This window comes from Mycolicibacterium rhodesiae (assembly GCF_002086695.1).
Taxonomy (GTDB): domain Bacteria; phylum Actinomycetota; class Actinomycetes; order Mycobacteriales; family Mycobacteriaceae; genus Mycobacterium; species Mycobacterium rhodesiae.
Genome location: NZ_MVIH01000001.1, coordinates 458,304 through 514,360, shown reverse-complemented (window position 1 = coordinate 514,360; position 56,057 = coordinate 458,304). Strand labels below are relative to the sequence as shown.

Here is a 56,057-nt window from a genome sequence, read left to right as displayed (position 1 = left end):
TGGCTGATGTTGCCGTACAGCTTGTTGTCAGCGTTTTCCCGGACCGCACAGGTGTTGAACACCACCACGTCGGCGTCGGCGCCCTCGGGTGCGCGGTGATACCCGGCGGCCTCGAGCAGCCCGGCGAGCCGTTCGGAATCGTGGACGTTCATCTGGCAACCGTAGGTGCGGACCTGGTAGCTGCGACCTTCGCCCGAACCGGGCAGTTCGCCCGCCGGATTGTCGTTGGTCAGCACCGATGTCACGTGCTCATCGTACGGAGGACTACGAGGCGGTGAGAAATCGCGGATCGGTCAACGCTCGGCAAACTGAAGGTTACCTGGGTAGGGTCTGAATGCATGGGGCGCGACGGCGAGAAGCCGATGATCTCGATTCAAGGCGTCAACAAGCATTTCGGCGACCTGCATGTCCTCAAGGACATCAACCTCGAGGTCGACCGCGGCCAGGTGGTGGTGGTGCTCGGGCCGTCAGGATCGGGCAAGTCGACCTTGTGCCGCACCATCAACCGCCTGGAGACCATCGACTCCGGCACGATCGCCATCGACGGCGAGCAATTGCCTTCGGAGGGGCGCAAACTGGCGCAATTGCGCGCCGATGTGGGCATGGTCTTCCAGTCGTTCAACCTCTTCGCCCACAAGACCATCCTGGAGAACGTCGCACTGGCGCCGGTGAAGGTGCGCAAAGCCGCCAAGGATAAGTCCCGCGAGAACGCGATGGCGTTGCTGGAACGGGTGGGTGTGGCCAACCAGGCCGACAAATACCCAGCCCAGCTATCCGGCGGCCAGCAGCAGCGGGTGGCGATCGCGCGTTCGCTGGCGATGAACCCGAAGGTGATGTTGTTCGACGAACCGACCAGCGCGCTGGACCCGGAGATGATCAACGAGGTGCTCGCGGTGATGAGTTCGCTGGCCACCGACGGCATGACGATGGTGGTGGTCACCCACGAGATGGGCTTCGCCCGTCGCGCCGCCAACCGGGTGGTGTTCATGGCCGACGGGGCGATCGTGGAGGACGCCCCGCCAGGAGAGTTCTTCGACAATCCGCGCTCGGAGCGCGCCAAAGATTTCCTCGGCAAGATCCTCAACCACTAGGGCGAAAGGAACACCTGCTATGCCTACACTCCCCCGTCTTTCCTGGCGGCTCGTCGGCGCTGCGGCGCTGGCGGTCGCGTTGCCATTCGCCGCGACCGCATGCGGTGGCGGGGGCAGTGGCGACAAGCTGGTGATCGGCACGAAGTTCGACCAGCCCGGTCTGGGGCTGAAGAATCCGGACGGCACGATGAGCGGCTTCGACGTCGACGTCGCCAAGTACGTCGCCAAGGAACTTGGCTATCCCGAGGACAAGATCGAGTGGAAGGAATCTCCGTCGAGTCAGCGGGAGAACCTGATCCAGAACGGTCAGGTCAAGTACATCGTCGCGACCTACTCGATCACCGATTCGCGCAAGGAGAAGGTCGACTTCGCCGGGCCGTATCTGGTGACCGGACAGTCCCTGCTGGTGCGCGCCGACAACAGCGACATCACCGGCGCGGAGTCGCTACAGAACAACAAGAAGCTCTGCTCGGTCAGCGGATCGACCCCCGCGCAGCGGATCAAGGACAAGTACCCGGGTGTGCAGCTGCAGCAGTACGACACCTACTCGGCGTGCGTGGAGGCGCTGAAGAACGGCGCGATCGACGCGGTGACCACCGACGAGGTGATCTTGGCCGGTTATGCCGCGCAGTCGCCCGGCGCCTTCAAGATCGTCGGCCAGCCGTTCTCCGAGGAGCGCTATGGCATCGGGCTGAAGAAGGGTGACAAGGAGCTGTGCACCAAAATCACTGATGCGGTGAAGAAGATGGAAGCCGATGGCTCCTGGAAGGCCGCGTTCGACAAGAACCTCGGCCCGGCAGGCATCACCGCTCCGGCGCCGCCGGCACTCGACGGCTGCTGAGGTCGCGCGGGCGTGGACATCTTCGGCGAGTATCGCGGCCAGATCTTCGAGGCGTTCTGGACGACGATTCAGCTCACGGTGTTCTCCGCGATCGGGGCGCTGATATTGGGCACGGTGCTGGCCGCGATGCGGCTGGCACCGGTGCCGATGCTCAACTGGTTGGGGACCACGTATGTCAACGTGGTGCGCAATACCCCGCTGACGTTGATCATCCTGTTCTGTTCGTTCGGGCTCGCGCAGACGCTGGGCATCACCCTGGTCGATGCGAACTCGGCAACGTCGATCGAGGACAGCAACTTTCGGCTTGCAGTGCTCGGGTTGACGGTCTACACCGCGTCGTTCGTGTGCGAGACGGTGCGCTCGGGGGTGAACACCGTTCCGCTGGGCCAGGCCGAAGCCGCGCGCTCACTGGGTTTCACGTTCGGACAGAACCTGCGAATGATTCTGTTGCCGCAGGCATTTCGCTCGGTGATCATTCCGCTCGGCTCGGTGCTGATCGCGTTGACCAAGAACACCACGATCGCCTCGGCGATCGGGGTGGCGGAGGCGGCGCTGCTGATGAAGGGGATGATCGAGAACACCGCCGCGCTCGTGGCCGTGGGCACGATCTTCGCCCTGGGATTCGTGATCCTGACGCTGCCGCTGGGTCTGTTGTTCGGGTGGCTGGGTAAGCGGCTGGCGGTGGCGAGGTGAGCACGGCTTCGGTTCTCTTCGACGCACCGGGTCCGCGGGCACGGGTCCGCAACCGGATCGTCACCGCGGTAACGATTGTCATTGCGGCGCTGATCGTTTGGGCGGTGGTGGCCAAGCTTGCGAGCAAGGGCCAGCTGACAGCGGCCAAATGGCAGCCGTTCCTGACCGGCAATCTCTGGAAGACGTATGTGCTGCCGGGTATCGAAGGCACACTGACGGCGGCGGCGCTGTCGATCGTGCTGGCCCTGATCCTCGGCTTTCTGCTGGGCATGGGCCGGCTGTCGCACGTCGGCTGGATCCGGTGGCCGTCGGCGGTGATCGTGGAGTTCTTCCGCGCCGTCCCGGTGCTGATCATGATGATCTTCGCGTACTTCCTGTTCGCCCTTTATGACGTCTTCCCGCCCGCGCGTCTGGCGCTGGCCGGCGTGGTGACGGGTCTGACGCTCTACAACGGTGCGGTGATCGCCGAAATTGTCCGTGCCGGCGTCAACTCACTACCCCGAGGGCAGAGTGAGGCAGCGGCCGCACTGGGATTGCGGTGGGGTCAGACGATGCGGTCGATCCTATTGCCGCAGGCCGTCACCTCGATGCTGCCGGTGTTGGTGTCGCAGCTGGTGGTGGTCTTGAAGGACACCGCGATCGGCTATCAGATCACGTTCGTCGAAATGGTCCGCCAGGGCACGGTCGTCGGGTCGAGCTACGGCAACTACATTCCGGCGTTGATCGTGATCGCGGTGCTGATGATCAGCGCGAACTTTGCGTTGTCGGTGGCGGCGACGCGTCTGGAGCGGCGGTTGCGGCGTTCCAAGCGCGCGGGCGTCCCCGTGCAGACGCAAGCAGCGCTGGAACCGGGTGACTAGTCACGTCGATCGGGTAGGGTCGGCGCACGATTTGACGCCGACGATAGGACGCACATGAGCACCTTGTCCGCTGACCTGCGCACGCTCAGTAATGAGGCGTTCATCTACTTCTATCCGTTGGTGACGATGGATGTTTCGCGGCTGCAGACACTCAACCGTTCGGGAATCGGCGCCGGGCCGCCCAACGAGTTTCACCACATCCGTCAGTACCCGGACGCCGCCTTTCGCGCGGTGGTGCGACCGAACTTCGACACTCTGTATTCGTCGGCGTGGCTCGACCTCACCGGCGGTCCGGTGATCTTGGACGTGCCCGACACCGATGACCGGTACTTCATGCTGCCGCTGCTGGACATGTGGACCGATGTCTTCGCCAATCCCGGGAAGCGAACGTCCGGAACCGGGCCGCAGCGCTACGTGATCGCCGGCCCGGGACATACCGGCCCGCTACCGGAGAGTGTGCCGGTCATCCAGGCGCCGACGCCCTATGTGTGGATCATCGGCCGCACCCAGACGAATGGTCCGGCCGACTACCCGGCTGTGCACGCCGTTCAGGACGGCTACACCCTGACCTCGCCGGCCGCCCCGACGTTCGTCCGCGACGAGACATACGACGTCACCACCGAGCCGATGCGCATCGTCAACGGCATGGCGGCTCTGGACTATCTGAGCTACGCCGCGGATTTGTTGGCCGTCAATCCCCCGCACCCCACCGACTTTTCGATCCTAGCCCGATTGTCGGGCCTGGGCATCGAGGCCGGTAAGCCGTTCGATGCGCAGCGGTTCTCCACAGAGCAGCGGGCCGAAATCGAGGCAGGAGCACAGGATGCGCTTGCCGCCATCACGTCATCCGCCCCGACGCTGGGCAACATCGTCGACGGCTGGATGACGCTGAGCGAAGGCATGGGCGTCTACGGCAACGCGTATCTGCGGCGTGCCGTCGTCACGCTGGTGGGGCTGGGAGCCAACCCTCCCGAGGATGCGGTATATCCCATGCTGGTGACCGACGCCGACGGTCAGCCGTTGGCCGGCGAGAACGATTACGTCATCCACTTCGATGCCGGCAAATTGCCGCCGGTGGACGCCTTCTGGTCGGTGACGATGTACGACGCCGAGGGCTATCAGGTCGCCAACGAGATCGATCGCTTTGCCATCGGCGATCGAGATGCGTTGCAGTACAACGCAGACGGCTCGTTGGATATCTACATTCAGCACAGCAACCCCGGACCCGACAAGGTGGCCAACTGGTTGCCCGCCCCGCAGGGGACGTTGGGCGTGACGATGCGGCTCTACGCCCCGCGCCGCGAGGCGATCTCGGGTGCGTGGCATCCGCCCGCGGTTCGCAAGGTGTGACGTTCTAGCTGAGCTCCGCAGCAGCCGAGTTGGGATAGGTCAGGCCCAATCGCACAGCGTGACCACAGATCGGACGCGCCGCCGTCGACCAGGAGTTCGGTGCCGGTGGTGTAGGTGGCGTCGAATCCCAGGAAGAGAATCGCTTTCGCCACTTCCTCGGCTTCCCCGAATCTGCCCATCGGGTTGTCGGCCTTGATTTGCTCGAGAAATTCGCGGGCGGCCTCGGCCGACATGGTGCGTTCGAGGATGCCGGTGTCGATCGGTCCGGGGGAAACGGCATTCACCCGGATGCCCCGGTCAAGAAGTTCCCGGGCGAAGGTCCGCGTCATGGATCGCAGTGCCGCTTTGGTGGCCGAATAGACGCTGGTCGCCGCAATTCCCTTCGTGTTGCTGACCGATGTCGTGAGCACTACGGCACTGCCAACCGGTAGCAGCGGAAGGAACTTCTGCAAGGTGAAAAACGGTGCCTTGGTGTTGATTTCGAACAGTCTGTCGTACATCGACTCCTCGGTGTCCGCGATAGTCGCGGTGTCCGTTGCGCCGGCATTGAGCACCAGTAGGTCGACGCCACCGAGTTCGGCCGCCACTCGGTCCACCAGCGAGTCGATACCCGAGACGGCATCGCTTTCGACGACCATGCCACCGGCACCCAGTAGCGCTCGCGCCGACTCCAGTGAGGACGGCGTGCGACCGGTCACCACTACGCGTGCGCCGCTGTCGGTCAGGATCTTGGCGGTGGCCAGTCCGATTCCGCTCGTGCCTCCGGTGATGACTACCCTTTTCCCCTCGTACACAGTCACTTTCAGATCTCCTCTATAGTTGCGATTCGCCGCCGTCGACCACGAGTTCAATTCCAGCGACGTACGTCGCGTCGAAGGCCAGAAATGCCACGGCAGGTGCGAACTCATCGGGGTGACCCCATCGCTGCATCGGGCTGCTGGCCTCGAATTCAGCCTTGAGCTGCGCAGCCTTCTCGGGCACTTCCTTCTCCAACTTGCCGGTGTCGATCGAACCGGGACTGATCGCGTTGACGCGAATTCCTCTCGGCAGCAACTCCTTACTGAGCGTGCGGGCCATCGACCGTAGCGCCGCCTTGCTAGCCGAGTACACGCTGAGAGCATCCCAACCCGTCTGGTTCGCGATCGAGGTCGTCAGCACCACACCGCTGCCCTGGGTCAGCAGCGGTGCCAGTTTCTGCACCGTGAAGAAGGGCCCTTTGGTGTTGATCGCGAAGACCTCGTCAAAAGTCTGCTCGGTGACGGCGAAGAAAGGATCGAAGCTGCCGATGCCCGCGTTGACGATCAATGCATCGACGGTGCCGAAGTCGCTGCGGACGCGGTCGGCGAGGGTGTCGATCGCCGCGAGTGAACGCGCGTCACTCTGAACCGCGATGCCGCGATCGCCCAGTTGCCGGGCGGCATCGTCGAGGGTGTCCTCATTCCGTCCAGTGACCATGACCCGTGCACCATGCTGGATCAGATAGCGGGCGGCCGCCAGGCCCAAGCCGCTGCTTCCGCCGGTGATCACCACGCGCTTGCCCTCGTATCTGTTCATGCTGTCGAGTCTTCGACCGCCGGTAAGCATCTGTCCAAGACCTGGTCGGTACCCCGCCATGCCGAAACGGAATAGCCCCGAATACACCCAGGTTGGACGTTGGGTGAATGATCTTGGAGTCGATCTTGAGTTGCGGCTGGTTCGGTATTTCACCGTGGTCGCCAAACATCTGAACTTCAGCCGCGCTGCCGCCGAACTTCATGTGGCGCAACCATCCCTGAGCCGGCAGATCCAGCGGCTGGAGCACCGCCTCGGTGTTCGTCTGCTCGAACGCACTCCGCAGGGGGCCCAGCTGACCGAAGCCGGCAAGGCGTTTCTTCCCGAGGCGCAGACGATGCTGCGCGCGGCCCGCCAGGCGGCGCTCACCGCCCGCGCCTATGCACCTGCCGGCAAGATCGTCATCGGCTATGTAGAAGACCTCGTGGTCACGCCGGCCGTTCGGGAATTGCGTCGCCAACACCCGCAGGCCGAGATCACCACCCGCCACCTGGAATGTCACGAAGAAGGCGTCTTCATCGACAGACAGGTTGACGTGTTGGTCGCCAGAGCACCGCTGTTCATCCCGGCCGACGACGTCCGCGTCACCACGCTCTACGACGAGCCGCGCATGCTCGTATTGCCCGCCGATCACCCTCTCGCAGCCCGGGTATCAGTCTCGTTGGAAGACTTCGCCAATGGCGAGTCGATCATCTGCTCGCACGGCGGAACGCGCGCGATGTTCCCCGCGGACACCTCTCGGTCGAGCGATCCGGGCCCGATGTCGGCCGGACCCGTCATCGAAAGCTTCGAGGACAGGCTTGAACTTGTCGCGAGTGGTCAGGCCGTCGCGGTCCTACCCGTTGGCGACCGCCGCAGTTCGGTGCGCCGGGATCTCACGTCAGTACCACTGAATGGCTTTCCGCCCAGCCGCGTCGTCGTCGCCAGCCGCATCGGCGAGACCAATCCGTTGGTCGCTGATTTCATCTCAGCGGCAAGGGCGTTACTCGTCGGATAACTACCCGCAGAACCCGGGCGAGTGACTACTCCCCCAGTTCCGCGCACTGCTCGAGCAGCTCATCCGACGGCGGCTGGTAGAAGCTCAACACCGCATGCTCACAGCCCAGATCGGCGTACTCCGTCAGCTGATCCAGTTGCGCGGCAACCTGTTCGGGATCACGCGGGTGCAGGAAGAGCTGGACCGAACGCCGGACGTCGCCCGGCTCGCGGCCGACCTCGGCGCAGGCTTCGGTGAGCCGGGCGTTGACCTCGCCCCACTGTTGCGGGCCCTCATGGCTGGGCATGTTCCACTCGTCGGCGTGCCGGGCGATCACCCGTAGCATCTTGGGCTGGGAGCCGCCCACCACGATCGGTGGGTACGGCCGTTGCAGCGGCTTGGGTTCGCAGATTGCCTCGTTCAGCGTGTAGAAGCGGCCCTCGAAGGTGACGGTCTCTTCCGTCCAGAGTCGGCGGATCACGGTGAGCGCCTCATCGAGCATCGCCACTCGTGTTCCCGCGCTGGGGAATTCGATGCCGAAGCCGCGATGCTCGGATTCGTGCCAGCCCGCCCCGATGCCGAAGTTCAGTCGTCCGCCGCTGATGTGGTCGACGGTGACGGCCATCTTGGCCAGGATTGCCGGATTGCGGTACGTCACGCCGGTGACCATGCACCCGATCCGCGCCTGGCGGACCACCACGGCCATGGCCGCCAGTGTCGTCCACCCTTCATGCGTGGGCTTTCGATCCTCGGTCAGTCCGTAGAAGTGGTCGTAATTCCAGACCGCCTCGAAGCCCAGCGCGTCGGCCGTGCGCCAGAACTGTTCGAGCTCGGGATAGTCGAAGGTGGGAGCCAGCTTGGCCGAGATCTGCATGTGTGAAGCCTAGTCTCGCGTTCGATGCCCCAACGACGGCGTCAATTGCGGTTACAGTGACGGATCACCTTCGCCGATCAGCGTGAAAGGCAGGACCCGAATGGCGCTCACCCGCAGGGTTTCCACGATCGTCGCCGTCGGGGTTGTCGCGGCGACGCTTTCAGTAGCGTCGGCGTGGGCCGGCGGCCCGGACGGTGCGGTTGACGGCGCCGACAACATGTCACAAGCTGTCGGCTCGGGCGTACTCAACGGAGTACTCGCCGGCTTCTCCGCTACCGGGCCCACCAACGATGCCGCCTCGGCGGCCGTGATCGCTGCGTGCCAGCAGGCCGGCGCTCAGGAGTGCAGCCGCGACGAGGTCACCAATGACGATCTCTGCGTGGTCTCGGTGGGTGCCGACGACGGCAGCGGAATCGTGTCCGGTGGAGCGGGGCCCACGGTTGAGGCGGCACGTGCTGATGCGTTCAAGCACTCTCAGGACGCCGACGCTCCGCTCGACCCGAGCGCTCGAGTCCTCGTGTCAGCCTGCCCGTGATCGGCACACCCCGGATGCCCACCAGACACTGCGCGAAAGGAATGGCGTTGTGAACGTGCGAGGAAAGATCTCCCTCCTGACGACCGCCGTGGTTGCGGCATCACTCATTTCAGCTCCGGTGGCCGGCGCCCGTCAGACGTGCCACGACGCGGGCAGCCACGTCATGTGCGAGACCAGTGGCAGCGTGTCCATCAAGGCCGTGCCGCAGACCCGCGCCCCCAACGTCAGTGAGATCACGCCAACGGGACGGGACCGTCGTCGCGGAATCGTCTGGAGCTGGTAGCCCGAACACCCGCCGCAGTTCGTTGGCAACAGCTTTGCGTGAAGAACGTTGGTCGTCTGATCGGAAAGGTATCGTCACCCGATAGTGCCGAGCCCGCTGGATGTCCTCCCCGTCGCCGACGGCATCGGGCTGCCATGGGATATCGCAATTGACGATGCGGTGGCTGCGATCGCCCATGCCCGCGAACGTCATGGCGACACGTTCGTGGTGAACAGTGGCGGCAACCCGTACCTGTTCACCTTTTCGCCGATCGGCATCGAATCGTTCTACGCACTCGCCGAAGAAGCCGCGAGCAAAGGTGTCGCGGATTTCCTCATGCTGCGGCGCAAGCTGCCCGATGAGGTGTTCGCCGGTAGACGATTGCTGCCGAGCTCGCTGTTCCGGCGCGACGACGTCACGTCCTATCTCGCGAACCTCGACCGTGCTCTCGATGCGACGGAGATCGAGCTCGGCGAGAGCGGCACTGTCGACCTGTTCGCGCTCACCCGGCGGCTCGGCCACCGCATGGGTTTGGCCTCGTGGGCCGGGCCGGGTTGCGCCGACGGGGAGGCGTTCGAACGGTTGGTACGCGCGTTCGATGTGCTGGACGGTTCGGATGCGTTCGTTCACCCCGACGCGATGGCAGCCGTGGCCGCCTCAGGTATGCGGGCCGAACGAGCCGCTTTGGAAGAAGTCGCCGAGGTGATTGAAGAGTCACTGCGGCAACATGATTCGACGCTCGAGACAGACGATCAGTTGTTCAGCCGAATCGTCAGTGCGTGGGCTACGGAATCGCCGGACGTCCGCAGTCGCGGTATCGCGATGGACGTAGCGCTCATCCACATCGCCTCGATGTCGAACCTGATGGCAGCTCTCGGCTGGGCACTCGTTGATCTGATCGTCCATCCCGATCAACTCCGCATCGTCGCGGGCGGTGATCGCGAGCTGGCTACCCGCTGTGCCCTCGAAAGCACCCGGCTGGCACAGCGCTCGATCATGTCCCGAGCGGTACTCGAACCACTCGTATTCGACACCGGCGCAGGTCAAGTCGACGTACCGAAGGGCTGGATCATCGCGACGCTGCTGCCGCTGCTGAACACCTCGGTGGCTGCCGGCTTGGAGGAATGGGATCCCAGTCGGTGGCGCCGGCACCGACTCGTCGACGCACATGCGTTGGCCTCCCCGATGCTGGTGACGGCGTTCGGGCACGGCAGGCATTCCTGTCCGGCACAGCCGTTTTCGTTGGCCGCGATGACGATGGCGGTGACCCGCCTCCTGGCTCGCTACGACATGACACCCGCGTGGAACGGCTACCCTCGCCCGGTGCCCGCCCAGATCGGCGGTGTGGCGCGCGCAGCCGATCCCTGCCCGGTCGGCTACACCACGCGCTGAGCCACGCAGGGTCTGACCAGGCAACGTCAAGGTTGCGTCGTGCTGTCACGTGGGTATCCGCAGAATCGGAAGGAGAACGACATGCGCAGGCAATTCGTCAAGACCAGTGCAGGCGTCCTACTGGCATTCGGCGTCCTCGCCGGATGTTCCCTGCAGCAGGCAGCGACCCCGCAAGCGGGTCCCACCCAGCCAGCGGGATACGAAGAGCACAACGACGCCGACGTCGCCTTCGCCCAGCAGATGATCCCGCTGGAGCAGCGGGCAGTCGCGATGAGCGAGGCGCTGCTGGCCAAACCCGGCGTCGACCGCGACGTCTCGGATATAGCCCGTGCGATACACGAGAACGATCGTCCGGAGGTGGTTCAGCTGCAGCAATGGCTCAAGGACTGGGGCGCTGCGGCCCCGGGCGCCGCCGAGCAGGCGTCCGGAACACATGCGGCCGCGATCCAGGACGCCGAACCAGTCCAAGCGGCCAGGCTGTACCTCGAGCAGATGATCGCCAACCACGAGCGAACCCTCGCCCTCAGCAAGACCGAGGTCGACAAGGGCACCTATCGCGCGACTGTCGCGGTCGCCGGCGGCGGCGAAGCCACCCTGGAGCGGCAGATCACCACCATGAAGACACTGCTGGGATCGCCGTGATCAGACCCGGCGGCGCTCCCGCTCTCCCGCCAGCTCGTCCCTGACCACCGCCACAGCCATGCTCTGGTTGTAGCCGCGGCGGGCCAGCATGCCGACCAGCCTGCGCATCACCTTGGCGTCGTCGCCGTCGTCGAGCTTCTCCCGGCGCAGCTTCTGCTGCACCAGTTCTTCGGCCCGTTGCCGTTCCGCACCGGCGTCGATGTCGTCGAGCGCCGCAGCGATCACCTCGTCATCGACACCTTTGGTTCGCAATTCGGCGGCCAAGGCGCGCTTGCCTTTTCCCGCGCGCGCACGTCGCGAACGCACCCACTGCTCGGCGAACTCGGCGTCGTCGATCAGACCGACAGCGGCCAGCCGGTCGAGTTCGTTCGAGGTGACCTCATCCGGGTAACCCCGCTTGGTCATCTGCTCGGCGAGCTCGGATCGGGTTCGCGGACGCACGGTGAGCAGGCGCAGGCACAACGCATGCGCCTGCTCTTCGCGGGTCTCAGAAGTCGACTGGGGCGGGAAGGACGTCATCGGCGAGTTCATCGGTGATCACCGCACCGATCCCGAGCTTCTCTTTGATCTTCTTCTCGATCTCGTTGGCCACATCGGGGTTTTCCATCATGAAGTTGCGGGCGTTCTCCTTGCCCTGACCGAGCTGCTCACCTTCGTAGGTGAACCACGATCCGGACTTGCGGATGAAGCCCTGCTCCACGCCCATGTCGATGAGCGAGCCCTCGCGGCTGATGCCCTTGCCGTAGAGGATGTCGAATTCGGCCTGCTTGAACGGCGGCGACACCTTGTTCTTGACAACCTTGACGCGGGTGCGGTTACCCACCGCGTCGGTGCCGTCCTTGAGTGTCTCGATCCGTCGCACATCCAGGCGGACCGAGGCGTAGAACTTCAAAGCCTTACCGCCCGTGGTGGTTTCGGGTGAGCCGAACATCACGCCGATCTTCTCGCGCAGCTGGTTGATGAAGATCGCGGTGGTGCCCGAGTTGTTCAACGCGCCGGTCATCTTGCGCAGCGCCTGGCTCATCAGGCGGGCCTGCAGGCCGACGTGGCTGTCGCCCATCTCGCCCTCGATCTCGGCGCGGGGCACCAAGGCTGCCACCGAGTCGATGACCAGGATGTCGAGCGCCCCGGAACGCACCAGCATGTCGGCGATCTCGAGCGCCTGCTCACCGGTGTCGGGCTGGCTGACCAGCAGCGCATCGGTGTCCACCCCGAGCTTCTTGGCGTACTCCGGATCCAGCGCGTGCTCGGCGTCGATGAAGGCCGCGATGCCACCGGCGGCCTGCGCATTGGCCACCGCATGCAGCGCGACGGTGGTTTTACCCGACGATTCCGGGCCGTAGATCTCGACGACGCGACCGCGCGGCAGACCGCCGATGCCGAGGGCGACGTCGAGGGCGATCGAGCCGGTCGGGATGACCGAGATCGGCTGGCGCACTTCCTCGCCGAGGCGCATCACCGAGCCCTTGCCGAAGTTCTTGTCGATTTGCGCGAGCGCGAGCTCGAGGGCCTTCTCGCGATCAGGTGCCTGCGGAGCCATGGTGATACCTCTTCCGGTAGTCGTTGTTGACCGGTTCTCGGTCGGTTGGCCGTGACGCTAGGACAAGGCTCCGACAAAAACGGTCGAACGTTGACCACCATAACGAACATGTGTTCGATGGCAAGGAGGCGCGCCGCGCGTGTCAGACGAGCCGATGCAGTGCGTCGGCCAGAGCCGCCGGGCGGGAGTAGAACGGCGAATGACCCCCCGGCAGCTCCACCAACTCCGCCCTGAGCCGCTCCGTCGCCACCCGTCGCGACCAGCCTGGATCGACCATCCGGTCCTCCGCGCACACGATGTAGGTGGCTGGAATCGACGGGAGCCGATCGAACGTGCAGCGCTGCGACATCGGCTCGCGCGCCTGAACTCGCAGCCGTGGGATCGCCGCCGTGACGATCTCTTCATCACAATCCGGATAGAAGATCGATCGCGCCAGGTCGAAGTCGACCCATCGGGTGCCGCCATCGACTTTGGCGAGTCCGGCCGAATGGTCCGGATTGAGTATGTGTTGCTCCCGATTCAGCTCAGCGATGGTCCGGCCGGGCTCCGCGACCAGGCCGCACAAATACACCTGGTGACGAAGCGGGCAGCGGTCGGCGATCCACGGCAACGCATAGCTGCCCAGCGAGTGGCCGACAGCGACGACGTCGTGGTCGCTCTCATCTACGGCTGCGGCGAATGTGGCGGCATGGTCGGTGAACGTCGCCGTCGGATCATCGAACCGTACGTCCACCGCGACCGCCCGGTGCCCGCGCCGCTCCAATTCGGGAATCAACCGCTCCCAGCACCACGGCCCGTGCCAGGCGCCATGGATCAACGCGAAGGTACTCACGCGCTCACCACTGATCGCGCGGCACGTCGAAGTCGGCGCACAGCGCCCGCCACACGTCGCGGGGCTCCACACCGTCCTCGATGGCCTGCGCGGCGGTCCGTCCGCCCAACTGGGTGAGCACGTGATCCACCAGCAGCGAGCCCCCACGAACCCGGCCGAATTGCCCCTCGACGAGTTCGGTGAATTCCGTCAGCCGCACGCCACCAACTTACCCAGCCACCGATTCATGGCACACCCGTACCGGATCGGTGACTCCCGCGATGCTCTCACCGGCCCGCCGAGCCGCCTCCCGATAGCGCGGCGAGGACAGCACTTCGCCCACCTCGGTCACCAGCGTCTCGGCGGTGAGCGGCCGGATCAGGCGCGCACTACCTTGTCGCACAACACGATTCGCCAACTCCCACTGGTCACCCCCGCCCGGGATCACCACCATCGGCACACCCGCCAGCAGCGTCTTGGACAGCATTCCGTGCCCGCCACCGCAGATCACCAGATCGGCGTGGGTCAGCAGCTCGTCCTGGCGGCCCAGCCCCACCCTCGCCCACGGCGGCACTTCCAGCTCCTGGCCGCCGAGCCGGGAGATCACCACCCGCGACCCGTCAGGGAGGGTTCGGCCGGGCACCAGGTGTTCCAGCACCAGCTCGGTCACGCCCTGGGCTCCGATCGCGGCGGTCGACGGCGCCACCACGATCACCGGGCCGTCCCCCGGCGGAACGGGCAACACCGCGTCGGTCGGCTCGAAGTGCAACGGCCCGACGACGACGGCCTCGGCCGGCCAGTCCGGGCGCGGCACCTCCAGGGCAGGCAGGGTCGCGATCAGCCGGCGCGCCGGACCCGGTTCGCGGGCGGGCAGGCCGATCTCCATCCGTGCCGCCGAACGCTGTCGCTCCCCTTCCTTCCACGACCGCGCGGTCAGGGCGCGCAGAATCGCATCTCGCACCTTGCCGCGGATCCCGGTGCCTGGCGCCAACCCGCTACCCAACGGGGGCAGTCCCCGCGACGGCCGGTACAGCGGCTGAGGGTTCAGCTCGGCCCATGGGGTGCCGATCAGCTCGGCAGCCATCCCGCCACAGACCGTGATGACGTCGGAGACGATCAGGTCGGGCGCCAATTCGTGCAAGACCGGGACGTTGAGCACAGCCATCCGCGCGGCGCGCTGGTGGATCTTGGCGCCGGCGTCGGTGTCGTCGTCGGCATCGGTGACCTCGAGGCCCAGGAGTTCGGTGGCCTCGATGCCGGCGGCACGCACCGTGTCCAGCCATTCGGTGCCGGTCAGAAGGATGGGGTGATCCCCCGCTGCCGCCAGCCGCAGGCACAGCGCGATCGCGGGAAACGCATGGCCGGGATCGGGTCCTGCCACCACCGCGACGCGCACGGGCCTACCCTGCCACAGCGCATCCGGCCTAGGCTCGAGAGCATGACCGAGCAGATCACCAACGTGAGCTCCGATATCGACAATGCCCATACGGTCGAGGTCTTCCTGACCGCATTGCAGGACCAGGACCTGGCCACCGCCGATCTCCAGTTGGACGACAACCTCGTCTACCAGAATGTCGGCTTCCCCACCGTCCGCGGCCGCAAGCGGACGATGAAGCTGTTCAAAGGCCTGCAACGCCCCAGCTTCGGCTTCGAGGTCAAGATCCACCGCATCGCGGTCAACGGCCCGGTGGTGCTCACCGAGCGCACCGATGTGCTACGGGTGGGTCCGGTGCGGCTGCAGTTCTGGGTGTGTGGCGTCTTCGAGGTGAAGGACGGCCGAATCACCTTGTGGCGGGACTACTTCGACATGTTCGACATGACCAAGGCCACCGTGCGCGGCCTCATCGGCGCGGTCGTGCCGGGGCTTCGTCCCACACTCTAGGGCATCACGCTCTAAGCGCGGCGGAGCTGGCCCAGCTCGTCGAAGGCCTGCGCCCAGCCCATCAGCCGGTCGGTCGCGCCTGCGAGCTCGTTGCGGTAGCGCTGCTGCGACATCGGCGAGCTCGACATCGCTCCGGTATTGGCCGCAGAAACCAGTTGCGCTGCGGCGGTGACCATTTCGTTGTATTGCCGCACCCCGGTGTTGAGCTGCGCGGTGAACGCGTTGATAGTCGGTGCCAGATAAGACTGCGAATGCGGCGTCTCGATCGCGGCGCGCTCCATCGACACCACCTCATCGGCCGTGGCCGCCATGGTCGCCGCAGTGCGATCCGCTGCTGCGACGAGTTCGCGAATCTCTTCCGGCGGCAACATGTTCCCGCGCTGCATGACGCCCAGTAGCGAGTGAAAGCCTCGCTCAGACGCGCCCAGCGCCGACATCGACGGCCGGGCCACCGATCCGTGCGGCGGCAGCCGGCGGCCGCTGACCTGACGGGTCGGGGGTAACGGCTCGCCCCGCAGCCAGCGGTAGCGCAGCAAGAACAGGGTTGCGGGCACGGCCGCACCCGCGGCGATCACGCCCGTGATGATCAGTCCCCATACCGGCGTGCTCCAGGTGGCGAGCAGTCCGGTGACAGCCACCCAGAACACCGTCGCGAAGGAGAAGAACAGCCCCAGCCGCAATGCCCAGCGCCGCTTACGCAGCAGCCGGGCCCGCGGATCGGAGACGGCACTGAGCTTCTGCGCCGCCACGTCGGCGTACTCGCTGACGGTGTCGATACCGCGCTGCATGGCCGAACGCCATTGACGCGATACGAATCCCGGTTTGTCCGGAGTCACCGCCATCGAATACTCGCCTCCTACTGGCCTAGTGGCTTCTCGGGCTCGGGCGTGACCGCCGGCGCGGCGGGGGTGGCCGGAGCGGCCGCAGTTCCACCGGCAGGCAGAGCGTCCCCACGCATCGACGCGCGGATCTGCTCGAGCCGGGAATGGCCGGCCATCTGAACACTGGCCTGCTGCACCTCGAGCATGCGGCCCTGCACCGAGTTCTGCGCCAGCTCGGCCTCGCCCATCGCGGTCGCATAGCGGCGTTCGATCTTGTCGCGCACCTCGTCCAGGCTGGGGGTATTGCCGGGGGCGGCCAGCTCGCTCATCGACCGCAGCGAGGCGCTGACCTGCTCCTGCATCTTGGCCTGCTCGAGCTGGGACAGCAGCTTGGTCCGCTCGGCGATCTTCTGCTGCAGCATCATCGCGTTCTGCTCGACGGCCTTCTTGGCCTGGGCAGCCGCCTGCAGCGCCTGGTCGTGCAGGCTCTTGAGGTCTTCCACGCTCTGCTCGGCGGTGACCAGCTGCGCCGCGAACGCCTCGGCGGCGTTGTTGTATTCGGTGGCCTTGGCAGCATCCCCGGACGCCACTGCCTGATCGGCCAGCGTCAGCGCCTGGCGGACGTTGACCTGAAGCTTCTCGATGTCGGCGAGCTGACGGTTGAGGCGCATCTCGAGCTGGCGCTGATTGCCGATGACCTGGGCGGCCTGCTGGGTCAAGCCCTGGTGCTGGCGCTGGGCATCCTCGATGGCCTGCTGGATCTGCACCTTGGGGTCGGCATATTCGTCGATCTTCGAGTTGAAGAGCGCTGTGAAGTACTTCCACGCCTTGACGAACGGATTGGCCATCAGTTGCTCCGTCTTTGTATCGGGTGCCGCAGTTCGGTGGTCGTGCCCAATTTATCGGTTAACCACGTCCGGCCACACCCTTGTCGGCATGTGACCCGGTCGCGGCCGGTTCGAGGCTCAGGCCACCGCCATCGTGACGGGGTGCGGGATGACCACCTTGGTGGCGACGTCGATCGTGCCGTCCTGGGCGGGCACGGCGGTCAGCCGGGCGATTCGCTCGCGGTCGGCCATCTTGGCGCCGGCGTCGGTCAGCACCCGCGACAGCGGGACGTCCAATGCGGTGCAGATCGCGCTGAGCAACTCACTGGAGGCTTCCTTGCGGCCGCGCTCGACTTCGGAGAGGTATCCCAGGCTGACTCGGGCCGAATCGGACACCTCACGAAGGGTGCGTCCCTGCGACGTGCGAGCGTTACGCAGCACGTCGCCGATCACCTCACGCAGCAGTATCGCCATCAGGTGTCCTCCTCCAAGAGTTGCAACGAACGGTTCAACGCCGCGGACACCCCATTTGGTTCCCAGAAACCTCAGGATCGCTCGACAAGCTCGTGCAGCCGCCCGATCGCCTGGTGTACAGCCGCCAGCCGGATGTCCCAGCGTGAGCCGGCCAGCCGCAGCTCGGCGACCTCCGTCGGGCCAGGGCCGGCCAGCCCCAGGAACACGGTGCCTACCGGGTGCCCGCCGTGCGGTTCCGGGCCGGCCACACCGGTGAGGCCGACACCCCAGGTCGCCTGACAGCGGTCGCGAGCGCCCTCGGCCAGCGCGGCGGCCGTGGGAGCAGCGACGGGCCCGACGTCGTCGAGCAGTTGCCTCGGCACGCCGGCCAGCGCGATCTTGGTCTCGACGGTGTACGTGACCAGGCCGCCGCTGAGCACCGCGCTGGCCCCGGGCACCCCGGCCAGCGTCGCCGCAAGCAGACCGGCGGTCAGCGATTCCGCGGTCGCCACGGTCTCACCGCGCGCGGTCAATAAGGCGACCAGCGAGCGGGCCCCGTCATCGGCCAGCGGTTCGCTCACGGGAGTCCTTGATCGCCGAGACCACGTAGTCGGCGCCGGTGAGCACGGTCAACACGATCGCCGCCCACATGATCACCCAGGCCACGGTGTGCCAGGCCGGCGGCCAGTTGTGCAGCGGCAGCACGAACAATCCGATCGCGACGGCCTGCACCAGGGTCTTGAGCTTGCCCCCGCGGCTGGCAGGGATCACCCCGCGCCGCAGCACCGCGAACCGCAGCACCGTGATGCCGAGCTCGCGAATCAGGATGACCACGGTCACCCACCACGGCAGGTCGCCGAGCATCGACAGCCCGATCAGGGCGGCTCCGATCAACATCTTGTCGGCGATCGGGTCGGCCAGCTTGCCGAATTCGGTGACCATCCCATAGGTGCGCGCCAGCGAACCGTCGAGCCGGTCGGTGATGACCGCCACCGCGAAGATGGTGAAAGCCGTTAGGCGGCTGGCTGTTTCGTGGCCGTCACCGGCGAACAAGAACAGCAGGAAGATCGGGACCAGAACCAGACGGATACCGGTCAGAAAGTTGGCTAAGTTGGCGACCCGCACGCGCGGGACCGCCGGAGGCGTTTGCGGTTGTCCCGACACGGCAAACAGAATATCGGTTGGCAGCCGGGTGTCTCACGCCCGATACTCTGCACCCGTGAGCTCCGATGTCGTCGTCCGCCGCGCCCGCACCTCGGATGTCGCGGATATCAAGCGTCTGGTCGACATCTACGCGGGCCGCATCCTGCTGGAGAAGAACCTGGTCACCCTCTACGAGGCGGTCCAGGAATTCTGGGTGGCCGAGGTCGACGGCGAGGTCGTCGGATGCGGGGCATTGCACGTGCTGTGGGCTGACCTCGGTGAGGTCCGCACGGTCGCCGTCGACCCGAAGGTCAAGGGCCGGGGTATCGGCCACACGATCGTCGACCAGCTGCTCAAGGTCGCCCGCGAGCTTCAACTGCAGCGGCTGTTCGTGCTGACCTTCGAGACGGAGTTCTTCGGCCGGCACGGCTTCACCGAGATCGAGGGCACTCCAGTTACCTCCGAGGTGTACGACGAGATGTGCCGGTCCTACGACATCGGTGTCGCCGAGTTCCTCGACCTGTCGTACGTCAAGCCGAACATCCTCGGCAACACCAGGATGCTGCTCAAGCTCTGACGGGCGCCCCTTCGTCGAAATTCACGTTTTGCAGCGTTAGCGCGAGTAAACCCCTGCAAAACGTGAATCTCGGCGCTAAAAGTCCTCGTCCTCGTCGTCGTCCTCGGCGCTGCCGCCGCGGATCAGCATCAGCGTCCCGGCGAGTTCATCGGGTTTGACCAGCACCTCGCGGGCCTTGGATCCCTCTGAGGGCCCGACGATGTTGCGGGTCTCCATCAGGTCCATGAGCCGGCCGGCTTTGGCGAACCCGACCCGCAACTTGCGCTGCAGCATCGACGTCGAGCCGAATTGCGATGACACCACGAGTTCGACGGCCTGCAGGAAGACATCCATGTCGTCGCCGATATCGGGGTCGACGTCGGTGCGCTCGCCGCTCGGCTTGGCGGCGGTCACGCCTTCGGTGTACTCGGGCTCGGCCTGGTCCTTGCAGGCCTGCACGACGGCGTGGATCTCCTCGTCGCTGACGTAGGCACCCTGCAACCGCTCCGGCTTGGATGCGCCCATCGGCAGGAACAGGCCGTCGCCCATACCGATCAACTTCTCCGCGCCCGGCTGGTCGAGGATGACCCGGCTGTCGGTCAGCGACGACGTCGCGAAGGACAGCCGCGACGGCACGTTGGTCTTGATCAGACCCGTGACAACGTCGACTGATGGCCGCTGGGTGGCCAGCACCAGGTGGATGCCGGCCGCGCGGGCCTTCTGGGTGATCCGCACGATCGCCTCTTCGACGTCACGCGGCGCGGTCATCATCAGGTCGGCGAGCTCGTCGACCACGGCCAGGATCAAGGGGTACGGCTTGTACACGCGCTGGCTGCCCAGCGGCGCCGTGATCTCCCCGGAGCGCACCTTGGCGTTGAAGTCCTTGATGTGGCGCACGCGCGAGGCCTGCATGTCCTGGTAGCGCTGCTCCATCTCCTCGACCAGCCACGCCAACGCTGCGGCCGCCTTCTTGGGCTGCGTGATGATCGGCGTGATCAGGTGCGGAATGCCTTCATACGGCGTGAGTTCCACCATCTTCGGGTCGATGAGGATCATCCGCACTTCCTCAGGGGTGGCACGCGCCAGCAGCGACACCAGCATCGAGTTGACGAAGCTGGACTTGCCCGAACCGGTGGAGCCCGCCACCAGAAGGTGCGGCATATCGGCCAGGTTCGCCGACACGAAATGGCCCTCGATGTCCTTGCCCAGTCCGATCACCAGTGGGCGGTGGTCGCCGCGGGTGGACGGCGCGGTGAGAACGTCTGCCAGACGGACCATTTCACGGTCGGTGTTGGGTACTTCGATGCCGACCGCGGACTTGCCGGGGATAGGCGCGAGGATTCGGACGCTCTCGGTGGCCACCGCGTAAGCGATATTGCGTTGCAGCGCAGTGATTTTCTCGACCTTGACACCGGGGCCGAGTTCGACCTCGTAGCGGGTCACCGTCGGGCCTCTGGTGCAGCCGGTCACCGCGGCGTCGACCTTGAACTGCTGCAGGACCGACGAGATCCGTTCCACCATCTGGTCGTTGGCCGCGCTGCGCCGCTTCGGCGGGTCGCCAGCGACCAACAGGTCCAGCGACGGCAGCGTGTACGGTCCCTCGACCACGCGGTCCAGGACCTTGGTGTCCTGCGTGGCGGTGTCCGCCACGGGCTCCGGCTTCGGAGTTGCCTTCTTGCGCCGCGCCTTCGCCGGCTCGGGCACCGTCGGCGCATCCTCGTCGAGCGGATAGTTGTCCAACGGCGTGCCGACCGGCCCTTCGGCGCCCGGCCAGGCCGGCGCCTCGTCGGTGTAGGACCGCGGATCGTCGTAGTAGCCGTCGGAGAAGTCTTCCGGCTCGGCGGGGGCGACGTCCTGCGGCTCGTCATCGTCGTAGTACTCGTCGTCATCGTCGTAGTGGTCGCGCGTGCTGAACATCGCGTAGAGCGTGTCCGGCACTTCGCGGATCGTCGTGCCGGTGAGCAGCAGCAGTCCGAACAGCGCGGCGATGATCAGCAGCGGCGTCGCGATCCACGGGGTGAGCCCGTCGGACAGCGGTCCGCCGATGGCGAAGCCGATGAAACCCGCTGCGCGCTGTCGCGCGGCGGGGTCCTGTGGTGCGCCCGACCACAGATGCCACAGGCCCAGTACGGGCAGGGCAACCATGGCGCACCCCAGGATCAGGCGGGGTCGCGCGTCGGGATTGGGTTCGGTGCGCATGAGAAGGACGGCGATGGCGCAGATGATGATGGGCAGCAGCACGACGGCTCCGCCGACCAGCGTCCGCAGCACGGAGTCGATCCAGGCGCCGACCGGCCGGGCGGCGTCGAACCACGAACTGGCCGCGATCACGACCGCGACTGCCAGCAGCCCCAGCGCGATGCCGTCACGGCGATGCCCCGGCTCGATGTCGCGGGCTCGACCGACCGATCGGGCGGTCGAGCCCGCCCCCTTGGCCAACATCAGCCAGGTCGCCCGCGCCGCGCGTCCCCCGGTCGCGGCCGCAGTGGCCACCGGCGAGGAGGTGCGCTTCTTGGCAGGCTTGCGCCGCGGGGCCGGCTTGGCCGACCGCGTCGCACCCTTTGACCTGGTCGTTCGCGCGCTTGAGCGAGCGGCCGTCTTGTTCGCCATGCGGGCAAGCCTAGTCGCATCTGCCCCATCTGCACCATCCGCAACACCCGTTCCACGGCGCGTCGTTGCCAGACTGCGACCAACGCCGGCTGAGGCCGATTTCGGGCGCCCCGCGCCGCTGACCGGGACCCCTTCTCGTGGCATTACAAAGCACGGCTAACGTAAGCGCCGTCACACCTATCCCGAAGCGCTGAGGAGCCCTGCTCATGCCCGTCGTCGTCGTTGCCAGCTTCACCGTCAAGCCCGAATCCGTCGACGCCGTGCGCGAGGCCTGCAAGAAGGCCGTCGCAGAGGTCCACAACGAGCCCGGCTGCGACCTCTACGCCGTCCACGAGGGCGACAAGACGTTCGTGTTCGTCGAGCAGTGGGCCGACGAGGACGCACTCAAGACCCACAGCACCGCGCCCGGCGTGACCGCGCTGTTCGGCGCGATCGGTGAGCACCTCGACGGCGCCCCCGACATCAAGATGCTCACCCCCATCCCGGCCGGTGACCCGGCCAAGGGCCAGGTTCGTCCCTGATCGTCATGGGTGAACTCGACGGCAAGGTCGCGCTGATCACCGGCGCGGCCCGCGGCCAGGGCCGCGCGCATGCGGTGAAGCTGGCATCGGCGGGCGCCAGCATCATCGCGGTGGACCTGTGCGACCAGATCGCCAGCGTCCCCTATCCGATGGCCACGCCGGAGGACATGGCGGCCACCGTCAAGCTCGTCGAGGACACCGGCGCGCGGATCGTCGCCCGCGAGGCCGATGTCCGTGACCGGACGGCGCTCAAGAACGCGATGTACCAGGGCATCGAGGAACTGGGCCGGCTCGATATCGTGATCGCGAACGCCGGGATCGCCCCGATGACCGACGACAGCGCCTGGCAGGACGTCATCGACGTCAACCTCACCGGGGTCTATCACACCGTCGACGTGGCGATGAAGCCGCTGATCAAGCAGGGCGACGGCGGCGCGATCGTGCTGACCAGCTCAGTGGCCGGCCTGGTCGGCATCGGCGCCCCGATCGCCGGATCGCTGGGCTACACCGTCGCCAAGCACGGCGTCGTCGGCCTGATGCGGGCGTACGCGAACTTCCTTGCCGCGTTCAATATTCGGGTCAACTCGGTGCATCCGGCCGGGGTGAACACGCCGATGATCGACAACGAGTTCACCCGTTCCTGGCTCGAAGGCATCGCCCAGCAGAACTTTGGCGGCCCGGACATGACCAACGCGCTTCCGGTGCAGACGCTCGAGCCCGAGGACATCGCCAACGCGGTGTACTACCTGGTGTCGGACGCCGGCCGCTATGTCACCGGCGTCGCATTGCCCGTCGACGCCGGGTTCACGAACAAGCGTTAGCACTTACGATCGGGTGACGATGACACCCGATCTGGAGCTCACCAGCGTCCCGGCCTGGGCCGTCGAACCGACCTGTCCGACGGCCGATCTCACCGGCCGGTACTGGACGGTGCTCGCGGTCGGCTCCGACGCGGCTCCCATTGCCGCGCGGTGGATCGACGAGATCCGCGCCGCCCACCCGAACGCCCGGCCGCGGCTGCATCAGGTCGCCGACGCCGACGCGGCGTGTGCCGCGCTGGATGCCGACCTCGCCGACGCAAAAGTCGGGTGGCGGCTGCTGCTGGCCGGTCCCGCACACGCGTGTCTGCGCGTCCGCGCCCGCGCCCTCGAACTCGGCGCCACCGACGACGAAATCACCATCGCCAGTACCGAAGTCGCCACCCGCGAGATCTACTGCGCGCACTGCCGGATCACGACCACAGCTGTGACCGGATTGTCCGAGGAGATCAGCTGTCCCGGCTGCGCGCGCCGACTGTTCGTGTACTACCACGTCTCCCGGCGGATCGGAGCCCACCTCGGATTCGCAACAACCGCCGACACCACACCATGACCAAGCTGACATTGCACGTCGTCGCGATCGACGACACCGTGGCCGGAATCAGGACTCTGACGCTGGCCCGCGCCGACGGTGCGGCGCTGCCGTCGTTCACCCCCGGTAGCCACGTGGTGATCGAACACACCGGCGGCGCCAACGCGTATTCACTGACCGGAGAGAGCAACGCGCCGAGCGAATATGTGGTGTCGGTGCTGGAATGCCCTGCGGGCCGCGGTGGTTCGCGGTGGATTCACCGCGAACTGAGACTGGGTGACACCGTCGTCGTTCACTCTCCGCGCAGCGCGTTCGCCCCGGTGTCGCGCGCCCGGCGGCACCTGTTGATCGCCGCGGGCATCGGGATCACCCCGATGGTGTCGCATCTGCGCAGCGCGCGACGCTGGGGCCGAGATGTGCGGCTGCTCTATGTCTTTCGGGAGAGACGTGGCGCGTACGTCGATGAGATCCGCTCGCTGACCGAGAACGCGTCGTTCTTCACCGACCGGGCGGTCTTCCTTGCCGCGTTGACCACCACGCTGGCCACCCAGCCCTTCGGCACCCACGCCTACCTTTGCGGCCCGAACCACTTCATCGACGACGTTCTCGCGGTCGCCACCGAGTTGGGCTGGCCGCTCGGACGCATCCACATCGAGCACTTCGGCGGGGAACTGGCCCCCGGCGATCCGTTCGAGGTCGAATTGCATTCCGATGGAACGGTTTTCACCGTCGAATCCGGTGTCTCGCTGCTGGAGTCGTTGACCGCACACGGGTATGTCATTCCCAATCTGTGCCGGCAGGGCGTCTGCGGTGAATGCCGTGTTCCGGTGCGCAGTGGAGTGGTGCAGCACCGCGACCTCTTCCTCACCGACGACGAGCGCCGCGACTCGATGATGGCCTGCGTCTCCCGCGGCTCCGGTCGAGTGGAGTTGGACCTGTGAGCGGGTTGGTCTCAGCGCCGGATCTGGTTGCCTCCTTTCCGTTCCCGTACACGGCCGACTCCTACCGCTACAGCACCAACATCGCGCCCGCGCGCGCAGTGGTGACCACCGCGACCGGACAGTGGGGCGAGCGAGTGGTGGACATCGACAGCGAGTACACCCGCGAAATCGCCGAACGGCGCGACATCCTGGCCGCCGACCCATCCCGGCATGCGGTGCTACCGCACATGCGGATCGCCTGCTGGGACACCATGCTGACGTTGATGGCCGAGCTCGCCGGTTCGTACCCGGCGACGATGTCCCTGAGCCGCGACGGGGACACCTGGTGTTGGCGCAACGAATTGCTCGGCATTGCCCAGGAATTCGTGGTCGGCGACGAATCGAGTCTGCCGTGCGATCCGCTGGCCTACATCGCCGGGCAGGTGCAGGAGGACATCGTGCTGCTCGACCAGCGTGATGGCGACCTATTCGCCGACGCAGGCGTGGTCACGTTCGCCGCGGGCTGGTCGTTCGGCTTCGACGTCGGAATGACATTCCTGGAGATCCACGGACCGGTCCCCCGGTTACGGGAGACCGGGGTGATCACCCGGGCCCGGGAGTTCTTGATGCGGTTGCAGACGGGCGGGATCTACCGCCGGACCAACTGGTCGATGACCGTCGGCAGACGGCTCGACGTGTCCACCGAAGCCTTGCCGCAGTGGTTGCCCGACCGCGCGCATCTGGACACCGTCGATGACGACACGTTCGGCCGGCTCATCCATCTGCGGGTGGAGGTCCAGCACCTGATCCGTCTGCCCGAGTCAGGTGCGATCTGCTTTCTGATCCGCAGCTACATGCTGCCGCTGATAGACATCGCCTCTGTCGACGAGTGGCGTTCGCGTACCGCCGCGGTGTTGGCCGAATTGCCGGACGACATGGTCGATTACAAGGGACTCAGTCCCTATCGGGACCGCGCGGTAACCTGGCTACGTTCACGCTGAATGCCCGGCGCCAGAACCGCGGAGAACACGGCGGCGGCAGTGAGCACGAGCACCGTCACAAGGGGCCAAACCGCGGGCGCCCCTTCGGCGATGATGCCCAGGGTGAAACCGGCAACGATCATTCCCAGGCTGATGACGATGTGCGTGCAGCTGATCAACACGGCCGCGTCCGCGCTGTCGGCGTGGTCGAAGATCCAGTCGTAGGCGGCGGGCAGCAGCGCTTGGTTTGCGACCGCCGAGAGCAACATCGCAGGGCCGAACGCCCACAGCCCCGGCACCACCTGCCACTGCTGCGAGGCGATACACAGAACAGCGGCGGCCATACTGATCAGTGCGCTGCACAGGTACACCCCGCGTGCACCGAGATTCCGGCGCACCACCCGCCACAAAGGAATACCTGCCAGCAGGCCGACACCGACGAACATCAGGAACTGGTCGACACTGATGCTGGAGCCGAGGAATTCCGCCGCATAGATCGCATAGAAGGTGGGCGTCAGGATCACCGGGATGAACACCAGATTCGTTGTCAGGAAACGCCGCAACCACCGATTGCCCCGGAGCTGCGACCGTCCCTGCCGCAAGGTGTCGATCATGCGGGCAGGCCCCGTCGCCAGCCGCACTCTGGGCGTTCGCAGCGTCGCGCAGCACAACGCGCCGGCCACCATGGCCGCCACCGAGATCCAGAGCAGGTCAGCGTCGTGCCATCGGGGGGAGTCGGGCAGCAGCCGTCCCGCGGTGAAGGCGGTGATCAGAACCACCAGCGCGCCACTGTATCCGGCCTGCTTCAGCATGACGTCGCCACGTTGCTGAGCCGACAGCAGCGCCGACATCGCTATCGGCGAGACCACCTGCGAACTGCCGGTGACGGTGCCGATGAGTAGACACGCCAACAGCAACGGATACGCGAACAGCCACGTTGGCGCCAGCGCGATGTCGAGTGCGACCAGTGAGGTGAGCGCCGCCTGCGTCAGAGCCACTCCGACCAGCAATGCGGTGACCGAGTCGGTGAGCCGTAATACCCTGGGCCCGAGGACCGTTCCCAGCATGGTCCCGGCGGTGAATGCCGGCGCCAGCAGCGCGACCACCACGCCGGGAGAGCCAAGCTGGTCGGCGATGTACGGGATGACAGCAGAGATGCTGCTCACGTGGACGCCCACTTTGAAGAACGTCCCCTGCGTGAGCAGCGCCCGATAGTTTCCGCCCTGCGCGGAGCCCGCCATAAGCACGGAAGCTTATCCGGCCCCCTGGCGGGCCCGTCAGATTTCGATGACCGTCGGCACGATCATCGGCTGGCGGCGATAGGTCTCCCCCACCCACTTTCCGATCGTGCGCCGCACCGCCTGCGCGATGCGCACCGAATCGGTGACATTGTCGGCGGCAAGCTTTTCCAGCTCCGCTTCGACCTTGCGGGCGGCGGGCTCCAACGCCTTGGGGTCCTCGGAGAACCCCCGCGAATGCAGCTGCGGCGGAGCCACGCAGCGCCCGGTCTCCCGTTTCACCACCACAGTGGCGGCGATGAAGCCCGAACTCAGGATGAGTCGCTCTCCCAGCGTCGCCTCGCCGACGTCACCCATGATGAGGCCGTCGACGAACATCTTGCCCACCGGCACCGCGCCGGCGATCGACACCCGGCCGCCGACCAGGTCGACGCTCACGCCGCTCTCGGCCACCACGATGTTCTCCTCGGGCACGCCGCTTCGGGCGGCGAGCTTGGCGTTGGCGCGCAGCATCCGCCAGGTGCCGTGCACCGGCATCACGTTGCGCGGCCGCACCCCGTTGTAGAGGAACAGCAGCTCACCGGCGTAGGCGTGGCCTGAAACATGCACCCGCACTTGTTGATTGGTTACCACCCTGGCGCCGATCTTGGCCAGGTCGTCGATCACCCCGTAGACCGCTTCCTCGTTTCCGGGGATCAGCGACGAGGACAGGATGATCAGATCATCGGAGGTGACCGTGATGCTGCGGTGCTCTCCGCGCGACATTCGGGACAGCGCCGCCATCGGCTCGCCCTGTGTGCCGGTGGTGATCAGGACCACCTGCCCGGGCGTCATCTCCTCGGCCATCGCGATGTCCACGACGTCACGATCCTCGACATGCAGGAAGCCCAACTCGCGGGCGATCGCCATATTCCGCAGCATCGAGCGGCCGACGAATGACACGCGCCGGCCCAATGCGACTGCGGCGTCGACGATCTGCTGCACCCGATCGACATTGGAGGCGAAGCAGGCCACGATGATCCGCTGCCCTTCGGCGTTGCGCATCAACCGGTGCAGGTTGGGCCCGACCTCGCTCTCCGACGGTCCCACGCCGGGGATTTCGGAGTTGGTCGAGTCGCACAAGAACAGGTCCACCCCGGCGTCGCCGAGGCGGGACATGCCGGGGAGGTCGGTGGGGCGGCCGTCGGGCGGCAACTGGTCGAGCTTGATGTCACCGGTGTGCAGGACGGTGCCGGCACCGGTGTGGATGGCGATCGCGAGTGCGTCGGGGATCGAGTGGTTGACCGCGAAGTACTGGCATTCGAACACCCCGTGGCTGCTGCGCTGACCCTCGGCGACCTCGACGAAGACCGGGTTGATCCGGTGCTCGCGGCACTTGGCGGCCACCAGCGCGAGGGTGAACTTGGAACCCACCACCGGGATGTCGCCGCGCAGTTTGAGCAGGTACGGGATCGCGCCGATGTGATCTTCATGGGCATGGGTCAGAACCAGTGCCTCGATGTCCTCGAGGCGGTCGGAGATGAGCCGCAGATCGGGCAGGATCAGGTCGACGCCGGGCTCGTCGTGATTGGGGAACAGCACCCCGCAGTCGACGATCAGCAGCCGACCGAGATGCTCGAAAACGGTCATGTTGCGGCCGATTTCGTTGATGCCACCCAGCGCGGTCACGCGCAGACCCCCCGGGGCCAGCGGCCCGGGAGGTGACAGTTCCTCGTTCACCTCAGTACGCCCGCTGCGCGCAGGTCGGCGGCCAGTGCATCGAGCTGCTCGGCGGTGGCCGGCACCTGCGGCAACCGCGGGTCACCGACTTCGATGCCCTGCAGATGCAGCCCGGCCTTGGCGAACGTGACCCCGCCCAGCCGAGTCTGCGGGGCATTCAGCGGCGCCAGCGTCACCGCGATCTTGCGCGCGGTGGCGATGTCACCGGAGTTGAAGGCGCTCAGCATGTCTCGCAGCTGACTTGCCGCGACATGCCCCCACACGCTGACGAAGCCGACCGCACCCATCGCCAGCCACGGCAGGTTCAGCGCGTCGTCGCCGGAGTAGTAGGCCAGCCCGGTCTCGGCCATGATCTGCGCACCGCCGTGCAGATCGGCCTTGGCATCCTTGACCGCCACGATGTTGGGGTGCGCCGACAGCGTGCGCATGGTGTCCCACTCGATCGGGACGACCGAACGAGGTGGGATGTCGTACAGCATCACCGGCAGGTCGGTCGCATCGGCGACGGTGGTGAAGTGCGCGATCAGACCGGCCTGCGGCGGGCGCGAGTAATAGGGCGTGACGACGAGCAGGCCGTGCGCCCCCTCAGCGGCCGCGGTCTTGGCCAGATGCACGCTGTGGGCGGTGTCGTAGGTGCCGACGCCGGCGACGATACGGGCCCGGTCGCCGACCGCCTCGAGCACCGCGGCAAGCAACGCCCGCTTCTCGTCGTCAGTGGTGGTCGGCGATTCCCCGGTGGTGCCGGACAGCACGAGTCCGTCGCATCCGGAGTCGACGAGGTGGGTGGCCACCCGCGCGGCGGCGACTGTGTCCACCGTGCCGTCGGGCTTGAACGGAGTCACCATTGCGGTCAGTACGGTGCCCAACTGGGCGCTGACATCGATTCCGCTGGTGCTCACGGACATCTAGATTACCCGCACCGCTCAGACCTCTGTCGCCAGCGGGGACGTCGCGACCTCCGTGCCGTCGGCCAGTTCGGTGATCTCGAAATCGGCGAAGACGGCAGGCGCTGCGTCGCTGAGTTCCCGCAGACAGGCAATCGCCAGCCGACGGATCTCGACGTCGGCATGTTCACTGGCCCGCATCGCGATGAAATGCCGCCAGGCCCGGTAGTTGCCGGTCACCACGATGCGGGTCTCGGTGTCGTTGGGCAACACCGCACGCGCCGCCTGCCTGGCTTGTTTGCGACGGAGCACAGCTGTGTTCTCGCCGGGCTGACCGGCCATGAACTTCGCTTCCAGCCGGTTCAGCAGCTCGAGGTAGGCCGCCCTGCTGGCGTCGGCCGCCGTCAGCAGGATCTGCTGGAGTTCGGGGTCGTCCTCCAGACCGGGCGGCACGACGACCCGGGCGTCGTTCTCGGGAACGTACCGCTGAGACAGCTGCGAGTACGAGAAGTGCCGGTGCCGGATCAGCTCATGGGTGCAGGACCGGGAGATGCCGGTGATGTAGAAGCTCACCGACGCGTGCTCGAGCACCGAGAAATGGCCGACGTCGATGATGTGCTTGAGGTACGACGCGTTGGTCGCGGTCCGCGGGTTGGGCTTGGACCAACTCTGGTAGCAGGCCCGGCCGGCGAACTCGACGAGCGCCTGACCGCCGTCGGCGTCGGTGTCCCACGGCACGTCGGCGGGCGCCACGAACTCCGTCTTGGCGATCAGCTGCACGCGCAGCGGCGCGGTCTCGGCCACGGGCTCACCTTAGTGCGCCTGCCACCCGTCACCCGTCAGATCCCCGGCATAGCGAATCTGATTCCCACCGCTGCGCTTGGCTTCGTACATGGCGGCGTCGGCGCGCGCGATCAGCCACTCGATCAGTTCGAGCGGTTTCAGCGCGGGCGCGCGGATCACGGTCGACGCCAAACCCAGGCTGGCGGTCACACCCCACGGCGCGGCGGCGATGGCCGCGCGAAGTTCTTCGGTGCTGTCCCGGGCCTGCTCCGGAGTGGACAGCTGCGCGAAGAGGAATTCCTCGCCGCCGACTCGCGCGATCGCGGCGTTGGTTCCGCTGACGTCCCTCAGGCTGTCGGCGACAGCGACCAGAACCCGGTCGCCGGTCGGGTGGCCCAAGGTGTCGTTGAGCCTCTTGAAGCCGTCGAGGTCGATCATCGCGATCGTGAAGTACGGCCGTGATCGGTAGTCGGCGTGGCGCAGCAGGGTCTGCGCCGACCGGAAGAAGCCGCGTCGGTTCGGCAAGCCGGTGAGCGTGTCGGTCGAGGACTTCAGGGAGTCGACCGACAACCAGTGGACGATGACCTGACCGCAGAAGGGCACCGCCAGTATTCCGCCGCACAGGATCAGAAACTTGGCCACCGCCATCGCCGTGTCGCCCGACATGGCGATCCGTGCGGCGCTGACGGCGGCGGTCGCCACGCCGGTCCCGAGGGTCAGGACCAGAAACGGTGCGGTGTGGAAGAACGCGACGTATCCGGCCAGCCCGACGAAGGCGACCGCACCGATCATCGCGGTGCGCGGGTCGGCTTCGGCGAGCACGCCCACCGCGACGCAGGCATTACCTGCGATCGAAAAGACCTGCGACTGAACGCGAGTCGGCCATCGGCAGAAATACGACACCGCTATCGCGGCAAGCACTGCGCCGGCCACACAGGTGGCAGCGCGCTGCACCGGGGTCTGCGGGCCCGAGGGGCTGGCCAGTGTCAGCGCGATGGCGGCGGCGATGGTCAACAAGACGGCGAACATCAGCCAGCGCATGAACGTCAGGAGCCGGCGCGCCGTCAGGTAGGACGTCAGCCAGTCGTAGTGGTCGGGTTGTCGCCACCACAGGCCGATGCCGTGCACTTGTCCCCGCGCCCCCAAGCTGTGATCGTGATTGCCCCTGATGGTAGTGATGTCGCAGGGATGCGATTGCCAAAAGGAGTCAGATGCCAGACGTGCGCTGGGGAAGCGATATTGACGCCGCCGGCTACGCCGGTCACCCGGGCCTGCAGTACTCCCCTCGGCCAAGCACATTCGCCCAGGTGTTCGCCGACGCGGAGCGCTGGGCCGAGCGCACCTTTCTGGTGCAGGGCGAGCGCCGCATGACGTTCGCCGCGTTCACCGAGGCCGTGAACGCGGGAACCGCCGCCCTGCGAAACGACGGTGTCCAACCCGGCGACCGAATCATGCTGTACGCCTACAACAGTCCGGCATGGGTTGTCGCCCTGTGGTCGGCGTGGCGCAGCGGGGCCGTTCCGGTACTGGCCAATCGATGGTGGAAGCAGACCGAGGTGGACCATGCCATCGGTCTGCTCGATCCCCATCTCGTCATCGCCGACACGCCCCTGGCCGGCGTGGCCGCAGCGAAGACGCGAGACGTCAGTGGATTCGCCGGCGGGCGTCTCGCGGGCCGCGTTGGTTCATCCGAAATCGACGACCCCGACGCGACCGCGGTGATCTTGTTCACCTCGGGCAGTTCCGGCTTGCCCAAGGCCGTCGAACTGTCCCGGCGCGCGGTCATCGCCAACCAGCACAACGTGCTCGCGGTAACCAAACGCTTGCCGCATCAGCTCGATCCTGATGCACCGCAAGCGGTCTCGCTGGCGAGCACCCCGATGTTCCACGTCGGCGGCCTCTCGAACCTCCTGAGCAACTACCTCACCGGCGGCAGGGTGGTCATTCCCGAAGGGCGATTCGACGCCGGTCAGGTGCTCGGGCTGATCGAACGCGAAGGTGTGCACAGTTGGGGCGGCGTTCCGACCATGGCGATCCGGGTGCTCGAGCACCCGGACTTCGACTCCTTCGATCTGTCGACCCTGCGGTCGTTCCCGCTCGGCGGGGCCGCGGTCCCCACCGCGCTGCTGGACCGGATGCGGATCCGGCTGCCTCAGCTCGCCGGCCGGGGGCTCGGAAATACCTGGGGCATGACCGAAGCCGGCGGATTCCTGACCTCGGCGACGGGTCGCGACCTGCAGCAGTATCCGGGAACCGTCGGACGTCCTTACCCGGTCGTCGAGCTCGCCATCGACCGGCCGGACGGCGACGGAGTCGGGGAAGTCCTGGCCCGCTCACCAACAGTGATGAACGGCTATGTCGGCATCGACGACGGAACGATCGACGACCAGGGCTGGCTGCACACCGGTGATCTCGGCCATCTGGTGGATGGCTACCTGTTCATCGACGGTCGCGCCAAGGACATCGTCATCCGGGGCGGCGAGAACATCGGTTGCGGCCAGGTGGAAGCCGCTCTGTCCTCCCACCCCGCAGTGGTCGAGGTGGCCGCCATCGGACTGCCACACCCCGACCTCGGCGAGGAACTCGCCGCCGTGATCGTCCACCGGGACGGTGATGCCGCACCGACCGAGGGCGAACTCCGCACCCACGTGTCGGATGTGCTGGCGCACTTCGCGATTCCGACACGCTGGCACATCAGCACCGCCGCCCTGCCGACGCTGCCGGGCGAAAAGATCGACAAGAAGAACCTGGCGCAACGTTTCAGCTGACGAGGATCAACTCGGCGAGATCGACACGATGGCTGCTGATCGCCGACAATCGCGACCATAGCGGCGATCTGGGCGTCTAGAGAGCCTCACCGAGCGGCCCGACCAGGTCACCGCGCGCGCCGACCGTGACCGTGCCCAACCCGAGCCAGGCAGCCATGCTGTGGAGTTCGGCAGCCAGCCTGGGCGCGACCACCGCCGGGTTCTGGCCCGGTTCGGTGAATGCTCCGACCACGTTGAGCGCGTCGTTGGCGCGTTCGGCCTTGAGGTCGACACGTCCGACGAGGCGCCCGTCGAGCAGGAACGGCCACACGTAGTAGCCGAACTGCCGCTTCGGTTCGGGTGTGTAAATCTCTAGGCGGTAATGGAATTGGAAGATCCGCTCGAGGCGGGGGCGAAAGAAGATCAGCGGGTCGAACGGGCACAACAGCGCTGTGCCGCGATCCACCCGGGGCACCGTCACACCCGGTGCCAGGTACGCCGGCGCCGACCAGCCGTCGACCTCGACCTCCTCCAGCACACCCTCGGCAACCAGCGCGGCGACCGCGGGCTTGCTCTGCTTGGGACTCAGCCGGAAATAGTCACGCAGGTCGGGCTCGGTCGCCACGCCGAGCGCACCTGCGGCGCGCTGCACCAATTCCCGCACTGCCTCGTCATCGTCGACCTCACGGGCCAGCACGTGCGGCGGCAGCACCTTCTCGGTGAGATCGTAGTGCCGGGCGAACCCGATCCGCGTCGCCGTCGTCAGCGCTCCCGACGACCACAGGGCCTCGGCCACCCACTTGGTGTCGCTGCGATCCCACCAGGGGCCCTTGCGCCGCGCGCGTTCCCCTTCCAGGTGCGCTTCGATCTGGCCGGCCGTACTCGGCCCGAGTTCGTCGACGGCGGCCAAGACGTTGTCGGCCAGCCGCGGGTTCTTCTTGACGATCTCCTGGCCCCACCGGCCGTGGGCGTATTCCCGCATCCGCCAACGCATCAGCGGCCAGTCCTCGACCGCCATCAGCGCGGCCTCATGTGCCCAGTACTCGACAAGCAGCCGCGGCGCCCGGGCGCTGTGGCTCCATGCCGCGGCGTCGAGGACGCCGCGATCGTAGGGGCCGAGCCTGCTGAACACCGGCGCGTAGTGCGCGCGCACGGCCACCGACACCGAGTCGAGCTGCAGCAGTTGTATGCGGCTGACGAGTCTGCGCAGATGCGCGCGGGTGACGGCCCCGCGAGGCTTGGTTTCGGCGAAGCCCTGAGCTGAGATGGCGACACGGCGGGCCTGATCGGCTGACAGCCGGGTCATGCTCGCTGGTAGCTGTGGAACCGGTAACGCAGTCCCGAGGTACTGGTCTGCCAGTCCCCCGACGTGCCGACCCAGGATTCGTCGAGAACCGGAGCCAAGGCGTCCTCGTCTTCGAGGCGCAGGTCGATCTCGACCTCGGTCACCTCGCAGTGGGTCGCCAGTGGGAGGGCGAGGTGGTAGACCTCCGCCCCTCCGATCACCCACATATCGTCATCGGGCACGTCGTCCAACGCGCTCACCACCGTCGCTCCGTCAGCCATGTAGTCAGCCTGCCGGGTGAGTACGACATTTTTCCGGCCCGGAAGCGGCCGCACCGAGCCGGGCAGCGATTCCCAGGTGCGCCGGCCCATCACAACGGTGTGTCCCATCGTGAGTTCCTTGAAGCGGGCCAGGTCCTCCGGAAGGCGCCACGGAATGCCACCGTCGCGGCCGATGACACCCGAGGTCGACTGCGCCCAGATCAGGCTCATGGTCATACCGCAACGGGCGCTTTGATCGCCGGGTGCGGATCGTAGTTGCGGATCTCGATGTCGTCGTAGGTGTAGTCGAAGATCGAATCACGCTGAGCGAGAACCAATTCAGGGTATGGACGGGGATCGCGGCTCAACTGTTCGGTGACCTGCTCGACGTGGTTGTCGTAGATGTGGCAGTCGCCGCCGGTCCAGACGAAGTCGCCGACCGCGAGTCCGGCCTGGGCCGCCATCATGTGGGTGAGCAGCGCGTAGCTGGCGATGTTGAACGGAACCCCGAGGAACAGGTCGGCGCTGCGCTGGTAGAGCTGGCAGCTCAGCCGCCCGTCGGCGACGTAGAACTGGAACAACGCATGACAGGGCGCCAGCGCCATCTGCGGAATCTCGCCGACGTTCCACGCCGAAACGATGATCCTGCGGCTGTCGGGGTCGGTGCGCAGCAGGTCCAGTGCGGCGCTGATCTGGTCGACGTGTTCACCCGACGGCGTCGGCCATGACCGCCACTGAACCCCGTATACCGGTCCGAGATCGCCGGTGGGAGAAGCCCATTCGTCCCAAATGGTCACGCCGTGCTGCTGCAGCCATTCGACATTGGATTCTCCGCGCAGGAACCACAGCAGCTCGTAGACCACCGACTTGAGGTGCACCTTCTTGGTGGTGATCAGCGGGAAACCGGCCGACAGGTCGTAGCGCAACTGGTGGCCGAACAGACTGCGGGTGCCGGTCCCGGTGCGATCGGATTTCGGTGTGCCCTGCTCGAGCACAAGTCGCAGCAGATCCTCGTACGGCGTGGCGATCGGCACGCCGCTCAGCTTACGTGCGCAGACAGAGAGTACAAACGAAGCCATGCCGACCATCTCTGACACCGTCACCACTGCCGATGGAACCTGTCCGGTCATCCTTGCCGTTCCCGATGGCCAGGGCCCGTGGCCCGGTGTGATCCTGTATCCCGATGCCGGTGGCACCCGCGCGACGTTCGTCGACATGGCGGCCCGGCTGGCAGACCTGGGGTACGCGGTGTTGGTGCCCGACGTGTACTACCGCAGCGGCGATTGGGCGCCGTTCGACATGGAGACCGTGTTCAGCGACAAGGCCGAGCGGCAGCGACTGTTCTCGATGATCGGAAGCGTCACACCGGACGCGATGGCCTCCGATGCGCGGGCGTTCTTCGACTACCTGGCCGGTCGTCCCGAGGTGACCGGCGAGGCGTTCGGCACGACGGGCTATTGCATGGGTGGCCGCACGTCACTGACGGTCGCAGGACGGGTACCCGAGCGCGTTGCCGCGGCGATGTCGTTTCACGGCGGCGGGCTGGCCTCCGACGACCCGGGCAGCCCGCATCTGCTGGCCGATCAGATCACGGCCGCGGTCTACGTCGGCGGAGCGCAGGACGACGCGTCGTTCACCAAGGCCCAAGCCGAGACGCTGGACAAGGCGCTGACGGCGGCCGGGGTCGACCACACCATCGAGTGGTATCCGGCCGCCCACGGGTTCGCGGTCCCCGACAACGCGCCCTACGACGAAGCCGCCGCCGGGCGGCACTGGGACGCGATGAGGGACTTCTTCGGAGCGCACCTACCCCGCTGAGTCGTCTTTGTGGCGGGAGACGCGCAGGCTGGCCAGCGCGCGGATGACGCCGCGCGAGGCGTAGACCGCGACGACACCCGACAGCAGGATCAGGAAGACGAACATCACCAGCCAGTTGGTTCGGCTGTGTGGCACGTTCCACCACACGATGGTGAACAGCACCGCGCAGATGAAGACCACGATGTCGCGCCAGTTGCCCTTGTACGACGAGGCGATCTCGCGCAGCTCGCGGCTTTTCTCGGTGGCGTCGATGAGGTCGACGATCCGCGCGTTGATGCTCTCGCGCAGCCTGGCGCGCAGCTCGGCGTTCTCCTCAGGGAGCTGATCGAGCAACTCGAGGTCGGCCTTGATGGCGCCGCGCACGTCGGGGCCTCGGAGATTGCCGGCGGCGACACCTAGTAGCGCCCCGCCGGCGATCGGCGCGGCCCCCAGAGCGATCTCAGCGATTCCCGGCATGCAGAAGACCGTAGGGCCCCACCGTGCCGGCGGTCCAGAACCGACATCAGATCGGGTCGCGCAGCTCAGGTCGGGGTTGGTCGCCGACGTGTTGCAATCGGCAAGGTTGCGGGCCTCATGACGTAGTTTGAAACGGCGAGCAGAGCAAGACCGGAAGGGCGAGACCGATCCCAGGCAGAGGTCAGCAGAGCGACAACGCCAGGCGCCGTATAGAGCGGCGCGCAGCAGATCGCCGGGCGTCCAACGAACGCTGGCGCAGCATCCTTCTCGGGGCCACCGAGGTTTTCCGGCGTGAGGGATTTGCCCGTGCCCGGCTCGAAGACGTAGCTGCCGAAGTCGGCATCAATCGGGCGTCTCTCTATTACTACGTCGGAACCAAGGAAGAGTTGCTGCTCGCCCTCATCGAGGAGCCGGCCCGCGACATGACCCGGCACTGCCGTGCCGCACTGGAATCCGACGACCCGGCCGATGTGAAATTGCGTGCCGCCTTGCACTCCTACGTCGACGACCTGCAGAACCACCCCGAGCTGTTCCTGTTGTTCAGCGAGAGCCAGCACATCGCCGCGATCCCCGATGGCATCAGCATCAGCGCCAACGCCGAGGATTACGCCCGCACTCTGCTCGCGATTGTCGAGGAGGGCGTTGGCACAGGGGTTTTCCGCGCCGACCTGGAGCCCCGGTTGGTTACGCACGGAATCCTCGGCATGCACAACTGGATCCATCGGTGGTACGCGCCCAGCGGCCGGTGCTCACTGACTGAGATCGGAGAGGTCTTCGCCGAGATGATCCTTTCCGGTCTGCGTCCCTGACCCGGCGCGGATAGCGCACACAATCGCCGATTCGTCACTAGTATTCATGGACACTGCCCTCGGGGGGTCTGGCCATGATTTTCGACGTCAACCTGCGATTTCCTCACCGTGCCGTCTCAACGACGGCCCCGCATGAGGTGCCGTTCCTGCCGTGACGACTCCGGTCCTGGACCTCGGCGGCCGTGTCGTCGACCGCCGGAACGAACTCGCCGACCTCCGAGCCGCGGTCGATGCGGCCGGACGCGCCGGCGGGGCATGCCTGCTACTGAGCGGTGCGCCAGGCGTCGGCAAGTCGACGCTGATCCACGCGTTCGGCATCGAGGCATCCCGCGGTGGGTGTGTATTCGGCTACGGGAGATGCCGGCCTGACGCACCGGCCCCGTACGCAGCATTGTCCGTCGCTCTGGGTTCGATCGTGCGCACCATGCAGGCCACCGGTCCCGCCGAACGCGCCCGGTGGCAAGCCGAACTCGTCGCCGAGATGTCCGGGTTCGCAGGTATTCTCGCCGAACTCGTACCCGAATTGGCATCGCTACTAGGCGAATTCGCCAGTACCGCCGAACTCGACGCTGCCGACTCTCGACACCAGTTACACCGCGCCATCATCCGGCTGCTGGCTGCCACGGCGTCGTTCCGACCGGTGGTGCTGGCGATCGACGACCTTCAGTGGGCCGACCGGGACACGCTGTTGCTGGTGGCCGAGCTGCTGACGGTGTCGCTGCGCAACGTCCTGGTTCTGGGCGCCCACCGGGCCGGCGAGTTCGATCCGGCCGACGCCGCGCTGAAATCAGATGGCCTGCAAGCGATCCAGCTCGAACCCCTGGCCCTCGACGACGTCGAAGAGCTGCTGGCCGATGTATGCGGCCGCAGTGTGGAGATGGGCGACGTGGCCGCCGAGTTTCACCATCGCACGGGCGGCAACCCGCTGCACGTCCGGCAACTGTTCTACCGGGCCCAACTCGAAGGCGCGCTCGTTCCGGTCGGCCCTGGTGGCCAGCCGAGGTGGGACCTGCGCGTGCTCACCTCGATCGAGGTGTCCGCCACCACCGCCGAGTTCCTGGGCCGCTACCTCGACCAGCTTCGTCCGTCGGATCGGGAGGTATTGAGCTCACTCGCGTGCATCGGTGCCGAGTTCGACCTCGAGGATGCGATCGCGGCGGCCGCGAAGTCGCCCGATGTCGTAGCCCGGGCTTTGTGGGAGTGCCTGGAGCTTCGGCTGGTCGAGGCACTCGACGCACACGGGCAACGGATCACCAACGCGATCAGCCACGACGCCCGCTACCGGTTCAGTCATGACCGCGTTGCCGAAGCCGCCCGCGCGAGGTTGTCGGACGACGAAATGCGTGCCATCCACTTGCGCATAAGTCGACGGCTGATCACGCTCGGCGACGACCGGGTCTTCGACGCGGCGCGCCATATCGGCATCGCCGGCGGCGCAGCCACAGATGAGACCGAACGCAGGACCTTTGTCGAGGTCGTACGGCGGGCGGCTCGAAAGGCTCGGGCGCAAGCCTCTTTTCCGCTGGCACTCGACTATTGCCGCAGTGCGCTGGAACTGCTCGGCGACCGACGCTGGAACACAGACTTCGCACTGACGCGCGAGCTTCAACTCGACGCAGCCGATGCCGCGTTGCTCGTCGGTGACGTGATGACACTCAACGCGGTACTCGACGAAGCCGAGCAGTTCCTGCACGAGCCGCCGGACCGCGCGCGTCTGGCGTATCTGCGTCTCAAAGGCTGCGTCACCGAGAATCGCCTGCAGGATGCGCTCGAGATCGGCCTGCAGGCTCTTCGACAGCTCGACGAACCGGTCGCGAACAACGCAGGCAAACCCCGGATGGGCAACGCGATCATCCAGATGAAGCTCACGATGCGGCGCTGGAGCAACGAACGACTGCTGGCGCTGCCGCGCTGCGATGACGCGCGGGTCATCGCACTTCACCCGATTCTTGCCGAGCTGTGCAACATGGCGGTCCTGATCCGGCCGAACATCCTGCCGTTACTGGTCCGGAAACAACTCGATCTCACTCTGGCCCACGGCCACACGCCCTCCTCACCGGTGGTCATCACCGGGTACGGCATCGTGCTCGTGTTGCTCGGCGACCACGCGGGCGCCCAGCGCTTCGGTGAGGTGGGCAGGGCACTTGCGGCGCGACCGGAATTCCGGGAGGCCCGTCCGCAGACCGTGTTCATGTATCTGGACTACATCCATCACTGGCGCCACCCCATCCGGGACGGGTTGGCGGAGCTTCGCAGTGCGGTGGATGCGGCGCTCGACCAGGGCGACCAGGAAAACGCCGGTTTCCTGGTTGCGGTCCTGCTCTCCCAGTCGTTCTGGCTCGGACGTCCGTTGGCCGAGATCGACGCCCTCGCCAGATCCCTGATCCCGCAGATCCGTTCGCAGCCAGTGCCCAGTGCCCTCTGCCAGGCCGTGCAGCAACTGTGCCTCAATCTGATGGGGCGCACCGCCGACCCGCTCCTGCTCGCCGGCGAGAGCGGTTACGACGAGCGAGACGTGCTTCCGGCGGCGCGCAGCGAGGGCGATGCCGTGACCCTCGCCGCGGCCGCAGCCATGAAACAGGGGTTGCATTTCTGGTGCGGTGACTACGCCGGGGCGGCCGCCGCCACGCATGAGGCGATCGAGCACATCGATGGCCTGGCCGGGATCCCGGCCTCACAGCTCGTATATCTCCTCGGCGCACTTGGCATGATCCACAGCGCACCACAGGATTCCGCGACCAACCGCTTTGTCCGACAGGCCCTGGCGTTGCACCGCAAATGGGCGACGGGAGCACCGGAGAACTACGCGGCACCCTATGCGCTCATTCAGGGTGCGTGGGCGCGGGCGCGTGGCCAGAACACCAAGGCCGATCGATTCCTCCACCAGGCGATCGCTCTCGCCGAGGAGAATCAGCTTCCGATCGTGAGCGCGTACACCCACGAGGAGGTCGCCGCGCTCTACGCCGACACCGGGCGCGCGACGCTCAGTGAGCACATGCTGCGCAGGGCCCACCAGCGATGGCAGAACCTGGGTTTCGTGGTGCGCGCCGACAGGCTGGCGCGGGAGCACCCCTGGCTACTGCGGCGCGATCTGTCAGGGTCCAGCGGCATCGACCCGGTCGGGGCGCACCAGCTACTCCACTCCCTGTCCGCGGCGCGGACCGCCGACATGCTGGCCAACATCGTTCTGGGCTCGGTGGCGGACACCACCGGCGCGGATCGGGTCCTATTCCTCACCGGCGAGCCTGAACACGTGGCAGTTCGCGCCATCAACGACCGTGGCGCCATCACTATCGTGGACGGCCCGTGGACCGAGGTCTCCTACGATCCGGCGATCGTGCGTCGGGCGATCGACGATGGATCACCAGTGATCGTTGCCGCCGATGGGGCAGCAACCACCCCTTCGGTACTAGTATCTCCAATACGATTGCACGACAACGTAATCGGTGTGGTCTACGCCGAGAAGGGCGAATCCGCGGGAGTTTTCAGCGCCGACCACGAACAGGCCGTCGTGTTCTTGTGCGCGCAAGCAGCGGCTCCCCTGTGGAACTTCCAACTCGAGGCACGACTGCGGGCCGCCGACGAGTACCGGCAATCGCTGATGGACGTTCAGTCGCGATTCGTGCCGAACGAACTCCTGCGCATCCTCGACATCGACGATCTCCGCCGCGTCCGCAGCGGCTATCGGGTCGAGCGCGAGATGACGGTGCTCATCAGCGACATCCGAAGCTACACCACGATGATCGAAGATATGAACGTCGCCGAGGCGGGCAACCTGGCGACGGGCTTTCTGCGTGCCATGGAATTGCCGATCATCAGCTACAACGGCATGATCCAAGACATGCGCGGCGACGAGATCGTCGCCGTCTTCGAGTCCGAGCCCGACGCTGTGCGCGCGGGACTGGGCATGCTGCGCTCCTTGCACGATCACAACCAGGAGCGCAAAGCGCTCGGTTCCCAAGAGCTGCGAGCCGGCATCGGGATCACCACCGGCACGGTGGGGGTCGGTCTGGTTGGCGGAGTCAACCGCATGGTTCTCACCATCATCGGCGACGCAGTTAACCTCGCTGCGCGCATCGAGAGCACCAACAAGCGGTACGGCTCGGCGTTGCTGATCTCCGACCAGACCTATGCGCGGATTGCCCATCTGGCGGAGTTCGATATCCGTCGCATGGAACGGGTCAGAGTGGTCAACCGGCGTCAGCAGGTAACGATTTATGAAGTGTACGAATCGGATTCGGCCGCCCTGCGGCAGGCGAAGCGTGCGGCGCAGCCCGCCTTCGACGAAGCCTTCGCCCTGTTCGACGCGGGCGATGTCGATAAGGCCCGCGCCGCCTTCGAACGCTGCCGAGAGTTGCTGCCCGACGATCCTGTTGCACCATTGCACTTGGCGCACTGCGATGCGATGACGCGTGGCGAAATGGACCCCGGCCAAGAAATCGTTCTCCTGAGCAAGTAGTTCACTACTCCATTTTTGGAATTCGGCGAATTAATTGCGTGCGCGTCCATTTCCTCTGCCATGATCGAGGCGAAACATCTACGACTTGTCGGGGGTCCGTAGTCATGTACATGAGCGCAGAGCGGTTTGCCTTGGCCAACCAGGCGGTCCGGGACACATTCGCGCAGTGCAGCATTGTCTGGCAGGCCATCCCGCACTGGGACGTCGGGGATCCCGGCCAGATCAAAGTCGCTGACGGCAAATACAGTCCGCCGGGCTTTCTCAATCTGACATTAGATCAACAGCCGTTTCAAGTAACTCTTGCCCAGGCGAATGGGCCGACCCCTGACGCATTACTCACCGAAGTCATGGCCAGGACGAAGGTGCTAGCCAAGAACGTCGATGACGCCATCCTCCCGCAGCTCTACGCAAATGCGACCCTGAGCCTGTCAACAAACAACAGCGACAATGATCTGCTGAAGAAACTAATCGCCGCCCGTGCGCATGTGGAGGATGGAGGGTATCGGGCGCCGTCGTGCCTGATCACCAACACAGAGGGGCTGACCAATCTCAGCCAGTTTGTGAGCGGGTCTTCAATCCTGGACGGGCTGCTCACCGGGGCGAACATCAACGCATTGCACCGGACCACGCATCTGGAAGGAGCGGACGCTGACACGCGCATCGTGGTGCTTGGTCGTAGAAGGCGAATCCCCCAGGGCTCAGCGCCCGACGCATCGCCCGGTGAGGAGCCGGTGGACATCGCCGTCAGCCTTCCGCCGAGCCTGGAGATCGACGGCGAGACCGGCGGTGGCCAAATACAGCTCACCGCACGGATCCGGTACGCCTTGAGGATCACCGATGACCTCGGCCTCGCCGCCCTCTACCACTGAGCCATGTGCACGCGGCCCGAAGTCGCTATCGGCCCGGCCGCTCGACGATTACCTCGCACTGTGCAAAGAAGCCTGCGACGGTGAGATCGCGCGGTTGTACGGTCCGGGTGAGCGTGGAAACGGCAGCCTCTACGACCTGATCCTCGACTATCCCCTGCGGGGCGGCAAGGCGCTTCGGCCTGCGCTGAGCATCGCGACATGCCTCGGGCTCGGTGGCCATCTCGAGGCCGTGCTGCCCACGGCGGCCACCCTGGAGCTGTACCACAACGCGTTCCTGATCCACGACGACATCGAGGACGAATCCTGGTGGCGGCGCGGCAAACCCACGCTGCACATCGACCACGGCGTCCCGATCGCCATCAACGTCGGCGACGCCATGCTGTCGCTCTCGCTGCAGCCGCTACTCGACAACGTCGAACGAGTAGGACTCGGCCCAGCACTGCGCATTCTGCGAGCGGTCGCGAAAATGACCCGCCTGACTGTCGACGGCCAGGCGCTGGAACTCGACTGGGTGCGCTCCAACAGTTGGCGGCTCAACGACGCCGACTACCTGAAGATGGTGGAACTGAAAACCAGTTGGTACACCTTCATCACGCCCTTGCAGGCCGGCGCCATTGCGGCGGGAGCCGGGCCCGAGCGGATGGAGCCGTTGGAGTCCTTCGGACGACATCTCGGCGCGGCCTTCCAGATCACGGATGACTTGCTCAATCTGCGGGGCGACCCGCAGGAGTACGGCAAGGAGATCGGCGGGGATCTGTGGGAGGGCAAGCGAACCCTGATGCTGCTGTACACCTTGCGCCATGCCGAGCCGAAGGATCAGGACCGCGCCATCGCGATCTTGGCCAAGCGCCGACCGAGTCCCGACGGTGAGGAGCTGACCGACCTGCTCGATCGGCTCGCAGCACAAGGCGAACTGTCGCAATCGGGGCGGGCCGAACTCGTGGCGCGTCTGCAGAGCCACCAGCCTTCGGAGTGCAAGAGCATCAGCGACATTCGCTGGTTGTTCGAATTGATGCTTGACGTCGGAGCGCTGCGGCATGCACGCGATGTCGCCGCGACACACGCCCGGCAGGCGGCCGCGGTGCTGGCAACTCTCGACTGGTTCCCGCACAGCCGGCACCGCGACGTGCTGGCCGATCTCGTGGACTACGTGCATGGGCGAACTCGATGACCCCCGAGCAGATGGCCGGCATGCTGGCGGAACTCGAGCGAGTCCGCGAACTCACCCTCGACCTCATCGAGCGAGAAACACCACACTTGCATCCGCCACCACCAGACGAAGCCGATGGGACGCAGCGGGCGATCTTCGAACTGCTGATCGGCGCGCGGCGTGCGGTTCTCGGCAATCCAGCGGCCGCTCGCAGGCTGCACGACCTTCTCGTTGCCGAGGGGCGCCGGTATGCCGAGACCCCACGCGGAGCGCGGCTGCGTGACGGACTGGCTGCGTCCGAATCGGTGGAAAACCTGCGCCGGGTGTGGGAAATGTTGAGTCTCAACGTTCTCGGCGGCCCCGCCGCACCCAGCGGGACCCCAGACGCGTGGGCTGATCTGCTGGTCGACGCTCTCGTCGGACACGGCCTCGACGACACGACCCTGGCCAGGCTACGGCCCGAGGGGTTCACGTGACACTCACCGATCCTCGTCAAGCACTTGCCGACAAAAGCGATTTCATCGGCTATCTGGTCGGTCTCGCCGCCCTCGCCGGGTTGGTTCACGCCCTGGCCTCCGACACCGGCCCCGTCGCCGCGCCGGTAGAGGACTGCGACGACTTCGGGTACGCCCTGCTTGGGCTCGCCAGCCTAGGTTCGGCTGTCGAGCGAATGGCCAATTGCTCTACCCAACAACTCGATACGAGACCCACCGGGGAACCGCAGGCCCCGACGACAAGGTTCCTGCGATGAGCGCCACGCTCGCACGCAGCGACTTCCTGCGAAGCCCGATCTTGGCCGCGGCCCGGCCCGCGGGTTTCAAGGAGTGGCATCACTTCGTGATCCACGGTCACGGCGTGCGAGTGTTGATCAACCTCAGCCTCAACAACGAAGTCTTCGGAGCCGACGAGGTGCGGCCGGCACCCCGCGTCATCGTGATCGCACACGACGAGAACTGGACCGGTGCCATCGAACGGTTCGACGGGCACGCGATCGAGGTCTCGGCTGACCTGGGTGACCTGACGATCGGCAACAGCCGGATGACCGTGCAAGCTGACGGCTACCGGCTGTCAATAGATCTGCCCGAGAACGACATTCGGGGTGAAGTGCATTTCACTGCGACCAGCCGGCCGTTCGTGGTTCGCAACGAACCGGCGGGCGACGGTCGGATCAGCTGGCTGTTCGTGCCACGATTGCGCGCGTCCGGTTGGCTGCACGTCGGCGGCCGACATCACCGATTCGCCGACGATCTGGCCTATCACGACCACAACTGGGGCCGATTCCGGTGGGGCGACGATTTCGGCTGGACCTGGGGAACCATCTTGCCCACTGCCCCCGAAGAGCCGTGGTCGATGGTCTTCGTCGAGATAACTGACCGCAACTGGCTGCGGTCGGTATCACGATCGCTCTACGTATGGCGCCACGACGAGCCCGTCGCGATATTCCGACACGCGGCCGTCCAGACCCACTCGAATGGCAGACTCAGCCGCGCGGCCGATTGCACGCTGCCCCCTCCGATGCGCCTGCTGCTCGACGGCGAGGTACCAGGTGTGCCGGAATTGGTAGAGGTCACGGCGGCACGAGCGGGCGATGCCGTGCGTGCCGAGTTCCATTCGCGTTCCTATGCTCGCCTGGCGCAACCGAGCGAAGTGCGCCTGGACCGATCGACGGTGCTGTGTGAAACCGACGGGACAGTTCGGGTGCAGGGCACAATCAGGGGTGAGGACTTCACCTTCGTCGGTACCGGTGTATTCGAGTTCCTCTATGGCTGAACAGGTGTCGGCACTCTTCCGGCGGTCAGTGGACCATCTCGCGGACGATATGCCCGCCAGTTACCGGTTGCTGGTTGCCGAACTCGGCCCCCTGATCGTTGAACTCGACGTCGGCGACGACATCTTCTCGGTACACGCAGGCGATGAACGACTGCAGGTGACGGACGGTCCCGCGCAGGCGGCCGGCGTCCGGATCCGAACGTCACGAATGACCATTCTCGATTTGATCGACGCCAAAGTCGGGCTCGACGAGGCGGTGGAGGCCGGCGCGGTGTCGGTACATGGTTGCCTCGATGACGTCCAGCGCGCACACGACACGTTGTTGGCATACATTCACGGCTCGGTCCGAGCGGCGTCGGTACCCGCGCTGCTGTCAGAACTCCGGGCAGGTGCGCCATGACCGACCACGGCATAAGGACCCCGGCGTCCTGCAAGCGCCGTCCCACCGTAGCGGTGATCGGCGCCGGCATCGCGGGGCTCACCGCCGCTCAGGAACTCGCCGAGCGGGGTTTCGTCGTCACGGTGTATGAAGCAGAGCATGACGAGCGAAATGGGTTGGGCCCCAGATTCGCCGGGGCATACCCGCCTGTCAAACTCGGTGGTCTCGCCGCCTCGCAATATTCGACGGTCGGCACACACAACGGAAGCCAAGCCGAGTTGCGCCCCTTCCCCGGGCGCCGGGGCCACCCGCCGGCGCCCGGACGTGCGGTGCCGGGCGAGCACGGCTTTCGGTTCTTCCCCGCGTATTACCTGCACATCTGGGACATGTTCCAGCGGATACCCGTCTACCAGAACACCCGTCGAGCCGACGGCGCGTCGCACTGGACGCCGACCTCACGCACCGTCTACGACAACGTCCGCCGAGTGGTCACGCAGGGCGCCACCGCCGACGGTGAGCCGTCACTCGTATTTCCCCGCGAACTTCCGCGCAGCCCCGCCGAATTCCTCAGCGTGCTCTCGCAACTCACGACTTTTGGGTTCGCTCCCACCGATATAACAACCTATCAGAGCAGACTGCTTCGCTACCTTGTCACCAGCCCCTTGCGCCGCAGGTTCGAACTGCAGAACGTCTCGGCATACGACTTCTTCGTCGGACACGACCCCAAGACCGGTACGGACAAATACTCCTACACAGCGCAGTGCGACAAGCTATTGCGCCAGATGCCAAGAGTTTTGGTCGCCCTCGACTCACGCTGGGGTGATGCGCGCACGAATCTGAGCACGAATCTTCAGCTGTACCTGAGCATGGACCGTCGCGACAACAAGGCCGACGGCGTGCTCAACGGTCCCACCACCGAATCGTGGTTCGACCATTGGTACCACCACCTCATCGCGCTCGGCGTCCGCTTCGTCCACACGGCGGCGACCCGGATTGACCCGCCGACACCAGACCCCAAACAGCCACCGCATCTGCGTCCGCGCGCACAGATCACGTTCGCCGACGGCACCCGGCTGACTGCGGACTACACGGTCGTCGCCGTCGACGCACCCGCGGCCGAATACCTCGCCACCGCATTGCGCGCGGCAGGCACGGGCGGTACTGCGGCCAAGCTGGACGGTTTCACCACCACGGCTCCGCCACCCGATGGCCCGCTGCAACCTTCCGCCACTCGACCCAAACAATGGCGGGATCCCTACTCGATGGACGAACTGGGCCAAGTGCCATGGGATCGCTTTCAAACCCTGTGTGGGATCCAGTATTACTTCGACACAGAGTTCCAGCTTGTCCGAGGGCACATGCTGTATGTCGGCAGCCCATGGGCCCTGTCGTCGGTCAACCAGACAGGACTATGGGAGAAGCGCCCGATTCTGGACCGCGACGGACACGTCTCGGTGCTGTCGGTCGACATCGGCGATTTCAATACCCCCTCTCCGCACGTGCTCGACGAGTCCGGCCGCGCTAAAGCAGCACGCGATTGCACGCCCGATGAAATTGCCTCGGAAGTGTGGCGCCAGATCACCACCGCGCTGGCCGGCGACTCAGGATCGGCTGGACAAGGGGTGGTGCCGTGCCCGATGTGGTACGCACTCGACCGCGGTCTCGTCATGGCGGGCGGACCCGGTCAAGGCCAGGGTCGGGTGGTCCGCAACAAGACTCCGTATCTGGTCCCCATCGTGGGAGATTGGGGCAACCGGCCTGGTACCGAGCCGTGGAACCCGCACGGGACGTCATGGAGTTTCATCCCGCCGGAGGACGTGTGGCTCGAAAACCTCGAGCAGGCCAACGTCTGGCAAGCGCGTCACGGCGGCTACCAAGTGCACAACAATTCGGTGGTCTTCGCCGGCACATGGAACAAGACGTTCACTCGGTTGACGTCGATGGAGGCCGCGTGCGAGTCGGGCCGCCACGCGGTCAATGCCATTCTCGACCACTACATCTGGGTTGAATCGGGCGGCGTTGACCGCCGGGAGAAGAGCCCGCCGCTGAAGTGGGTGTTCCCGTACGGCTTCCTCGACCAAAGTCTGTCCAGTCCGATCCGGATGCCGACACCGGCCGGTGATTACTGCTATGTGTTCGACATCGAGAACCGGGAGCCGGCCGACACCCGCCCCCTCCGCAACATCGATTCAGACTTTTGCGAGCGGTCACTGCCGCACCCCCTGGACATCGTGGCTCCCTACCCGCTCGGTGTCTCAGCCCTTCCGACCACACCAGCAGGAGGCTAAACAATGTTCACACCGTCGCCGGATTACCTGCAGCAGCTGTTCGCCTATCTTCAAGCGGGGCAACAGCTTCTACAGCAGTGGACCACCATGTCCGGTGCCCCTCAACTTCCCACCAATCCATTCATGCCGCCCACCCCGGCGGCGGGGCATCCCATGCCCACCATGCCGTTGCCGGCACAGCCCGCGCCGTCCGGGCCGGACTACGCACAACAGTTGTTCGGCTACCTCCAGGCGTGGCGGCAGTATCTCGAACAGATGGCGCCCACACCGCCGGCGCCCGCCCAGGCCTCCCCCGCGGCACCGTTGTTCGGCGGCCCGGTGCAGGCCGCTCCCCACCCTCATCACGGTGGCGGGCCTGACGTTCCGACCAAGCCCGACGACAACGGGAGCAAGAGCAATGTGCTGAAAGACCAGAATTCGGGGCCGACTCCGCCGCCGGAGGTGGTGGTCGGACCTGCCCTCCGAAATTCAACGCAACTACCTGAGTCACAGCGGCTGGAGATACTGATCCCGCCCTTCCTGGATACCGGAAACCAGATCGACCGCCTCGGCCAGGGCATCGTCGCGGAGAGCCCGACCACGTCATCCGCGCAGGCGGCAGCCGTCCGTCAGCCGTCGAAGGCAGCCACCCCACGAGCAGCGTCGGCGTTCACAAGTGCAATGAATCGTGTGGATCCGGCGTCCGTGCAGCCGATCGTCGCCAAATCGCTCTTCTCTCAAGCGGGCATCGACACCCCGTCCGGCTGAGCGGCATTCATTCCATCAGCTGAGCTGCGACGGTCGCGCCGAGGTTCCAGCACGCCTCGACATCGTCCTTGCTCGGCTTGCCGGACACGATGACCGTCTCCGCGGCCCGCACCCAGCCCAGGCCGGCGGTGATGCCGTCGATCGCACGCTCGGCTCCCTCGGTGCCCTCGTTGCCGTGCAGGTAGACCCCGAACGGGCGCCCACGTGTGGCGTCGAGGATCTGGTAGTACGACTGATCGAATGCGTGCTTGAGTGCGCCGCTGATGTAGCCGAGATTGGCGGGGCTGCCCAGCAGGTAGCCGGCGGCCTCCAACATTTCCACCGATGACACCGTGAGCGCCGGACGCCGAATCACCTCCACGCCTTCGATTTCGGGGTCGGTAGCACCGGAGAGCACCGCCTCGAACATTTCCTGGCAGTGCGGCGACGGGGTGTGATGCACGATCAGTAGTCGCTTCATGTCGCTGACTCCGCCTGCATGGCAACGGCTTTGCGCATCGTCTCACGGGCTCGGCCCCGATCGCCCGCATAGTCGTAGGCCCGCGCCAACCGGTACCACCGCTGCCAGTTGTCTGGGTCGGCTTCCAGTTCGGCCCGCACCATGTCGAATAGCGCGTCCGCGGCGTCGCGCTCGATACGTCCCGACGGTGTCCGAGGCAGCTGGCTGACATCGAGTTCCATCCCGGCCTCGACGGCCAGCCGCGCCAGCCGCTGATGGGCGAACCCCGCGCGCAACGTCGCGGCCATCGCCCACACCCCGACGACAGGAAGGATCAGCACCCCGATGCCGAGCGCGACCGCGACCGGAGTTCCGGTGCCGATAAGAGTGATGCCCGTGCGGCCCAGCACCAGGAAGTAGACCACCAGGGCCGCACACATCAGGCCGATCAGCAGCTGGATTCGCAGCGCGGCGTTCACAGGTCGAGCAGCGGTTCGATTCCGATGGTGAGGCCGGGCCGGTTGGCGATCTGGCGCACAGCGAGCAGGACACCCGGTACGAACGACGTGCGGTCGAGGCTGTCGTGCCGGATGGTCAGCGTCTCCCCCATCGTGCCGAACAACACCTCTTGATGTGCGACCAGACCGGTGAGCCGAATGGAGTGCACCGGCACGCCGTCGACGTCGGCGCCGCGGGCGCCATCGAGGCCGGTACTGGTGGCATCAGGGTTGGGCGGCAAGCCTTTTCGCGCTTCGGCGATCAGCCGGGCGGTACGGGTCGCAGTGCCCGACGGGGCATCGGCCTTCTGCGGGTGGTGCAACTCGATCACTTCGACGGATTCGAAGTAGGGCGCGGCCTTCTGCGCGAAGTGCATCGACAGCACGGCACCGATCGCGAAGTTAGGGGCGATCAGCACGGCCGAATCCGGCCTCGCGGACAGCCACGAACGCACGCTGTCCAGGCGCTCATCCGTGAAGCCGGTGGTGCCGACGACCGCGTGGATCCCGTTGTCGATGAGGAACTTAAGGTTGTCCATCACCACATCGGGATGGGTGAAGTCGATGACCACCTCGGTGTCGCTGTCGGTCAACAGCGACAGCGCGTCACCGGCGTCGACTTCGGCGCTCAACGTCAGATCGTCGGCGGCCCGCACCGCCTCGCACATTGTGGTGCCAACTTTGCCCCTGGCCCCCAGAACCGCAACTCGCATAGCTGCAGCCTAGTCGGCAGGTACTTACGCCAACGCGGACAAACCGGCGAACGCGACAACCACGAAGATGACACCGAAAAGCACCGCCGCGAACACACCCTCGGCGACGGGCCGCAGTCGGGTGAACTTGATCGACACCAGCGCGACTGCGGCACCGACGCGGGCGGCGTAGGCCGGCGCGAACAGCCAGCCTGCTCCGCATCCCCGCCTGCTCCCCCGGCATCACCACATCCTCTCGGCCCAACGAGCAGACGCTAAGTGATCGGGTGTCGCGGCGCCACTCACCCCAACACGTCAATCGGCACCCACAGTGCGTTGCTACCGCCTACGATTCCGATGGGGAGGTCGGGGATGTTCAAGAAAGCTGGCTTGGCCGTAGCAATGACCGCCGCGTTGATCGCGGCGGCTCCGGTAAGTAATGCGGCAACAGTCCTCACGCTCGAGGGCGGCTTCGTCGGCATGCAGCACATCTGGCATTTTGTGCCGAAGCAACTGCAGGGCGACCTTTGCAAGTCACCGAACCACTGCCAACCGGTCGACTACTTCGCGTTGCCTGGCGGAGCATTCACGGATCAGGGAGCAACAAGAGTCCAGCAGGCCATCGCGGCGCTGCCCCCCGACGAGCAAATCGTACTCTTCGGGCACAGCCAGGGTGGGCAAGTCGTCTACTCCGATCTCCGACGGTTTGCCGCAGACCCGGCCAATGCTCCAGACCCGAGCCGCCTGACCTGGGTTTCAATCGGCAATCCGGAGAATCCGTACGGCGGCCGGCGCGGCAAGACCGAAAGTTCGACGGGACCGTGGCTCCCACCGGACACCGCCTACATGGGCACCGACGTCATCCGGCAGTACGACGGCTGGGCCGACTGGCCGGATGATCCCCGAAACCTGCTCGCGATCGCCAATGCCGTCGTCGGGATGTTCTCGATCCACCCGGACTACCGGCGAGTGGATCTCGACGACCCGAACAACGTCCGCTTCACCCCAGACGTCAACGGCCAGCCCGGCAACGTCACCTACGTGTGGGTGCCGACAAAGACGCTGCCCCTGATTGCGTGGGCCGGACCGCTGGCCCCCGCGCTGGACAAGCAGCTGCGGCCGATCATCGAGAAGGCCTACCACCGACCGGTGGACATTCCCGATCCGAATGCGCCGGCTCCCGTCGCGATCCAGCCTGCCAAAACGACTACAACGCCAACCAAAGCCGCGTCGACCAAGCGCGCGAAACCTGGTTCTCCTGGCGCAAAATCTGCCGGCGACCGGACAGCGAAACGTTCGACGGCCTCGTCGGCACGCCGCCACTAATCCGGTCCCCTGGCGATCGTCAGACTTGTCGGCGGTGCCCATTAGCATCCGGGAAATCGGTCTGATCGGAGACAAGAGCTAGGGGTTCCGTGAGCAGAAATGGCGCCGGCGGAGGAGGCGTAGCCGGAGTTCTCTTCTTCGTATTCATGGTCGGCTGGCTGGGCAGTCACATGGATGTCATCCTCGGCGTCCTCGTCGCCGTGGCAGCCATTGCCGGTTTCATCCTCCTTGGCGCCACCCTCATCCGAGCCGTTGGCGAAGCCGACGAACGGCGCGAACAGGCACGAGAGCAAGCACGCATCGACCAAGCCGCTCGCGCCGCCGCAGCTGAGCGCAAACGCGAAGAGCAGCAACGTAAAGACAAGCAGAGGCGCGTTGACATGTACGGCGTGGAAAACGCCGCACGCATCGAGTCGGCGTTCGAGGCGGTGAGGCAGGTAGCCGCTTCAGAAGCTGCCCGCGAAGGGTGGCTGGGCGACGTCGACTTCAGTTCGGAGATATTCGGAATCACCAGCACTCTCGAAAAAGCGCACCAATTGCGCACAGTAGCCGATGAATTGGCCGTGTTGGATAAACCCAGCGCAGACGACAAACGAATCCTCGCCGAGGCATCAAGCACCATCAAAAGTCTCGAACGCGCCGCAATCGAACGCGTCGAGCTGATCGAAAAATGCGCAGAAGAAGCACAATTCATCGACCGATCACTGCAGAACGAACGTAGAGATGCGAAGGTGGCCGAGCAACGGGCCGAACTTCACGCGAAACTGAGCGCCACGCTGTACGGGGTTGACGCAGCGCCCGACATCACGCCGCAAGGCCCGGAGGTTGACGCCGTGTTGGCGCGTGTCGCGGCCTATCGGGACATCAAGAATCAAATCCACCTCGCCCCGACGTGTCCTTCTGACCTATAGCGGTGCGGCACCGCGAAGGTGCTCGAAGATCAGCGATGTTTGGGTGCCGGCCACATCAGCGTCGGCGTTGAGGTTCTCGACGACGAATGACCGCAAATCGTCGGTGTCGCGGGCGGCCACATGAATGATGAAATCGTCGGCGCCGGCCAGGAAGTAGACATCCATCACCTGCGGCTTGCGCCGGATCTGCTGGATGAAGTTGTGGATCTTGCCGCGGGCATTGGCTTGCAGGCTGACCGAGATCATCGCCTGCAGCGGCAGCCCGATCGCGGCCGGGTCGATATCGGTGTAGAAGCCGCGGATCACCCCGATGTCCTGCAGCCGGCGCACCCGCCCGTGACAGGTCGACGGCGCGATGCCGATCGCGTCGGCCAGAGCGCTGTTGGAGATTCGCGCATCGGCATGCAGCGCCGCAAGGATCCGTCGGTCGACATCGTCGAGCTCGGTCCGAACATCCTTCGGAACGGGCATCGGGCGCACGGTAGATTTCGTCGATCGTTCGGCCATGGGCGCATCCTAGCGAATCTTTTTCGTCATGATTGCCATCACATCGAATGTTCTTCACACTTGATGCACGCAAACCTCAATCAAGGAGCGATCATGCGCGTCGGCATCCCGACCGAGATCAAGAACAACGAATACCGCGTGGCCATCACCCCGGCCGGAGTGTCCGAACTGGTCCGCCGCGGCCACGAGGTCATCGTCCAGGCCGGCGCCGGTGAGGGTTCCGCCATCCACGACGACGACTTCAAAGCCGCCGGTGCGCAGATCATCACCAGCGCCGACCAGGTGTGGGCCGAGGCCGACTTACTGCTGAAGGTCAAGGAGCCCATCGAGGCCGAATACGGCCGGATGCGCAAGGACCAGACCCTGTTCACCTACCTGCACCTGGCCGCCTCGCGTCCGTGCACCGATGCCCTGCTGGCGTCCGGCACCACGTCGATCGCCTACGAGACGGTGCAGACGGCCGACGGAGCGCTTCCTCTGCTGGCCCCGATGAGCGAGGTCGCAGGCCGGCTGGCCGCGCAGGTCGGCGCCTACCACTTGATGCGCACCCAGGGCGGTCGCGGCGTGCTGATGGGCGGCGTTCCCGGTGTGGCCCCGGCCAAGGTCGTCGTCATCGGCGGCGGAATGGCCGGCGACAACGCCGCCGCGGTCGCGTGGGGTATGGGCGCGCACGTCACCGTGTTCGACCTCAACATCAACATCCTGCGCAAGATCGACGCCGAGTACGGCGGTGCGATCGAAACCCGCTACTCCTCACGGCTCGACCTCGAGGATGCCGTCAAACAGGCCGATCTGGTCATCGGCGCCGTGCTGGTGCCGGGCGCCAAGGCCCCGAAGCTCGTCACGAATGCCACTGTGGCACAAATGAAGCCGGGTGCGGTGTTGGTGGACATCGCCATCGACCAGGGTGGCTGCTTCGAGGATTCCAGGCCCACCACGCACGACGACCCGACCTTCCGCGTGCACGACGCGGTGTTCTACTGCGTGGCCAACATGCCCGGCGCGGTACCGCGGACCTCGACGTACGCCCTGACCAACGCGACCATGCCGTACGTCATCAAGCTCGCCGACAAGGGCTGGCAGGGCGCCTGCGCGTCCGACCCGGCGCTCGCCAAGGGCTTGTCCACCCATCACGGACAGCTGCTCAACCACGAGGTCGCCAACGACCTTGACCTGCCGTACACCGATCCGGCCGGCCTGACGGCCTGAAAACCTCAGTGAGCCAACAGCTCACTACTGCACAGCGAACCGGGACTGCTCACCGCAGCGTCCCGGTTCGTTGGTCTTTACATCCCGGCAGGCGGATGGCCGAGGCAGATCAGCGCGCCCAGTGGGTCGCGCAGCACCGCCAGGGTGCCATACGGAGTGTCCTCGCCGGGCATCACGATCTCCGCACCGAGTTCCTCGGCCTGCTTCACCGTGGCTGCCACGTCGTCGACCGCGACGTACACCTGCCAGAACGACGGCACCTCAGCGGGAAATAGCTTGGCGGCGTCCATGATTCCCGAGTAGGCGCTCTCCCCGGCAAAAACCTGACCGTAGCGGTCCGGGCCGACGGCCTCCGGGTCACCGCCGGTACCGATCTCCTCGATCCGCGCCCCGAGCACCTGGCGGTAGAACGCCAGTGATGCGTCGTAGTCCTTGCTTTGGCATTCGAACCAATACGGCGTCCCGTGCTCACCCCACTCGGTGAACCCAGGATGCGTCCCGGGCTGCCAGAACCCGATGACCGCACCGGCGGGGTCGGTCACCACCATCATCGAGCCCAGATCGCCGACCGCCATCGGGGGCACCATCACCGTCGCGCCCGCGGCCTCCGCCGCCGCGACGGTGGCGCTCCCGTCGGTGGTGTGCAGGTACACCGACCAGATGTTCGCCGGGCCCTCGCCCATCGGCGGGATAAGCCCGGCCACCCGCTTACCGTTGCGGGTGAAGTTCTGATAGCCCCCGAACTCCGGGTGCGCCGGTCCCTCCAGCTGCCAACCGAAGATCTCGCCATAGAACTCCGCGGCGCGCGCGGGATCACTGCTCACCAGGTCGAACCAGATGGGCGCCCCGACCGGGGCGGCGTACTCACTCACGATGGATCCTTTCGGCTGATGTCGTCGGTCTTCAGTACTGACATCCAGCGAGACCCAAACTCATCGCGGGCGGGTCACCTCGGGCAACGCCAGCGTCGCCACCTCGGCGATGAGCTGACGCAGCGGCTCGGCCTGCGCATCGTCGGATCGAGTCCGGGTCATAATCGCCAGCAGAACCCGTTCACCGTTGGGCCCGAACGCGATCCCGACGTCGTTGGTGCTGGCGAAGTCACCGGATCCGGTCTTGTCAGCGGTCGTCCAGCCCGCCGGTAACCCACCCCGCATGCTCGAGGTTGTGTTGGCGCGCATCCAGTCCTGCAGCTGCGTGCGGTGCGGCCCGTCGAGAACGTCCCCGGTCAGCACCCGAGCGACACCACCGCCGAGCGCCCTCGGCGTGCTGGTGTCACGCGGATCGCCGGGAACGGCCGAATTCAGCTCGGTCTCCCAGCGGTCCAGCCGGGT

At 66.0% G+C, this 56,057-nt stretch carries 60 protein-coding genes and 1 pseudogene (2 of these 61 cut by a window edge); 31 read left to right on the top strand and 30 right to left on the bottom strand.

The features are described from left to right. Positions 1-245 carry the 5' portion of a tRNA (N6-isopentenyl adenosine(37)-C2)-methylthiotransferase MiaB gene (miaB, locus tag BST42_RS02515; protein WP_207569426.1) on the bottom strand. 1,282 nt of this gene lie to the left of the window's left edge, so 245 of the gene's 1,527 nt are visible here — the first part of the coding sequence; its start codon is at positions 243-245; its stop codon lies off the left edge, out of view. A gap of 117 nt (positions 246-362) precedes the next feature. On the opposite strand from miaB, the gene BST42_RS02510 reads away from it, so the two are divergent. Genes BST42_RS02510 through BST42_RS02490 form a run of 5 tightly spaced genes read left to right on the top strand, consistent with a single transcriptional unit; the run spans position 363 to position 4,835 of the window. After that, the gene (locus BST42_RS02510) at positions 363-1,091 is read left to right on the top strand and encodes an amino acid ABC transporter ATP-binding protein (protein WP_083117251.1); all 729 of its coding nucleotides are present in this window, start codon (positions 363-365) and stop codon (positions 1,089-1,091) included. A gap of 19 nt (positions 1,092-1,110) precedes the next feature. Further along, positions 1,111-1,932 (top strand): glutamate ABC transporter substrate-binding protein, encoded by an 822-nt coding sequence (locus tag BST42_RS02505; protein ID WP_083116958.1) that lies wholly within the window; start codon positions 1,111-1,113, stop codon positions 1,930-1,932. 12 nt (positions 1,933-1,944) lie between these two features. Continuing rightward, complete coding sequence (locus BST42_RS02500) at positions 1,945-2,625, top strand: amino acid ABC transporter permease (RefSeq protein ID WP_083116957.1); 681 nt, start codon at positions 1,945-1,947, stop codon at positions 2,623-2,625. After that, the gene (locus BST42_RS02495; RefSeq protein ID WP_083116956.1) at positions 2,622-3,485 is read left to right on the top strand and encodes an amino acid ABC transporter permease; all 864 of its coding nucleotides are present in this window, start codon (positions 2,622-2,624) and stop codon (positions 3,483-3,485) included. Before BST42_RS02500 ends, BST42_RS02495 begins: the two co-directional genes overlap by 4 nt. A 54-nt stretch (positions 3,486-3,539) precedes the next feature. After that, positions 3,540-4,835: a DUF1254 domain-containing protein gene (locus BST42_RS02490; protein WP_083116955.1), complete on the top strand. Its 1,296-nt coding sequence runs from the start codon at positions 3,540-3,542 to the stop codon at positions 4,833-4,835. On the opposite strand, the gene BST42_RS02485 is transcribed toward BST42_RS02490, so the two are convergent. Together BST42_RS02485 and BST42_RS02480 are read right to left on the bottom strand one after the other, a co-directional pair. Continuing rightward, complete coding sequence (locus BST42_RS02485; protein ID WP_110918432.1) at positions 4,772-5,635, bottom strand: SDR family oxidoreductase; 864 nt, start codon at positions 5,633-5,635, stop codon at positions 4,772-4,774. The two genes, BST42_RS02490 and BST42_RS02485, sit on opposite strands and share 64 nt — an antisense overlap. A gap of 13 nt (positions 5,636-5,648) precedes the next feature. Beyond that, a complete protein-coding gene (locus BST42_RS02480; protein ID WP_083116953.1) occupies positions 5,649-6,389 on the bottom strand; it encodes an SDR family oxidoreductase in 741 nt (246 codons plus the stop codon). 103 nt (positions 6,390-6,492) lie between these two features. On the opposite strand from BST42_RS02480, the gene BST42_RS02475 reads away from it, so the two are divergent. Further along, on the top strand, positions 6,493-7,383 hold the full coding sequence (locus tag BST42_RS02475) for a LysR family transcriptional regulator (RefSeq protein WP_083116952.1): 891 nt from the start codon (positions 6,493-6,495) through the stop codon (positions 7,381-7,383). 25 nt (positions 7,384-7,408) lie between these two features. Here BST42_RS02475 and BST42_RS02470 read toward each other — a convergent pair whose 3' ends face one another. Beyond that, entirely contained in the window at positions 7,409-8,236 is an 828-nt protein-coding gene (locus BST42_RS02470) for a TIGR03560 family F420-dependent LLM class oxidoreductase (protein WP_083116951.1), read from the bottom strand. 100 nt (positions 8,237-8,336) lie between these two features. On the opposite strand from BST42_RS02470, the gene BST42_RS02465 reads away from it, so the two are divergent. From BST42_RS02465 to BST42_RS02450, 4 genes are all read left to right on the top strand, one after another. Continuing rightward, a complete protein-coding gene (locus tag BST42_RS02465; RefSeq protein ID WP_083116950.1) occupies positions 8,337-8,771 on the top strand; it encodes a DUF4189 domain-containing protein in 435 nt (144 codons plus the stop codon). A 49-nt stretch (positions 8,772-8,820) separates the two neighbouring features. Continuing rightward, positions 8,821-9,054 carry a hypothetical protein gene (locus BST42_RS02460; protein WP_083116949.1) on the top strand — a complete coding sequence of 78 codons (234 nt, stop codon included), beginning with the start codon at positions 8,821-8,823 and terminating at the stop codon, positions 9,052-9,054. An 84-nt stretch (positions 9,055-9,138) separates the two neighbouring features. Then, the gene (locus BST42_RS02455; RefSeq protein ID WP_237159172.1) at positions 9,139-10,425 is read left to right on the top strand and encodes a cytochrome P450 family protein; all 1,287 of its coding nucleotides are present in this window, start codon (positions 9,139-9,141) and stop codon (positions 10,423-10,425) included. A gap of 81 nt (positions 10,426-10,506) precedes the next feature. Further along, positions 10,507-11,067 carry a DUF305 domain-containing protein gene (locus tag BST42_RS02450; RefSeq protein ID WP_133057401.1) on the top strand — a complete coding sequence of 187 codons (561 nt, stop codon included), beginning with the start codon at positions 10,507-10,509 and terminating at the stop codon, positions 11,065-11,067. On the opposite strand, the gene recX is transcribed toward BST42_RS02450, so the two are convergent. From recX to BST42_RS02425, 5 genes are all read right to left on the bottom strand, one after another. Beyond that, on the bottom strand, positions 11,068-11,586 hold the full coding sequence (recX, locus tag BST42_RS02445) for a recombination regulator RecX (RefSeq protein ID WP_083116946.1): 519 nt from the start codon (positions 11,584-11,586) through the stop codon (positions 11,068-11,070). It abuts the gene before it with no gap. Then, the gene (gene recA, locus BST42_RS02440) at positions 11,555-12,607 is read right to left on the bottom strand and encodes a recombinase RecA (protein WP_083116945.1); all 1,053 of its coding nucleotides are present in this window, start codon (positions 12,605-12,607) and stop codon (positions 11,555-11,557) included. Before recA ends, recX begins: the two co-directional genes overlap by 32 nt. A 142-nt stretch (positions 12,608-12,749) precedes the next feature. Further along, positions 12,750-13,439 carry an alpha/beta fold hydrolase gene (locus BST42_RS02435; protein ID WP_165760762.1) on the bottom strand — a complete coding sequence of 230 codons (690 nt, stop codon included), beginning with the start codon at positions 13,437-13,439 and terminating at the stop codon, positions 12,750-12,752. A gap of 4 nt (positions 13,440-13,443) precedes the next feature. Beyond that, a complete protein-coding gene (locus BST42_RS02430) occupies positions 13,444-13,638 on the bottom strand; it encodes a DUF3046 domain-containing protein (protein WP_036338673.1) in 195 nt (64 codons plus the stop codon). Between the two features lie 9 nt (positions 13,639-13,647). Continuing rightward, positions 13,648-14,814: a glycosyltransferase gene (locus tag BST42_RS02425; RefSeq protein WP_083116943.1), complete on the bottom strand. Its 1,167-nt coding sequence runs from the start codon at positions 14,812-14,814 to the stop codon at positions 13,648-13,650. Between the two features lie 42 nt (positions 14,815-14,856). Between BST42_RS02425 and BST42_RS02420 the strand changes: the two genes are divergently transcribed. Beyond that, a complete protein-coding gene (locus BST42_RS02420; protein WP_083116942.1) occupies positions 14,857-15,300 on the top strand; it encodes a limonene-1,2-epoxide hydrolase family protein in 444 nt (147 codons plus the stop codon). Positions 15,301-15,311: 11 nt separating this feature from the next. On the opposite strand, the gene pspM is transcribed toward BST42_RS02420, so the two are convergent. From pspM to pgsA, 5 genes are all read right to left on the bottom strand, one after another. Beyond that, a complete protein-coding gene (gene pspM / locus BST42_RS02415; RefSeq protein WP_083116941.1) occupies positions 15,312-16,142 on the bottom strand; it encodes a phage shock envelope stress response protein PspM in 831 nt (276 codons plus the stop codon). A 14-nt stretch (positions 16,143-16,156) separates the two neighbouring features. Next, the gene (gene pspA / locus BST42_RS02410) at positions 16,157-16,969 is read right to left on the bottom strand and encodes a phage shock protein PspA (RefSeq protein ID WP_083116940.1); all 813 of its coding nucleotides are present in this window, start codon (positions 16,967-16,969) and stop codon (positions 16,157-16,159) included. A 117-nt stretch (positions 16,970-17,086) separates the two neighbouring features. Then, positions 17,087-17,422 (bottom strand): transcriptional regulator ClgR, encoded by a 336-nt coding sequence (gene clgR, locus BST42_RS02405; RefSeq protein ID WP_083116939.1) that lies wholly within the window; start codon positions 17,420-17,422, stop codon positions 17,087-17,089. A 71-nt stretch (positions 17,423-17,493) separates the two neighbouring features. Further along, a complete protein-coding gene (locus tag BST42_RS02400) occupies positions 17,494-17,982 on the bottom strand; it encodes a CinA family protein (RefSeq protein ID WP_083116938.1) in 489 nt (162 codons plus the stop codon). Then, positions 17,960-18,565 carry a CDP-diacylglycerol--glycerol-3-phosphate 3-phosphatidyltransferase gene (gene pgsA / locus BST42_RS02395; RefSeq protein WP_083116937.1) on the bottom strand — a complete coding sequence of 202 codons (606 nt, stop codon included), beginning with the start codon at positions 18,563-18,565 and terminating at the stop codon, positions 17,960-17,962. The genes BST42_RS02400 and pgsA overlap by 23 nt, the downstream gene beginning before the upstream one ends. Positions 18,566-18,620: 55 nt before the next feature. On the opposite strand from pgsA, the gene BST42_RS02390 reads away from it, so the two are divergent. Then, positions 18,621-19,121 (top strand): amino-acid N-acetyltransferase, encoded by a 501-nt coding sequence (locus tag BST42_RS02390; protein ID WP_207569424.1) that lies wholly within the window; start codon positions 18,621-18,623, stop codon positions 19,119-19,121. A gap of 75 nt (positions 19,122-19,196) precedes the next feature. Here the strand turns inward: BST42_RS02390 and BST42_RS02385 are convergent, their stop codons facing one another. Then, positions 19,197-21,710, bottom strand: coding sequence for an FtsK/SpoIIIE family DNA translocase (locus BST42_RS02385; protein ID WP_083116935.1), 2,514 nt, complete (start codon positions 21,708-21,710; stop codon positions 19,197-19,199). Positions 21,711-21,916: 206 nt separating this feature from the next. Here BST42_RS02385 and BST42_RS02380 point away from each other — a divergent pair, with 206 nt between their 5' ends. The 5 genes from BST42_RS02380 to BST42_RS02360 are packed head-to-tail and all read left to right on the top strand — an operon-like array spanning position 21,917 to position 25,502. After that, entirely contained in the window at positions 21,917-22,231 is a 315-nt protein-coding gene (locus BST42_RS02380; RefSeq protein WP_083116934.1) for a putative quinol monooxygenase, read from the top strand. Between the two features lie 5 nt (positions 22,232-22,236). Then, positions 22,237-23,052: a mycofactocin-coupled SDR family oxidoreductase gene (locus tag BST42_RS02375; protein WP_083116933.1), complete on the top strand. Its 816-nt coding sequence runs from the start codon at positions 22,237-22,239 to the stop codon at positions 23,050-23,052. A 19-nt stretch (positions 23,053-23,071) separates the two neighbouring features. Next, entirely contained in the window at positions 23,072-23,602 is a 531-nt protein-coding gene (locus tag BST42_RS02370) for a dimethylamine monooxygenase subunit DmmA family protein (RefSeq protein ID WP_083117250.1), read from the top strand. Continuing rightward, entirely contained in the window at positions 23,599-24,522 is a 924-nt protein-coding gene (locus BST42_RS02365) for a PDR/VanB family oxidoreductase (RefSeq protein ID WP_083116932.1), read from the top strand. Before BST42_RS02370 ends, BST42_RS02365 begins: the two co-directional genes overlap by 4 nt. Positions 24,523-24,527: 5 nt before the next feature. Continuing rightward, a complete protein-coding gene (locus BST42_RS02360) occupies positions 24,528-25,502 on the top strand; it encodes a heme-dependent oxidative N-demethylase family protein (protein ID WP_083117249.1) in 975 nt (324 codons plus the stop codon). Here BST42_RS02360 and BST42_RS02355 read toward each other — a convergent pair. The 5 genes from BST42_RS02355 to BST42_RS02335 are packed head-to-tail and all read right to left on the bottom strand — an operon-like array spanning position 25,463 to position 31,251. After that, on the bottom strand, positions 25,463-26,722 hold the full coding sequence (locus BST42_RS02355; RefSeq protein WP_083116931.1) for an MFS transporter: 1,260 nt from the start codon (positions 26,720-26,722) through the stop codon (positions 25,463-25,465). The genes BST42_RS02360 and BST42_RS02355 overlap by 40 nt on opposite strands. A 36-nt stretch (positions 26,723-26,758) precedes the next feature. After that, positions 26,759-28,438, bottom strand: coding sequence for a ribonuclease J (locus BST42_RS02350; RefSeq protein WP_083116930.1), 1,680 nt, complete (start codon positions 28,436-28,438; stop codon positions 26,759-26,761). Beyond that, entirely contained in the window at positions 28,435-29,343 is a 909-nt protein-coding gene (gene dapA / locus BST42_RS02345) for a 4-hydroxy-tetrahydrodipicolinate synthase (RefSeq protein ID WP_207569423.1), read from the bottom strand. Before dapA ends, BST42_RS02350 begins: the two co-directional genes overlap by 4 nt. Positions 29,344-29,361: 18 nt before the next feature. Further along, positions 29,362-30,126, bottom strand: a complete 765-nt coding sequence (gene thyX, locus BST42_RS02340) for an FAD-dependent thymidylate synthase (protein ID WP_083116929.1) — start codon at positions 30,124-30,126, stop codon at positions 29,362-29,364. A 9-nt stretch (positions 30,127-30,135) separates the two neighbouring features. Continuing rightward, positions 30,136-31,251 carry a GGDEF domain-containing protein gene (locus BST42_RS02335; protein ID WP_165760761.1) on the bottom strand — a complete coding sequence of 372 codons (1,116 nt, stop codon included), beginning with the start codon at positions 31,249-31,251 and terminating at the stop codon, positions 30,136-30,138. A gap of 65 nt (positions 31,252-31,316) precedes the next feature. Here BST42_RS02335 and BST42_RS02330 point away from each other — a divergent pair, with 65 nt between their 5' ends. Next, positions 31,317-32,873, top strand: coding sequence for a class I adenylate-forming enzyme family protein (locus BST42_RS02330; RefSeq protein WP_083116928.1), 1,557 nt, complete (start codon positions 31,317-31,319; stop codon positions 32,871-32,873). 76 nt (positions 32,874-32,949) lie between these two features. On the opposite strand, the gene BST42_RS02325 is transcribed toward BST42_RS02330, so the two are convergent. From BST42_RS02325 to BST42_RS02315, 3 genes are read right to left on the bottom strand one after another with little or no spacing between them, the layout of a single operon-like run. Further along, positions 32,950-34,158 (bottom strand): winged helix-turn-helix domain-containing protein, encoded by a 1,209-nt coding sequence (locus BST42_RS02325; protein ID WP_083116927.1) that lies wholly within the window; start codon positions 34,156-34,158, stop codon positions 32,950-32,952. Further along, on the bottom strand, positions 34,155-34,634 hold the full coding sequence (locus BST42_RS02320; RefSeq protein WP_083116926.1) for a dihydrofolate reductase: 480 nt from the start codon (positions 34,632-34,634) through the stop codon (positions 34,155-34,157). The genes BST42_RS02325 and BST42_RS02320 overlap by 4 nt, the downstream gene beginning before the upstream one ends. Continuing rightward, complete coding sequence (locus tag BST42_RS02315; protein ID WP_083116925.1) at positions 34,631-35,431, bottom strand: thymidylate synthase; 801 nt, start codon at positions 35,429-35,431, stop codon at positions 34,631-34,633. The genes BST42_RS02320 and BST42_RS02315 overlap by 4 nt, the downstream gene beginning before the upstream one ends. Before the next feature lie 43 nt (positions 35,432-35,474). Between BST42_RS02315 and BST42_RS02310 the strand changes: the two genes are divergently transcribed. Beyond that, the gene (locus BST42_RS02310) at positions 35,475-36,215 is read left to right on the top strand and encodes a dienelactone hydrolase family protein (RefSeq protein WP_083117246.1); all 741 of its coding nucleotides are present in this window, start codon (positions 35,475-35,477) and stop codon (positions 36,213-36,215) included. On the opposite strand, the gene BST42_RS02305 is transcribed toward BST42_RS02310, so the two are convergent. Next, complete coding sequence (locus tag BST42_RS02305; protein ID WP_083116924.1) at positions 36,204-36,671, bottom strand: hypothetical protein; 468 nt, start codon at positions 36,669-36,671, stop codon at positions 36,204-36,206. The two genes, BST42_RS02310 and BST42_RS02305, sit on opposite strands and share 12 nt — an antisense overlap. A 167-nt stretch (positions 36,672-36,838) precedes the next feature. On the opposite strand from BST42_RS02305, the gene BST42_RS02300 reads away from it, so the two are divergent. From BST42_RS02300 to BST42_RS02260, 9 genes and pseudogenes are all read left to right on the top strand, one after another. Next, a complete protein-coding gene (locus tag BST42_RS02300) occupies positions 36,839-37,480 on the top strand; it encodes a TetR-type transcription factor C-terminal domain-containing protein (protein WP_207569436.1) in 642 nt (213 codons plus the stop codon). Positions 37,481-37,631: 151 nt separating this feature from the next. Further along, entirely contained in the window at positions 37,632-41,939 is a 4,308-nt protein-coding gene (locus tag BST42_RS02295) for an AAA family ATPase (protein WP_083116922.1), read from the top strand. Positions 41,940-42,049: 110 nt separating this feature from the next. After that, a complete protein-coding gene (locus BST42_RS02290; protein WP_237159170.1) occupies positions 42,050-42,808 on the top strand; it encodes a hypothetical protein in 759 nt (252 codons plus the stop codon). Next, on the top strand, positions 42,777-43,979 hold the full coding sequence (locus tag BST42_RS02285) for a polyprenyl synthetase family protein (RefSeq protein WP_083116920.1): 1,203 nt from the start codon (positions 42,777-42,779) through the stop codon (positions 43,977-43,979). Before BST42_RS02290 ends, BST42_RS02285 begins: the two co-directional genes overlap by 32 nt. Then, a complete protein-coding gene (locus BST42_RS02280; RefSeq protein ID WP_083116919.1) occupies positions 43,976-44,434 on the top strand; it encodes a hypothetical protein in 459 nt (152 codons plus the stop codon). The genes BST42_RS02285 and BST42_RS02280 overlap by 4 nt, the downstream gene beginning before the upstream one ends. Continuing rightward, complete coding sequence (locus BST42_RS02275) at positions 44,431-44,709, top strand: hypothetical protein (protein ID WP_083116918.1); 279 nt, start codon at positions 44,431-44,433, stop codon at positions 44,707-44,709. The genes BST42_RS02280 and BST42_RS02275 overlap by 4 nt, the downstream gene beginning before the upstream one ends. Further along, positions 44,706-45,728, top strand: coding sequence for a hypothetical protein (locus BST42_RS02270; protein ID WP_083116917.1), 1,023 nt, complete (start codon positions 44,706-44,708; stop codon positions 45,726-45,728). The genes BST42_RS02275 and BST42_RS02270 overlap by 4 nt, the downstream gene beginning before the upstream one ends. Continuing rightward, entirely contained in the window at positions 45,721-46,128 is a 408-nt protein-coding gene (locus BST42_RS02265) for an SCP-2 sterol transfer family protein (RefSeq protein WP_083116916.1), read from the top strand. Before BST42_RS02270 ends, BST42_RS02265 begins: the two co-directional genes overlap by 8 nt. Then, positions 46,125-49,142: pseudogene (locus BST42_RS02260) on the top strand (FAD-dependent oxidoreductase). The gene BST42_RS02265 and the pseudogene BST42_RS02260 overlap by 4 nt, the downstream one beginning before the upstream one ends. 7 nt (positions 49,143-49,149) lie before the next feature. Here the strand turns inward: BST42_RS02260 and BST42_RS02255 are convergent. The 3 genes from BST42_RS02255 to dapB are packed head-to-tail and all read right to left on the bottom strand — an operon-like array spanning position 49,150 to position 50,791. Next, positions 49,150-49,602, bottom strand: coding sequence for a flavodoxin family protein (locus BST42_RS02255; RefSeq protein ID WP_083116915.1), 453 nt, complete (start codon positions 49,600-49,602; stop codon positions 49,150-49,152). Next, positions 49,599-50,021, bottom strand: a complete 423-nt coding sequence (locus tag BST42_RS02250; RefSeq protein ID WP_083117245.1) for a tetratricopeptide repeat protein — start codon at positions 50,019-50,021, stop codon at positions 49,599-49,601. Before BST42_RS02250 ends, BST42_RS02255 begins: the two co-directional genes overlap by 4 nt. Positions 50,022-50,056: 35 nt before the next feature. Next, positions 50,057-50,791, bottom strand: a complete 735-nt coding sequence (gene dapB / locus BST42_RS02245; protein WP_083116914.1) for a 4-hydroxy-tetrahydrodipicolinate reductase — start codon at positions 50,789-50,791, stop codon at positions 50,057-50,059. A gap of 351 nt (positions 50,792-51,142) precedes the next feature. Between dapB and BST42_RS02240 the strand changes: the two genes are divergently transcribed. Both BST42_RS02240 and BST42_RS02235 read left to right on the top strand, forming a co-directional pair. Then, the gene (locus BST42_RS02240) at positions 51,143-52,096 is read left to right on the top strand and encodes a PE-PPE domain-containing protein (protein WP_165760760.1); all 954 of its coding nucleotides are present in this window, start codon (positions 51,143-51,145) and stop codon (positions 52,094-52,096) included. A gap of 146 nt (positions 52,097-52,242) precedes the next feature. Further along, positions 52,243-53,007, top strand: coding sequence for a hypothetical protein (locus BST42_RS02235; protein ID WP_237159167.1), 765 nt, complete (start codon positions 52,243-52,245; stop codon positions 53,005-53,007). On the opposite strand, the gene aldR is transcribed toward BST42_RS02235, so the two are convergent. Beyond that, positions 53,002-53,514, bottom strand: coding sequence for an HTH-type transcriptional regulator AldR (gene aldR, locus BST42_RS02230; RefSeq protein WP_083116911.1), 513 nt, complete (start codon positions 53,512-53,514; stop codon positions 53,002-53,004). The genes BST42_RS02235 and aldR overlap by 6 nt on opposite strands. 93 nt (positions 53,515-53,607) lie before the next feature. Here aldR and ald point away from each other — a divergent pair, with 93 nt between their 5' ends. After that, on the top strand, positions 53,608-54,723 hold the full coding sequence (gene ald, locus BST42_RS02225) for an alanine dehydrogenase (protein WP_083117244.1): 1,116 nt from the start codon (positions 53,608-53,610) through the stop codon (positions 54,721-54,723). Between the two features lie 77 nt (positions 54,724-54,800). On the opposite strand, the gene BST42_RS02220 is transcribed toward ald, so the two are convergent. Together BST42_RS02220 and bla are read right to left on the bottom strand one after the other, a co-directional pair. Beyond that, positions 54,801-55,595 (bottom strand): VOC family protein, encoded by a 795-nt coding sequence (locus BST42_RS02220; protein WP_083116910.1) that lies wholly within the window; start codon positions 55,593-55,595, stop codon positions 54,801-54,803. Positions 55,596-55,655: 60 nt separating this feature from the next. Continuing rightward, positions 55,656-56,057: the final stretch of a class A beta-lactamase gene (gene bla, locus BST42_RS02215; protein ID WP_237159165.1), read on the bottom strand. Its footprint extends 513 nt past the window's final position; 402 of the gene's 915 nt are visible here — the last part of the coding sequence; its start codon lies beyond the right edge, outside the window; it ends in the stop codon at positions 55,656-55,658.

Excerpts from the sequence above, each read along its gene's own strand:
- clgR (WP_083116939.1), bottom strand. The coding sequence starts at position 17,422 with ATGGCGATACTGCTGCGTGAGGTGATCGGCGACGTGCTGCGTAACGCT.
- BST42_RS02255 (WP_083116915.1), bottom strand. The coding sequence starts at position 49,602 with ATGAAGCGACTACTGATCGTGCATCACACCCCGTCGCCGCACTGCCAG.
- BST42_RS02450 (WP_133057401.1), top strand. The coding sequence starts at position 10,507 with ATGCGCAGGCAATTCGTCAAGACCAGTGCAGGCGTCCTACTGGCATTC.
- ald (WP_083117244.1), top strand. The coding sequence starts at position 53,608 with ATGCGCGTCGGCATCCCGACCGAGATCAAGAACAACGAATACCGCGTG.
- pspM (WP_083116941.1), bottom strand. The coding sequence starts at position 16,142 with ATGGCGGTGACTCCGGACAAACCGGGATTCGTATCGCGTCAATGGCGT.
- BST42_RS02330 (WP_083116928.1), top strand. The coding sequence starts at position 31,317 with ATGCCAGACGTGCGCTGGGGAAGCGATATTGACGCCGCCGGCTACGCC.
- BST42_RS02385 (WP_083116935.1), bottom strand. The coding sequence starts at position 21,710 with ATGGCGAACAAGACGGCCGCTCGCTCAAGCGCGCGAACGACCAGGTCA.
- BST42_RS02375 (WP_083116933.1), top strand. The coding sequence starts at position 22,237 with ATGGGTGAACTCGACGGCAAGGTCGCGCTGATCACCGGCGCGGCCCGC.
- BST42_RS02325 (WP_083116927.1), bottom strand. The coding sequence starts at position 34,158 with ATGACCCGGCTGTCAGCCGATCAGGCCCGCCGTGTCGCCATCTCAGCT.
- BST42_RS02480 (WP_083116953.1), bottom strand. The coding sequence starts at position 6,389 with ATGAACAGATACGAGGGCAAGCGCGTGGTGATCACCGGCGGAAGCAGC.
- BST42_RS02420 (WP_083116942.1), top strand. The coding sequence starts at position 14,857 with ATGACCGAGCAGATCACCAACGTGAGCTCCGATATCGACAATGCCCAT.
- BST42_RS02510 (WP_083117251.1), top strand. The coding sequence starts at position 363 with ATGATCTCGATTCAAGGCGTCAACAAGCATTTCGGCGACCTGCATGTC.
- BST42_RS02280 (WP_083116919.1), top strand. The coding sequence starts at position 43,976 with ATGACCCCCGAGCAGATGGCCGGCATGCTGGCGGAACTCGAGCGAGTC.
- BST42_RS02305 (WP_083116924.1), bottom strand. The coding sequence starts at position 36,671 with ATGCCGGGAATCGCTGAGATCGCTCTGGGGGCCGCGCCGATCGCCGGC.
- BST42_RS02265 (WP_083116916.1), top strand. The coding sequence starts at position 45,721 with ATGGCTGAACAGGTGTCGGCACTCTTCCGGCGGTCAGTGGACCATCTC.
- BST42_RS02505 (WP_083116958.1), top strand. The coding sequence starts at position 1,111 with ATGCCTACACTCCCCCGTCTTTCCTGGCGGCTCGTCGGCGCTGCGGCG.
- aldR (WP_083116911.1), bottom strand. The coding sequence starts at position 53,514 with ATGGCCGAACGATCGACGAAATCTACCGTGCGCCCGATGCCCGTTCCG.
- recA (WP_083116945.1), bottom strand. The coding sequence starts at position 12,607 with ATGGCTCCGCAGGCACCTGATCGCGAGAAGGCCCTCGAGCTCGCGCTC.
- BST42_RS02355 (WP_083116931.1), bottom strand. The coding sequence starts at position 26,722 with ATGGCGGGCTCCGCGCAGGGCGGAAACTATCGGGCGCTGCTCACGCAG.
- BST42_RS02250 (WP_083117245.1), bottom strand. The coding sequence starts at position 50,021 with ATGTGTGCGGCCCTGGTGGTCTACTTCCTGGTGCTGGGCCGCACGGGC.
- BST42_RS02365 (WP_083116932.1), top strand. The coding sequence starts at position 23,599 with ATGACCAAGCTGACATTGCACGTCGTCGCGATCGACGACACCGTGGCC.
- BST42_RS02240 (WP_165760760.1), top strand. The coding sequence starts at position 51,143 with ATGTTCAAGAAAGCTGGCTTGGCCGTAGCAATGACCGCCGCGTTGATC.
- BST42_RS02235 (WP_237159167.1), top strand. The coding sequence starts at position 52,243 with ATGGTCGGCTGGCTGGGCAGTCACATGGATGTCATCCTCGGCGTCCTC.
- pspA (WP_083116940.1), bottom strand. The coding sequence starts at position 16,969 with ATGGCCAATCCGTTCGTCAAGGCGTGGAAGTACTTCACAGCGCTCTTC.
- BST42_RS02310 (WP_083117246.1), top strand. The coding sequence starts at position 35,475 with ATGCCGACCATCTCTGACACCGTCACCACTGCCGATGGAACCTGTCCG.
- dapB (WP_083116914.1), bottom strand. The coding sequence starts at position 50,791 with ATGCGAGTTGCGGTTCTGGGGGCCAGGGGCAAAGTTGGCACCACAATG.
- BST42_RS02290 (WP_237159170.1), top strand. The coding sequence starts at position 42,050 with ATGAGCGCAGAGCGGTTTGCCTTGGCCAACCAGGCGGTCCGGGACACA.
- BST42_RS02470 (WP_083116951.1), bottom strand. The coding sequence starts at position 8,236 with ATGCAGATCTCGGCCAAGCTGGCTCCCACCTTCGACTATCCCGAGCTC.
- dapA (WP_207569423.1), bottom strand. The coding sequence starts at position 29,343 with ATGTCCGTGAGCACCAGCGGAATCGATGTCAGCGCCCAGTTGGGCACC.
- BST42_RS02380 (WP_083116934.1), top strand. The coding sequence starts at position 21,917 with ATGCCCGTCGTCGTCGTTGCCAGCTTCACCGTCAAGCCCGAATCCGTC.
- BST42_RS02320 (WP_083116926.1), bottom strand. The coding sequence starts at position 34,634 with ATGACCATGAGCCTGATCTGGGCGCAGTCGACCTCGGGTGTCATCGGC.
- BST42_RS02490 (WP_083116955.1), top strand. The coding sequence starts at position 3,540 with ATGAGCACCTTGTCCGCTGACCTGCGCACGCTCAGTAATGAGGCGTTC.
- BST42_RS02270 (WP_083116917.1), top strand. The coding sequence starts at position 44,706 with ATGAGCGCCACGCTCGCACGCAGCGACTTCCTGCGAAGCCCGATCTTG.
- recX (WP_083116946.1), bottom strand. The coding sequence starts at position 11,586 with ATGACGTCCTTCCCGCCCCAGTCGACTTCTGAGACCCGCGAAGAGCAG.
- BST42_RS02370 (WP_083117250.1), top strand. The coding sequence starts at position 23,072 with ATGACACCCGATCTGGAGCTCACCAGCGTCCCGGCCTGGGCCGTCGAA.
- BST42_RS02465 (WP_083116950.1), top strand. The coding sequence starts at position 8,337 with ATGGCGCTCACCCGCAGGGTTTCCACGATCGTCGCCGTCGGGGTTGTC.
- BST42_RS02285 (WP_083116920.1), top strand. The coding sequence starts at position 42,777 with ATGACCTCGGCCTCGCCGCCCTCTACCACTGAGCCATGTGCACGCGGC.